General features: G+C 73.6%; 63 protein-coding genes and 2 pseudogenes (2 of these 65 cut by a window edge). 54 read left to right on the top strand and 11 right to left on the bottom strand.

Features of this window, described 5'->3' with window-relative positions; all coding sequences use genetic code 11:
- From rpsC to PSED_RS27145, 20 genes and pseudogenes are all read left to right on the top strand, one after another.
- A pseudogene (rpsC, locus tag PSED_RS27240) lies at positions 1-773 on the top strand (30S ribosomal protein S3) (it extends 138 nt beyond the left edge of the window).
- Positions 682-1,101 (top strand): 50S ribosomal protein L16, encoded by a 420-nt coding sequence (gene rplP, locus PSED_RS27235; RefSeq protein ID WP_013677458.1) that lies wholly within the window; start codon positions 682-684, stop codon positions 1,099-1,101. Before rpsC ends, rplP begins: the two are co-directional and overlap by 92 nt.
- Positions 1,101-1,343: a 50S ribosomal protein L29 gene (gene rpmC / locus PSED_RS27230; RefSeq protein WP_013677457.1), complete on the top strand. Its 243-nt coding sequence runs from the start codon at positions 1,101-1,103 to the stop codon at positions 1,341-1,343. Before rplP ends, rpmC begins: the two co-directional genes overlap by 1 nt.
- Positions 1,340-1,603: a 30S ribosomal protein S17 gene (rpsQ, locus tag PSED_RS27225; protein WP_013677456.1), complete on the top strand. Its 264-nt coding sequence runs from the start codon at positions 1,340-1,342 to the stop codon at positions 1,601-1,603. The genes rpmC and rpsQ overlap by 4 nt, the downstream gene beginning before the upstream one ends.
- The gene (rplN, locus tag PSED_RS27220) at positions 1,600-1,968 is read left to right on the top strand and encodes a 50S ribosomal protein L14 (protein ID WP_013677455.1); all 369 of its coding nucleotides are present in this window, start codon (positions 1,600-1,602) and stop codon (positions 1,966-1,968) included. The genes rpsQ and rplN overlap by 4 nt, the downstream gene beginning before the upstream one ends.
- Positions 1,969-1,970: 2 nt before the next feature.
- A complete protein-coding gene (gene rplX, locus PSED_RS27215; RefSeq protein ID WP_013677454.1) occupies positions 1,971-2,297 on the top strand; it encodes a 50S ribosomal protein L24 in 327 nt (108 codons plus the stop codon).
- 1 nt (position 2,298) lies between these two features.
- Positions 2,299-2,862 carry a 50S ribosomal protein L5 gene (rplE, locus tag PSED_RS27210; RefSeq protein WP_013677453.1) on the top strand — a complete coding sequence of 188 codons (564 nt, stop codon included), beginning with the start codon at positions 2,299-2,301 and terminating at the stop codon, positions 2,860-2,862.
- A gap of 6 nt (positions 2,863-2,868) precedes the next feature.
- Entirely contained in the window at positions 2,869-3,054 is a 186-nt protein-coding gene (locus tag PSED_RS27205) for a type Z 30S ribosomal protein S14 (protein ID WP_013677452.1), read from the top strand.
- Between the two features lie 92 nt (positions 3,055-3,146).
- Complete coding sequence (rpsH, locus tag PSED_RS27200) at positions 3,147-3,545, top strand: 30S ribosomal protein S8 (protein WP_013677451.1); 399 nt, start codon at positions 3,147-3,149, stop codon at positions 3,543-3,545.
- Between the two features lie 16 nt (positions 3,546-3,561).
- Positions 3,562-4,101, top strand: coding sequence for a 50S ribosomal protein L6 (gene rplF / locus PSED_RS27195; RefSeq protein ID WP_013677450.1), 540 nt, complete (start codon positions 3,562-3,564; stop codon positions 4,099-4,101).
- Complete coding sequence (rplR, locus tag PSED_RS27190) at positions 4,101-4,523, top strand: 50S ribosomal protein L18 (RefSeq protein ID WP_013677449.1); 423 nt, start codon at positions 4,101-4,103, stop codon at positions 4,521-4,523. Before rplF ends, rplR begins: the two co-directional genes overlap by 1 nt.
- Before the next feature lie 40 nt (positions 4,524-4,563).
- Positions 4,564-5,199 carry a 30S ribosomal protein S5 gene (gene rpsE / locus PSED_RS27185; protein WP_013677448.1) on the top strand — a complete coding sequence of 212 codons (636 nt, stop codon included), beginning with the start codon at positions 4,564-4,566 and terminating at the stop codon, positions 5,197-5,199.
- Positions 5,200-5,204: 5 nt separating this feature from the next.
- Positions 5,205-5,411: a 50S ribosomal protein L30 gene (rpmD, locus tag PSED_RS27180; RefSeq protein WP_013677447.1), complete on the top strand. Its 207-nt coding sequence runs from the start codon at positions 5,205-5,207 to the stop codon at positions 5,409-5,411.
- A complete protein-coding gene (rplO, locus tag PSED_RS27175; protein ID WP_013677446.1) occupies positions 5,411-5,860 on the top strand; it encodes a 50S ribosomal protein L15 in 450 nt (149 codons plus the stop codon). The genes rpmD and rplO overlap by 1 nt, the downstream gene beginning before the upstream one ends.
- A 246-nt stretch (positions 5,861-6,106) precedes the next feature.
- Complete coding sequence (gene secY, locus PSED_RS27170; RefSeq protein ID WP_013677445.1) at positions 6,107-7,423, top strand: preprotein translocase subunit SecY; 1,317 nt, start codon at positions 6,107-6,109, stop codon at positions 7,421-7,423.
- Positions 7,424-7,552: 129 nt separating this feature from the next.
- Positions 7,553-8,101: an adenylate kinase gene (locus tag PSED_RS27165; RefSeq protein WP_013677444.1), complete on the top strand. Its 549-nt coding sequence runs from the start codon at positions 7,553-7,555 to the stop codon at positions 8,099-8,101.
- Between the two features lie 72 nt (positions 8,102-8,173).
- Positions 8,174-8,998 (top strand): type I methionyl aminopeptidase, encoded by an 825-nt coding sequence (gene map, locus PSED_RS27160; RefSeq protein WP_013677443.1) that lies wholly within the window; start codon positions 8,174-8,176, stop codon positions 8,996-8,998.
- Between the two features lie 186 nt (positions 8,999-9,184).
- Entirely contained in the window at positions 9,185-10,291 is a 1,107-nt protein-coding gene (locus PSED_RS27155) for a Re/Si-specific NAD(P)(+) transhydrogenase subunit alpha (protein ID WP_041760037.1), read from the top strand.
- Positions 10,291-10,641: an NAD(P) transhydrogenase subunit alpha part 2 gene (locus tag PSED_RS27150; RefSeq protein WP_013677441.1), complete on the top strand. Its 351-nt coding sequence runs from the start codon at positions 10,291-10,293 to the stop codon at positions 10,639-10,641. The genes PSED_RS27155 and PSED_RS27150 overlap by 1 nt, the downstream gene beginning before the upstream one ends.
- Positions 10,638-12,017 (top strand): NAD(P)(+) transhydrogenase (Re/Si-specific) subunit beta, encoded by a 1,380-nt coding sequence (locus PSED_RS27145; RefSeq protein WP_013677440.1) that lies wholly within the window; start codon positions 10,638-10,640, stop codon positions 12,015-12,017. Before PSED_RS27150 ends, PSED_RS27145 begins: the two co-directional genes overlap by 4 nt.
- On the opposite strand, the pseudogene PSED_RS35765 reads toward PSED_RS27145, so the two are convergent.
- Positions 12,004-13,076: pseudogene (locus tag PSED_RS35765) on the bottom strand (MFS transporter). The gene PSED_RS27145 and the pseudogene PSED_RS35765 overlap by 14 nt on opposite strands.
- Before the next feature lie 313 nt (positions 13,077-13,389).
- Between PSED_RS35765 and infA the strand changes: the two are divergent.
- From infA to truA, 8 genes are all read left to right on the top strand, one after another.
- Positions 13,390-13,611: a translation initiation factor IF-1 gene (gene infA, locus PSED_RS27130; protein WP_004558881.1), complete on the top strand. Its 222-nt coding sequence runs from the start codon at positions 13,390-13,392 to the stop codon at positions 13,609-13,611.
- 34 nt (positions 13,612-13,645) lie between these two features.
- Complete coding sequence (gene rpmJ, locus PSED_RS27125; RefSeq protein WP_010148647.1) at positions 13,646-13,759, top strand: 50S ribosomal protein L36; 114 nt, start codon at positions 13,646-13,648, stop codon at positions 13,757-13,759.
- 174 nt (positions 13,760-13,933) lie between these two features.
- Positions 13,934-14,314 (top strand): 30S ribosomal protein S13, encoded by a 381-nt coding sequence (rpsM, locus tag PSED_RS27120; RefSeq protein ID WP_013677439.1) that lies wholly within the window; start codon positions 13,934-13,936, stop codon positions 14,312-14,314.
- The gene (gene rpsK, locus PSED_RS27115) at positions 14,314-14,721 is read left to right on the top strand and encodes a 30S ribosomal protein S11 (RefSeq protein ID WP_013677438.1); all 408 of its coding nucleotides are present in this window, start codon (positions 14,314-14,316) and stop codon (positions 14,719-14,721) included. Before rpsM ends, rpsK begins: the two co-directional genes overlap by 1 nt.
- A 20-nt stretch (positions 14,722-14,741) precedes the next feature.
- Positions 14,742-15,347 (top strand): 30S ribosomal protein S4, encoded by a 606-nt coding sequence (gene rpsD, locus PSED_RS27110; RefSeq protein ID WP_013677437.1) that lies wholly within the window; start codon positions 14,742-14,744, stop codon positions 15,345-15,347.
- Between the two features lie 102 nt (positions 15,348-15,449).
- Positions 15,450-16,493 (top strand): DNA-directed RNA polymerase subunit alpha, encoded by a 1,044-nt coding sequence (locus PSED_RS27105; RefSeq protein ID WP_013677436.1) that lies wholly within the window; start codon positions 15,450-15,452, stop codon positions 16,491-16,493.
- 2 nt (positions 16,494-16,495) lie between these two features.
- The gene (rplQ, locus tag PSED_RS27100) at positions 16,496-17,233 is read left to right on the top strand and encodes a 50S ribosomal protein L17, sunset domain variant (RefSeq protein ID WP_013677435.1); all 738 of its coding nucleotides are present in this window, start codon (positions 16,496-16,498) and stop codon (positions 17,231-17,233) included.
- A gap of 68 nt (positions 17,234-17,301) precedes the next feature.
- Positions 17,302-18,093 carry a tRNA pseudouridine(38-40) synthase TruA gene (gene truA, locus PSED_RS27095; RefSeq protein ID WP_013677434.1) on the top strand — a complete coding sequence of 264 codons (792 nt, stop codon included), beginning with the start codon at positions 17,302-17,304 and terminating at the stop codon, positions 18,091-18,093.
- Positions 18,094-18,181: 88 nt separating this feature from the next.
- Here truA and PSED_RS27090 read toward each other — a convergent pair whose 3' ends face one another.
- Positions 18,182-18,598 (bottom strand): DUF1707 SHOCT-like domain-containing protein, encoded by a 417-nt coding sequence (locus PSED_RS27090; protein ID WP_013677433.1) that lies wholly within the window; start codon positions 18,596-18,598, stop codon positions 18,182-18,184.
- A gap of 226 nt (positions 18,599-18,824) precedes the next feature.
- Here PSED_RS27090 and PSED_RS27085 point away from each other — a divergent pair, with 226 nt between their 5' ends.
- From PSED_RS27085 to eccB, 3 genes are read left to right on the top strand one after another with little or no spacing between them, the layout of a single operon-like run.
- The gene (locus PSED_RS27085) at positions 18,825-20,021 is read left to right on the top strand and encodes a sensor histidine kinase (protein ID WP_143770641.1); all 1,197 of its coding nucleotides are present in this window, start codon (positions 18,825-18,827) and stop codon (positions 20,019-20,021) included.
- Complete coding sequence (locus PSED_RS27080; protein ID WP_013677431.1) at positions 20,018-20,692, top strand: response regulator transcription factor; 675 nt, start codon at positions 20,018-20,020, stop codon at positions 20,690-20,692. Before PSED_RS27085 ends, PSED_RS27080 begins: the two co-directional genes overlap by 4 nt.
- A 60-nt stretch (positions 20,693-20,752) precedes the next feature.
- A complete protein-coding gene (gene eccB, locus PSED_RS27075) occupies positions 20,753-22,117 on the top strand; it encodes a type VII secretion protein EccB (RefSeq protein WP_013677430.1) in 1,365 nt (454 codons plus the stop codon).
- 216 nt (positions 22,118-22,333) lie between these two features.
- Here the strand turns inward: eccB and mycP are convergent, their stop codons facing one another.
- Both mycP and eccD read right to left on the bottom strand, forming a co-directional pair.
- The gene (mycP, locus tag PSED_RS27070) at positions 22,334-23,509 is read right to left on the bottom strand and encodes a type VII secretion-associated serine protease mycosin (protein ID WP_013677429.1); all 1,176 of its coding nucleotides are present in this window, start codon (positions 23,507-23,509) and stop codon (positions 22,334-22,336) included.
- Positions 23,506-24,972: a type VII secretion integral membrane protein EccD gene (gene eccD / locus PSED_RS27065; protein WP_013677428.1), complete on the bottom strand. Its 1,467-nt coding sequence runs from the start codon at positions 24,970-24,972 to the stop codon at positions 23,506-23,508. The genes mycP and eccD overlap by 4 nt, the downstream gene beginning before the upstream one ends.
- 162 nt (positions 24,973-25,134) lie before the next feature.
- Between eccD and PSED_RS27060 the strand changes: the two genes are divergently transcribed.
- Complete coding sequence (locus PSED_RS27060) at positions 25,135-29,040, top strand: type VII secretion protein EccC (protein WP_013677427.1); 3,906 nt, start codon at positions 25,135-25,137, stop codon at positions 29,038-29,040.
- Positions 29,041-29,042: 2 nt separating this feature from the next.
- Positions 29,043-30,251 (top strand): type VII secretion-associated protein, encoded by a 1,209-nt coding sequence (locus PSED_RS27055; protein WP_013677426.1) that lies wholly within the window; start codon positions 29,043-29,045, stop codon positions 30,249-30,251.
- A 15-nt stretch (positions 30,252-30,266) separates the two neighbouring features.
- On the opposite strand, the gene PSED_RS27050 is transcribed toward PSED_RS27055, so the two are convergent.
- The 3 genes from PSED_RS27050 to PSED_RS27040 all read right to left on the bottom strand — a co-directional run bounded on the left by PSED_RS27050 (position 30,267) and on the right by PSED_RS27040 (position 33,315).
- Positions 30,267-30,833: a helix-turn-helix domain-containing protein gene (locus PSED_RS27050; protein ID WP_049803516.1), complete on the bottom strand. Its 567-nt coding sequence runs from the start codon at positions 30,831-30,833 to the stop codon at positions 30,267-30,269.
- 108 nt (positions 30,834-30,941) lie between these two features.
- A complete protein-coding gene (locus PSED_RS27045) occupies positions 30,942-31,946 on the bottom strand; it encodes an isopenicillin N synthase family dioxygenase (RefSeq protein WP_013677423.1) in 1,005 nt (334 codons plus the stop codon).
- 109 nt (positions 31,947-32,055) lie between these two features.
- On the bottom strand, positions 32,056-33,315 hold the full coding sequence (locus PSED_RS27040) for an amidohydrolase family protein (protein WP_233899487.1): 1,260 nt from the start codon (positions 33,313-33,315) through the stop codon (positions 32,056-32,058).
- A gap of 753 nt (positions 33,316-34,068) precedes the next feature.
- Between PSED_RS27040 and PSED_RS27035 the strand changes: the two genes are divergently transcribed.
- The 10 genes from PSED_RS27035 to PSED_RS26990 all read left to right on the top strand — a co-directional run bounded on the left by PSED_RS27035 (position 34,069) and on the right by PSED_RS26990 (position 41,417).
- Complete coding sequence (locus tag PSED_RS27035) at positions 34,069-35,193, top strand: acetamidase/formamidase family protein (RefSeq protein ID WP_103381059.1); 1,125 nt, start codon at positions 34,069-34,071, stop codon at positions 35,191-35,193.
- Positions 35,190-36,833, top strand: coding sequence for an AtzH-like domain-containing protein (locus PSED_RS27030; protein WP_013677420.1), 1,644 nt, complete (start codon positions 35,190-35,192; stop codon positions 36,831-36,833). The genes PSED_RS27035 and PSED_RS27030 overlap by 4 nt, the downstream gene beginning before the upstream one ends.
- A gap of 77 nt (positions 36,834-36,910) precedes the next feature.
- Complete coding sequence (locus PSED_RS27025; protein ID WP_013677419.1) at positions 36,911-37,420, top strand: GNAT family N-acetyltransferase; 510 nt, start codon at positions 36,911-36,913, stop codon at positions 37,418-37,420.
- 80 nt (positions 37,421-37,500) lie between these two features.
- Positions 37,501-37,812: a WXG100 family type VII secretion target gene (locus tag PSED_RS27020; RefSeq protein WP_013677418.1), complete on the top strand. Its 312-nt coding sequence runs from the start codon at positions 37,501-37,503 to the stop codon at positions 37,810-37,812.
- Positions 37,813-37,822: 10 nt separating this feature from the next.
- Positions 37,823-38,110: a WXG100 family type VII secretion target gene (locus PSED_RS27015; RefSeq protein WP_013677417.1), complete on the top strand. Its 288-nt coding sequence runs from the start codon at positions 37,823-37,825 to the stop codon at positions 38,108-38,110.
- A gap of 212 nt (positions 38,111-38,322) precedes the next feature.
- Positions 38,323-38,766, top strand: coding sequence for a 50S ribosomal protein L13 (gene rplM / locus PSED_RS27010; RefSeq protein WP_013677416.1), 444 nt, complete (start codon positions 38,323-38,325; stop codon positions 38,764-38,766).
- Positions 38,767-38,798: 32 nt separating this feature from the next.
- Positions 38,799-39,368: a 30S ribosomal protein S9 gene (rpsI, locus tag PSED_RS27005; protein WP_086002821.1), complete on the top strand. Its 570-nt coding sequence runs from the start codon at positions 38,799-38,801 to the stop codon at positions 39,366-39,368.
- An 11-nt stretch (positions 39,369-39,379) separates the two neighbouring features.
- On the top strand, positions 39,380-40,717 hold the full coding sequence (gene glmM, locus PSED_RS27000) for a phosphoglucosamine mutase (RefSeq protein ID WP_013677414.1): 1,338 nt from the start codon (positions 39,380-39,382) through the stop codon (positions 40,715-40,717).
- Positions 40,718-40,791: 74 nt separating this feature from the next.
- Positions 40,792-41,064: a hypothetical protein gene (locus PSED_RS26995; protein WP_013677413.1), complete on the top strand. Its 273-nt coding sequence runs from the start codon at positions 40,792-40,794 to the stop codon at positions 41,062-41,064.
- Positions 41,061-41,417 (top strand): WXG100-like domain-containing protein, encoded by a 357-nt coding sequence (locus PSED_RS26990; RefSeq protein WP_013677412.1) that lies wholly within the window; start codon positions 41,061-41,063, stop codon positions 41,415-41,417. Before PSED_RS26995 ends, PSED_RS26990 begins: the two co-directional genes overlap by 4 nt.
- 9 nt (positions 41,418-41,426) lie before the next feature.
- Here PSED_RS26990 and PSED_RS26985 read toward each other — a convergent pair whose 3' ends face one another.
- Positions 41,427-42,257, bottom strand: a complete 831-nt coding sequence (locus tag PSED_RS26985) for a dienelactone hydrolase family protein (protein ID WP_013677411.1) — start codon at positions 42,255-42,257, stop codon at positions 41,427-41,429.
- Positions 42,258-42,592: 335 nt separating this feature from the next.
- Here PSED_RS26985 and PSED_RS26980 point away from each other — a divergent pair, with 335 nt between their 5' ends.
- The 9 genes from PSED_RS26980 (at position 42,593) to tsaD (ending at position 50,957) form a co-directional block, all read left to right on the top strand.
- The gene (locus PSED_RS26980) at positions 42,593-43,336 is read left to right on the top strand and encodes a DUF4333 domain-containing protein (protein WP_013677410.1); all 744 of its coding nucleotides are present in this window, start codon (positions 42,593-42,595) and stop codon (positions 43,334-43,336) included.
- 61 nt (positions 43,337-43,397) lie between these two features.
- The gene (locus PSED_RS26975) at positions 43,398-44,849 is read left to right on the top strand and encodes an NAD(P)H-hydrate epimerase (RefSeq protein ID WP_041760030.1); all 1,452 of its coding nucleotides are present in this window, start codon (positions 43,398-43,400) and stop codon (positions 44,847-44,849) included.
- A 399-nt stretch (positions 44,850-45,248) separates the two neighbouring features.
- Positions 45,249-46,439: an alanine racemase gene (alr, locus tag PSED_RS26970; protein ID WP_049803515.1), complete on the top strand. Its 1,191-nt coding sequence runs from the start codon at positions 45,249-45,251 to the stop codon at positions 46,437-46,439.
- A complete protein-coding gene (locus tag PSED_RS26965; protein WP_013677407.1) occupies positions 46,433-47,557 on the top strand; it encodes an alpha/beta fold hydrolase in 1,125 nt (374 codons plus the stop codon). The genes alr and PSED_RS26965 overlap by 7 nt, the downstream gene beginning before the upstream one ends.
- Positions 47,554-48,036, top strand: coding sequence for a tRNA (adenosine(37)-N6)-threonylcarbamoyltransferase complex ATPase subunit type 1 TsaE (gene tsaE / locus PSED_RS26960; protein ID WP_013677406.1), 483 nt, complete (start codon positions 47,554-47,556; stop codon positions 48,034-48,036). The genes PSED_RS26965 and tsaE overlap by 4 nt, the downstream gene beginning before the upstream one ends.
- On the top strand, positions 48,033-48,743 hold the full coding sequence (locus tag PSED_RS26955) for an HAD family hydrolase (protein ID WP_013677405.1): 711 nt from the start codon (positions 48,033-48,035) through the stop codon (positions 48,741-48,743). Before tsaE ends, PSED_RS26955 begins: the two co-directional genes overlap by 4 nt.
- A 23-nt stretch (positions 48,744-48,766) precedes the next feature.
- Complete coding sequence (gene tsaB, locus PSED_RS26950) at positions 48,767-49,441, top strand: tRNA (adenosine(37)-N6)-threonylcarbamoyltransferase complex dimerization subunit type 1 TsaB (protein ID WP_013677404.1); 675 nt, start codon at positions 48,767-48,769, stop codon at positions 49,439-49,441.
- Positions 49,438-49,911 carry a ribosomal protein S18-alanine N-acetyltransferase gene (gene rimI, locus PSED_RS26945; RefSeq protein WP_013677403.1) on the top strand — a complete coding sequence of 158 codons (474 nt, stop codon included), beginning with the start codon at positions 49,438-49,440 and terminating at the stop codon, positions 49,909-49,911. Before tsaB ends, rimI begins: the two co-directional genes overlap by 4 nt.
- Entirely contained in the window at positions 49,908-50,957 is a 1,050-nt protein-coding gene (gene tsaD / locus PSED_RS26940; protein ID WP_013677402.1) for a tRNA (adenosine(37)-N6)-threonylcarbamoyltransferase complex transferase subunit TsaD, read from the top strand. Before rimI ends, tsaD begins: the two co-directional genes overlap by 4 nt.
- An 89-nt stretch (positions 50,958-51,046) precedes the next feature.
- Here the strand turns inward: tsaD and PSED_RS26935 are convergent, their stop codons facing one another.
- Positions 51,047-51,979 (bottom strand): aldo/keto reductase, encoded by a 933-nt coding sequence (locus PSED_RS26935; RefSeq protein ID WP_013677401.1) that lies wholly within the window; start codon positions 51,977-51,979, stop codon positions 51,047-51,049.
- Between the two features lie 21 nt (positions 51,980-52,000).
- The gene (locus tag PSED_RS26930) at positions 52,001-52,633 is read right to left on the bottom strand and encodes a hypothetical protein (protein ID WP_013677400.1); all 633 of its coding nucleotides are present in this window, start codon (positions 52,631-52,633) and stop codon (positions 52,001-52,003) included.
- Between the two features lie 169 nt (positions 52,634-52,802).
- Between PSED_RS26930 and groES the strand changes: the two genes are divergently transcribed.
- Complete coding sequence (gene groES, locus PSED_RS26925; RefSeq protein WP_013677399.1) at positions 52,803-53,093, top strand: co-chaperone GroES; 291 nt, start codon at positions 52,803-52,805, stop codon at positions 53,091-53,093.
- A gap of 119 nt (positions 53,094-53,212) precedes the next feature.
- Entirely contained in the window at positions 53,213-54,835 is a 1,623-nt protein-coding gene (gene groL, locus PSED_RS26920; RefSeq protein ID WP_013677398.1) for a chaperonin GroEL, read from the top strand.
- A gap of 121 nt (positions 54,836-54,956) precedes the next feature.
- On the opposite strand, the gene PSED_RS26915 is transcribed toward groL, so the two are convergent.
- A protein-coding gene (locus PSED_RS26915) for a WhiB family transcriptional regulator (protein ID WP_013677397.1) crosses the window boundary here: on the bottom strand, positions 54,957-55,010 show its 3' end. Its footprint extends 261 nt past the window's final position; only the last 54 of its 315 coding nucleotides appear in the window; its start codon lies off the right edge, out of view; the stop codon is at positions 54,957-54,959.

The raw sequence follows: 55,010 nt of genomic DNA, 5'->3' as shown, positions 1-55,010 counted from the left end.
GAGCGGGCCGGCATCTCCAAGGTCGAGATCGAGCGCACCCGCGACCGCGTCCGCGTGGACATCCACACCGCGCGTCCCGGCATCGTCATCGGCCGCCGCGGCGCCGAGGCCGACCGCATCCGCGGCGCACTCGAGAAGCTGACCAAGAAGCAGGTCCAGCTCAACATCCTCGAGGTCAAGAACGCGGAGTCCGACGCGCAGCTCGTCGCGCAGGGCGTCGCCGAGCAGCTGTCCAACCGGGTCGCGTTCCGGCGGGCGATGCGCAAGGCCATCCAGTCGGCCATGCGCAGCCCGCAGGTCAAGGGCATCCGCGTGCAGTGCTCGGGCCGCCTCGGCGGTGCGGAGATGTCGCGCTCGGAGTTCTACCGCGAGGGTCGCGTCCCGCTGCACACGCTGCGCGCGGACATCGACTACGGCCTGTTCGAGGCCCGTACGACCTTCGGCCGCATCGGCGTGAAGGTCTGGATCTACAAGGGTGACGTCGTCGGTGGCCGCCGTGAGGGCGTTCCCGCCGCCGCCGAGCCGGGCCGCGGCCCGCGCCGCGAGCGTCCCGCCCGCCGCCGTTCCGGTGCCTCGGGCACCACGGCGACGAGCACCGACGCCGGGCGCGCCGCCGCCGAGCAGGCCGGTGGCTCCGTGGCCACCACCGACGCCCCCAGCACCGGTGGGGAGTCCTGAGTCATGCTGATCCCGCGCAAGGTGAAGCACCGCAAGCAGCACCGGCCGCACCGGACCGGAGCCTCGACGGGCGGCACCCGGGTCACCTTCGGTGACTACGGCATCCAGGCCCTCGAGCCGGCCTACGTGACGAACCGGCAGATCGAGTCCGCGCGTATCGCCATCAACCGGCACATCCGTCGTGGCGGCAAGGTGTGGATCAACGTCTTCCCGGACCGGCCGCTGACCAAGAAGCCCGCCGAGACCCGCATGGGTTCCGGCAAGGGCTCGCCCGAGAAGTGGGTGACCAACGTGAAGCCCGGCCGGGTGCTCTTCGAGATGAGCTTCCCGAACGAGCAGACCGCTCGGGAGGCGCTGCGTCGCGCCATCCACAAGCTGCCGATGAAGTGCCGGATCGTGACCCGCGAGGGTGGTGACATCTGATGGCCTCCGCGGGTACCACCGCTGCCGAGCTGCGCGAGCTGACCGACGAGGAGCTCGTCCTGCGCGTCAAGGAGTCCAAGGAGGAGCTGTTCAACCTCCGCTTCCAGATGGCGACCGGGCAGCTGGACAACAACCGGCGGCTGCGGACCGTCCGCCACGACATCGCGCGCATCTACACGGTGATGCGCGAGCGTGAGCTGGGCCTGTCCGCCGCCCCGACCGACAACGAGGGCGCGGCATGAGCGACAACACGCGCGGGGAGCGGAAGGTCCGCGAGGGACTCGTCGTGTCCGACAAGATGGACAAGACGATCGTCGTCTCGCTCGAGGACCGCGTGAAGCACCCGCTGTACGGCAAGGTCATCCGGCGGACCAGCAAGGTCAAGGCGCACGACGAGGCCAACACGGCCGGCGTCGGCGACCGCGTCCGCCTGATGGAGACCCGACCGCTGTCGGCGACGAAGCGCTGGCGCCTGGTCGAGATCCTGGAGAAGGCGAAGTGATCCAGCAGGAGTCGCGGCTGCGCGTCGCCGACAACACCGGTGCCAAGGAGATCCTGTGCATCCGGGTGCTGGGCGGCTCGGCGCGTCGCTACGCGGGGATCGGCGACATCATCGTCGCGACCGTGAAGGAAGCGATCCCGGGCGCCGGCGTGAAGCGCGGTGACGTCGTCAAGGCCGTCGTCGTGCGCACGGTCAAGGAGAAGCGTCGGCCGGACGGCAGCTACATCCGGTTCGACGAGAACGCCGCCGTCCTGATCAAGGCCGACGGTGAGCCGCGGGGGACCCGCATCTTCGGCCCGGTCGGTCGCGAGCTTCGCGACAAGCGGTTCATGAAGATCATCTCCCTCGCGCCGGAGGTGTTGTAGGGATGAAGGTCAAGAAGGGCGACACGGTTCTCGTCATCGCCGGCAAGGACAAGGGCGCCAAGGGCAAGGTCATCCAGGCCTACCCCGACCGCGACCGCGTCCTCGTCGAGGGCGTGAACCGGATCAAGAAGCACACCCGCATCAGCCAGAACCAGCGGGGCGCGCAGTCCGGCGGCATCGTCACGCAGGAGGCCGCCATCCACGTCTCGAACGTGATGGTCGTCGACTCGGACGGCAAGCCGACGCGCGTCGGCAAGAAGGTCGTCGAGACCGAGGACGGCAAGACCAAGCGCGTCCGGATCTCCCGTCGTTCCGGGAAGGAGATCTGACATGACCACCGCCGAGAAGGTGGCGCCGCGCCTCAAGCAGCGCTACGTCGACGAGATCAAGGGTGAGCTGCGCGAGCAGTTCTCCTACGGCAACGTCATGCAGATCCCGGGCGTGGTGAAGGTCGTCGTCAACATGGGTGTCGGCGACGCCGCCCGCGACGCGAAGCTGATCGACGGCGCCGTCCGCGACCTGGCCACCATCACCGGCCAGCGCCCGCAGGTCCGCCGAGCCACCAAGTCCATCGCGCAGTTCAAGCTGCGTGAGGGCATGCCGATCGGCGCCAAGGTCACCCTGCGGGGCGACCGGATGTGGGAGTTCCTGGACCGGCTGCTGACGATCGCCCTGCCGCGTATCCGCGACTTCCGCGGCCTGTCGGCCACGCAGTTCGACGGCCGGGGCAACTACACGTTCGGTCTCACGGAGCAGACGATGTTCCACGAGATCGACCCCGACACGATCGACCGGCAGCGCGGCATGGACATCACGGTCGTGACGACGGCGACCACCGACGAGGAAGGCCGGGCGCTGCTGCGCAAGCTCGGCTTCCCCTTCAAGGAGAGCTGACCCGCCATGGCCAAGAAGGCATTGGTGATCAAGGCCGCCAGGACCCCGAAGTTCAAGGTCCGCGGCTACACGCGCTGCCAGAAGTGCGGCCGCCCGCGTGCGGTCCTGCGCAAGTTCGGGCTGTGCCGCGTCTGCGTGCGCCAGATGGCGCACGCGGGCGAGCTGCCCGGTGTGAGCAAGTCCAGCTGGTAAGAGCCAGCTGCTTTTCCTGATCGCCACAGGCCCCCGACGGAGTCCAGTTCTCCGGCCAGGGGGAACCAGGGCGGGAAAGTAGTGACGTCACCATGACGATGACCGATCCGATCGCAGACATGCTGACCCGTCTGCGCAACGCGAACTCGGCCTACCACGACCGCGTCGTGATGCCCCACTCCAAGCTGAAGGTCGCCATCGCGGAGATCCTTCAGAAGGAGGGCTACATCGCCTCGCACCACACCGAGGACGCCGAGGTCGGCAAGTCCCTCGTGATCGAGCTCAAGTACGGCCGCAACCGGGAGCGCAGCATCGCCGGTGTGCGCCGGGTCTCCAAGCCCGGCCTGCGGGTCTACGCGAAGTCCAGCAACCTGCCGCGGGTCCTGGGTGGCCTCGGCGTCGCGATCATCTCGACGTCGAAGGGCCTCCTCACGGACCGCCAGGCCAACCGGGACGGCGTGGGCGGGGAAGTCCTCGCCTACGTCTGGTGAGAAGGGAGAAGTAACGATGTCGCGCATCGGGAAACTGCCGATCACCGTTCCGGCGGGCGTCGACGTGGCCATCGAGGGCCGCACCGTCACGGTCAAGGGTCCCAAGGGCACCCTGTCGCACACCGTCATCGAGCCGATCACCGTCGAGCGCGGTGACGACGGCACGGTGCTGGTGAAGCGCCCTGACGACGAGCGCCGCAGCAAGGCCTACCACGGCCTGTCGCGCACGCTGGTCAACAACCTCGTCGTCGGCGTCACCGCCGGCTACGAGAAGAAGCTCGAGATCGTCGGCGTCGGTTACCGCGTCGCGCTCAAGGGTTCGAACCTGGAGTTCGCGCTGGGCTTCAGCCACCCGGTCGTCGTCACGCCGCCCGAGGGCATCACGTTCGCCGTCGAGTCGCCGACCAAGTTCTCTGTCTCGGGCATCGACAAGCAGCTCGTGGGCGAGACCGCCGCCAACATCCGCAAGATCCGCAAGCCCGAGCCCTACAAGGGCAAGGGCGTGCGGTACGCGGGCGAGGTCGTCCGCCGCAAGGTCGGAAAGACGGGTAAGTGATGGCCCAGACAGCATCGACTCAGACCTCGACGTCGGCCAACGCCAAGAAGCGTGCCGCCTCGAACATCTCGAGCACCCGCCGGGTGGCGCGGACGCGCCGGCACGCGCGGCTGCGCAAGAAGATCGCCGGCACGCCGGCCCGTCCGCGGCTGGCCGTCAAGCGCAGCTCGCGGCACGTGTTCGTGCAGCTGATCGACGACCTGGCCGGCCACACGCTGGCGGCCGCGTCGACCCTCGAGGCCGACGTCGCGTCGGTCGAGGGCGACAAGAAGGCCAAGGCCGCCAAGGTCGGCGAGCTGATCGCGGCCCGCGCCAAGTCGGCGGGCATCGACGCGGTCGTCTTCGACCACGGCGGCAACGGCTACCACGGCCGGATCGCGGCACTGGCCGACGCCGCCCGCGAGGGCGGGCTGGAGTTCTGATGACCGCGAAGTTCATCCACAGTAGTGAAGGGAACGTCTGATGCCGGGACGTACGCGGCGTGACGGCGGAGGCCCCGGTGGCGGCAGCGGCGACAACCGCGACCGCCGGGACCGCCGCGACGGAGGCCGTGGCGGGGCGGCCCAGGACAAGACCCCGTACATCGAGCGACTGGTCACGATCAACCGCGTGGCCAAGGTCGTCAAGGGTGGTCGGCGCTTCAGCTTCACCGCGCTGATGATCGTCGGCGACGGCGACGGCCTCGTGGGCGTCGGCTACGGCAAGGCCAAGGAGGTCCCGGCCGCGATCGCCAAGGGTGTCGAGGAGGCGAAGAAGAACTTCTTCCGCGTCCCGCGCATCGGCGGCACGATCGTGCACCGGGTCCAGGGCGAGGCGGCGGCGGGCGTGGTCATGCTGCGCCCGGCCAGCCCCGGTACCGGTGTCATCGCCGGTGGCCCCGTCCGCGCGGTCCTGGAGTGCGCCGGTATCCACGACATCCTGTCGAAGTCGCTCGGCAGCGACAACGCGATCAACGTCGTCCACGCGACCATCGCGGCGCTCAAGCAGATCCAGCGTCCGGAGGAGGTCGCGGCCCGCCGCGGCCTGCCGCTGGAGGACGTCGCACCGGCGTCCATGCTGCGTGCTCGCGCCGAGGCCGCCGCGGCTGCGAGGGCGTGAGCGACATGGCATCGACGGAACAGCAGGGCAAGAAGCTGAAGGTCACGCAGGTCCGCAGTGCCATCGGGCGCAAGCAGAACCAGCGCGAGACCCTGAAGTCCCTCGGGCTTCGCAAGATCCGTCAGACCGCGGAGTGGGACGACAACCCCCAGGTTCGCGGCATGATCAACACCGTGCGGCACCTCGTGACGGTGGAGGAGGTGAGCTCCTGATGAGCGACACCATCAAGGTCCACCACCTGCGCCCGGCGCCGGGGGCCAAGACCGCCAAGACGCGGGTCGGTCGCGGTGAGGGCAGCAAGGGCAAGACGGCCGGCCGCGGTACCAAGGGCACCAAGGCACGCAAGACCGTCTCGCCGGCCTTCGAGGGTGGGCAGATGCCCCTGCACATGCGGCTGCCCAAGCTGAAGGGCTTCAAGAACCGGTTCCGGGTCGAGTACCAGGTCGTCAACGTCGGCGACCTCGCGGTGCTCTTCCCCGAGGGCGGCGAGGTCGGCCCGGCCGAGCTCGTGGCCGCCGGTGCGGTCCGCCGCAACGAGCTCGTCAAGGTGCTCGGCGACGGCGAGCTCGACGGCGTCGCGCTCACCGTGTCGGCGCACAAGTTCTCCGGCAGCGCCAAGGAGAAGATCGCCGCAGCCGGCGGGTCCACCACCGAGCTGTAGTCCGACCGACGCCGCTCGTTCCCGCTGGTCCCCTCGTCGTACGGGGGCCGGGAACGGGCGGCGTCGTCGCTGTTAGAGTCGCTCGGGTCCGTCGCCGCGGCTCGCGGGCGACGGCAGCGGGCCGGAGAGGCGCCGACACCGTCCGCGGCGGGACACCGTCGCCGCGGGGGCGGCGCCGCCGGACCATCACCAGCCGGTCGAACCGGCCACCGGCGGAGTGCCGCCGACGTAGTAGGAGGGGCCCGAGTGCTCAGCGCGTTCCGGTCAGCACTGACGACGCCAGACCTACGGAAGAAGATCCTCTTCACGCTGGGCATCGTCGCCGTGTACCGCCTGGGGGCGAACATCCCGTCCCCCGGGGTGTCCTTCCCGAACGTCCAGCAGTGCATCCAGCAGGTCGAGGGTGGCGAGAACTCGGGCGTCTACTCGCTGATCAACCTGTTCTCCGGCGGTGCGCTGCTCCAGCTGTCGATCCTCGCGCTGGGCATCATGCCGTACATCACGGCGAGCATCATCGTCCAGCTGCTCACGGTCGTCATCCCGCGGTTCGAGCAGCTGAAGAAGGAAGGGCAGTCGGGTCAGAACAAGCTGACCCAGTACACCCGCTACCTCACCATCGCGCTCGCGGTCCTGCAGGCCACGGGCATCGTGGCGCTCGCGGTCCGGGGCGTGCTGTTCCAGGGCTGCTCGCTGCCCGTCATTCCCGACACCAGCGTCTTCGCCCTCGCGGTCATGGTCATCGTGATGACGGCGGGCACCGCGGTCGTCATGTGGCTGGGCGAGCAGGTCACCGAGCGCGGCATCGGCAACGGCATGTCGCTGCTGATCTTCGCCTCGATCGCGCACCGCATCCCGGCCGAGGGCAAGAACATCCTCGACAACTCCGGCGGCCTGGTCTTCGCCGGTGTCTGCGTGTTCGGCCTGGCCATCATCGCGAGCGTCGTCTTCGTCGAGCAGGGCCAGCGGCGGATCCCGGTCCAGTACGCCAAGCGCATGGTCGGCCGCCGGATGTACGGCGGCACGTCGACCTACCTGCCGTTGAAGGTCAACCAGGCCGGCGTCATCCCGGTCATCTTCGGCAGCTCGCTGCTCTACCTCCCGAGCCTGATCGCCCAGCTCGCGGGCGGCAGCGACGGCTCCGGCTGGTTCCAGCAGTTCGTGCAGACCTACCTCGTCGACCAGTCGAACTGGCTGCACATCGTGCTGTACGTGGCACTGATCATCTTCTTCACGTACTTCTACGTCGGCATCACGTTCAACCCCGACGAGCGGGCCGACGAGATGAAGAAGTTCGGCGGCTTCATCCCGGGCATCCGGCCCGGCAGACCGACGGCCGAGTACCTGAACTTCGTCCTGTCGCGCATCACGCTGCCCGGCTCGTTGTACCTGGGCATCATCGCGGTCCTGCCGAACTTCTTCCTCGGGATCACCGGCAGCGGGCAGAACCAGAACTTCCCCTTCGGCGGCACGGCCGTGCTGATCATGGTCGGTGTCGGCCTCGACACTGTGAAGCAGATCGAGAGCCAGCTCATGCAGCGGAACTACGAGGGTTTCCTGCGTTAAGGTGCGATGGACGGCAGTCAGCGCGGCGCGTCACCCGCAGCCGTGCGCTGCCCCGTCCCGCCGCCCGCCGCACCCCGCCGGCGACGTTCGGCACCACCGCGATCGTGTTCACAGGGAGGTTGGTTTCGCGTGCGACTCGTTCTGGTCGGTCCGCCGGGAGCGGGCAAGGGCACCCAGGCGGTGCGGATCGCCGAGCAGCTCGGCATTCCCCACATCTCGACGGGTGACCTGTTCCGGGCCAACCTCGCGGGCGAGACGCCGCTGGGTCTCGAGGCCAAGGGGTACATGGACGCCGGCAACCTGGTCCCGGACTCGGTGACCGTCGGGATGGTCAAGGCCCGGCTCGCCGACCCCGACGCCGCCAAGGGCTTCCTGCTCGACGGTTTCCCGCGCACCACCGCGCAGGCCGACGCGCTGGCCGAGATCCTCGCCGAGACCGGCGACGAGCTCGACGCGGTCGTCGAGCTGCAGGTGCCGGAGGACGTCGTCGTCGAGCGGCTGCTCGCGCGTGGACGTTCGGACGACACCGAGGACGTCATCCGCAACCGGCAGCAGGTCTACCGCGACGAGACCGCGCCGTTGCTGGACTACTACCGCGACCGGCTCGTCACCGTGGACGCCGTCGGCGAGGTCGCCGAGATCACCGACCGGGTGTTCGCGGCACTGCCCGAACGCTGACACGACCCGAGACGCCGACACCGTCCGGCCTCCGGCGGGGCCGGGCGGACGCGGCACGAGCGAGGAGCGTCGATGAACGGCGAGGGACGGGGCGGCGTACGGGGGGCTCTGGCCCGGTTCCGAGGCCGTGACGTCGAGGTGAAGACGCGCGGCGAGCTCGAGGCGATGCGTGTGGCGGGCCTGCTCGTCGCCCGGACCCTCGAGGCGGTGACGACGTTGGCGAAGCCGGGCGTGAGCACGGCCGATCTCGACGCGCTCGCCGAGCAGACCATCCGCGACGGCAACGGCGTCCCGTCGTTCCTGGGCTACCACGGGTACCCGGCGTCGATCTGCGCCTCGGTGAACGATCAGATCGTGCACGGCATCCCGTCGGCGGCCCAGGTCCTCGCCGAGGGCGACCTGGTGTCGGTGGACTGCGGCGCGATCGTCGAGGGCTGGCACGGGGACGCGGCGGTGACGCTGGAGATCGGTGAGGTCTCGGCTGCCGACCGCGCGCTGTCGGCCGCGTGCGCGGAGTCGCTGCAGGCGGGAATCGCGGCGGCGCTGCCCGGGGGGCGGCTCACCGACATCTCGCACGCCGTGCAGACGGCCGTCGAGAAGGCCGCGTACCGCGACGGCGCCGACTACGGGATCGTCGCGGAGTACGGCGGCCACGGCATCGGGACGTCGATGCACATGGACCCGTTCCTGCCGAACTTCGGCGACGCCGGCCACGGGCTGCGGCTGCGGCCGGGGATGGCGCTGGCCATCGAGCCCATGATCACCGCGGGCGAGCCCCAGACCCGCGAGCTCGACGACGGCTGGACCGTCGTCACCGCCGACGGCAAGCGGGCCGTGCACTGGGAGCACACCGTCGCGATCACCGACGACGGACCGTGGGTGCTCACCGCGGCGTAGCCGGCGGGGTGACGCTCGCCGCATCCGCCTTGCAGTACGCCCGTCCTGTGGGCGACGATTGCAGGGTCGCGGGCGGAACCTCGCGAAAGTGATCCTCGTCTAATGAGGATCGCCTGACCTGCGGTCGTTGCGTTCGTGTGACGCGAGCCCGCTGGTCTTTCGTCGTGCGTGGTCTAAGTTCTGCCCATGAGTGCAGATGCCGGAGCGCCGCACACCTCGGTGGGTGTGCCCCGCGAGGCGGGTGAAGGAGAGCGCCGAGTCGCGCTCGTGCCCAAGGTGATCGAGAAGCTCCGCGGCCGCGGGGTCGAGGTCGTGGTCGAGTCGGGCGCCGGGCTGGGCGCCCTGATCCCTGACGAGCTGTACACCGCGGCGGGCGCGCGCATCGGCGACCCGTGGTCGGCGAACGTGGTCGTCAAGGTGGCGCCGCCGACGTCGGAGGAGATCGGGCGGCTGTCGTCGGGGTCGACGTTGATCGGCTTCCTCGCGCCGCTGACGGCCAAGGAGACGACGGCGGCGCTCAAGGCCGCCGGCGTCACGGCCTTCGCGATGGAGTCGGTGCCGCGGATCTCGCGCGCCCAGTCGATGGACGCGCTGTCGTCACAGGCGAACGTCGCCGGGTACAAGGCGGTGCTGCTGGCCGCGTCGGAGTCGACACGCTTCTTCCCGATGCTCACGACGGCGGCCGGCACGGTGAAGCCGGCGACCGCGCTCGTGCTGGGCGTCGGTGTCGCGGGCCTGCAGGCGCTGGCCACCGCGAAGCGGCTCGGCGCCCGCACCACCGGGTACGACGTCCGCCCCGAGGTCGCCGACCAGGTGCGCTCGCTGGGCGCGCAGTGGTTGGATCTCGGGATCGAGGCCGTCGGCGAGGGCGGGTACGCCCGCGAGCTCACCGAGGCCGAACGCGCCGAGCAGCAGAAGCGGCTCGAGGAGGCGATCACCGGGTTCGACATCGTCATCACCACGGCGAACGTCCCCGGCCGCACCGCCCCGACGCTGGTCACCGCCAAGGCGGTCGAGGGCATGAAGCCGGGCAGCGTCGTCGTCGACCTCGCGGGGGAGAGCGGCGGCAACTGCGAGCTCACCGAGCCGGGCCGGACCGTCGTCAAGCACGACGTCACGATCGCCTCGCCGCTGAACCTGCCGGCGACCATGCCCGAGCACGCGTCGGAGCTGTACTCGCGCAACGTCTCGGCGCTGCTGGAACTGATGCTCGACGACACCGGCGCGGTCGCGCCGAACTGGGACGACGAGGTGCTCGCGAAGTCGTGCGTCACCCGGGAGGTGGCGAACTGATGGAATCCGGGCTGCTCGCGAACATCGCGATCCTGGTGCTGGCCGGCTTCGTCGGCTTCGCCGTCATCTCCAAGGTCCCCAACACGCTGCACACGCCGCTGATGTCGGGGACGAACGCCATCCACGGCATCGTCCTGCTCGGTGGTCTCTACGTACTGGGCACGACCGAGAACCCGGGTGTGGTCGACTCGATCCTGCTGGTCGTCGCCATCGCGTTCGGGATGATCAACGTCATCGGCGGCTTCCTGGTCACCGACCGCATGCTCGGCATGTTCAAGTCCCGCCCCGAGCCGAGCCCTGCATCGGCGGGGAAGCCGGAGAGCAACGGAAAGGCCGGGGCTGACCTGTGAGCACGCTCATCCCGATCCTCTACATCGTCGCGTTCTCGCTCTTCATCTACGGCCTGATGGGCCTGACCGGACCGAAGACGGCAGTGCGCGGCAACCTGATCGCCGCGGTCGGCATGACGATCGCCGTCGTCGCCACGCTGCTGCAGGTCAAGCACAACTGGCTGCTGATCGTCGTCGGCCTCGTCGTCGGTGCCGCGCTGGGCATCCCGTCGGCGCGTCAGGTCAAGATGACCGCAATGCCGCAGATGGTGGCGCTGTTCAACGGTGTCGGCGGCGGTGCGGTCGCGTTGATCGCCTGGTCGGAGTTCCGCACCGAGGACCACTTCACCGGCACCGCGACCTACGTGGTCGTCGCGTCGCTGTTCGCCGCGATCATCGGCTCGATCTCGTTCTGGGGCTCGCTGGTCGCCTTCGGCAAGCTGCAGGAGATCCTCCCGGGCCGGCCCATGGGGCTGGGCAGGGCGCAGCAGGTCGTCAACCTCCTGCTGCTGCTGGGCGCCATCGCGTGCGCCGTCGTCGCGGGCCTCGGCGGGGCGTCCGAGCTGTGGATCATCGGGCTGCTGGTCCTCGCCGCGGTGCTGGGCCTGATGGTCGTGTTCCCGATCGGCGGGGCGGACATGCCCGTCGTCATCTCGCTGCTCAACGCGCTCACCGGCCTGTCGGCCGCGGCCGCGGGCCTCGCGCTGAACAACACGGCGATGATCGTCGCGGGCATGATCGTCGGCGCGTCCGGCTCGATCCTCACCAACCTGATGGCCAAGGCGATGAACCGCTCGATCCCGGCCATCGTCGCGGGCGGCTTCGGCGGTGGCGGCGTGGCACCGAGCGCCGACGGCGTCGAGCGCACCGTCAAGTCGACCTCGGCGGCCGACGCGGCGATCCAGATGGCCTACGCCAACCAGGTCGTCGTCGTCCCGGGCTACGGGATGGCCGTCGCGCAGGCCCAGCACGCCGTCAAGGACATGGCGAAGCTGCTGGAGGCCAAGGGCGTCGAGGTCAAGTACGCGATCCACCCGGTCGCGGGGCGCATGCCCGGGCACATGAACGTCCTGCTCGCGGAGGCCGATGTGCCCTACGACAGCCTCAAGGAGATGGACGACATCAACGACGAGTTCGCCCGCACCGACGTGACGCTGGTGATCGGGGCGAACGACGTCACCAACCCGGCGGCCCGGACGGACTCGTCGAGCCCGATCTACGGCATGCCGGTGCTCAACGTCGACGACTCGAGGTCGGTCATCGTCCTCAAGCGGTCCATGAACTCGGGCTTCGCGGGCATCGACAACCCGCTGTTCTACGCCGACCACACGGCGATGCTGTTCGGCGACGCGAAGAAGTCGGTCATGGAGGTCGCCGAGGAGCTCAAGGCCCTCTGACCTCCGGCTCCGCCGCGGCGGGCCGTTCCCGGACGACCGGGGGCGGCCCGCCGACGTCGTCCACAGGCGGGTCGAGGGGGTGCGCGACCTCGTCGCGGGGCAGCCGCCAGCCGACGATCGCGGCCACCGCGAGCAGCAGGGGGACGGTTCCGGCCAGCACGAACGTCAGCGGGATGCCCAACGCCTCGCCGACCGGTCCGGCCAACGCCATCGACACCGGCATCAGTGCGAGCGAGACGAAGAAGTCCAGGCTCGACACCCGGCCGAGCAGGTGCGGCGGGACGCGGCGCTGCAGCAAGGTCCCCCAGATCACCGTCGCGCCCGCGCCGGTCACACCGACCACGAAGGCGACGACGACCATCACCCAGAGCCGGTCGGTCAGGCCGATGACCGCGAGCGGGGCGACACCGACGCCCCACAGCAGGATCATCGTCGTGAGGTAGCGGCGCGGCATCCGCAGCGACGAGGTGATGATCGAGCCGACCGCGCCACCCACTCCGTACGCGCCCAGCACCGTCGCGTAGCCGCTCGGGCCGGCGCCGGTCCGGTCGCGGACCGCGAACGGCAGCAGCACCTCGATCGGGCCCAAGCACGACGAGCACGTACAGGACCGCGAAGGCCAGCGTCGCGAACAGCCAGCCGGTGCGCAGCAGATAGCGGAACCCCTCACCGAGGTCGGCGACGACGGAGGCCCGCGGGGCGGACGCCACCGCGGTCGCCGGGCCGGCCGCGGTCGTCGGGGTCCCGGTGGCGGTCGCGCCCGGTGCCGCCGCAGCGGCGGCGGGCACGTCGGGGGGCCAGCGGGACCGCCTCGACCGCGCAGAGGACGAGCCGCCGCCGCAGCCGGTCGGCCGCGACGCCGCCGACGAGCACCGACAACAGCAGCCCGCCGCTGTTGGCGGCCGCGACGACCGAGAGCTGCGCGGGGCCGCCGCCCAGCGCGATGACCTGCCAGACGATCGCGACCAGCCAGATCCCCGTCGCGAACAGGGACGCGGCCATCGACGACACCAGCAGCCGGTACTCGCGACGGCGGAAGGGGCGCAGGGCCCGCGGCACACGGGAGGGGCCCGCCTCGACGCTCGACACGTCAGGATGCGACCATCGGGACCCGGGTCGTCTCAACCGGTTTGTCCGGAGCGTCTCGTCCCGGCCGGGCCTCTCCCCGCGCGCGTGTACCCGAATGTGAAGGCTGCACGCAAGACCCGTACACTGGTGGTTCGGCGCGTCGGGTTGCGCCGGTTCCGTCGTGCCTCCCGCATGTCGTTCCCGGTGTCCCGCGTGTCTTCCGGAGTTCGTCGACCCTGGTCGTCGCGCCCGGAGCACGACCGACAGAGCACTCTTGAGCACGACATCACGGAACGCGGAGGACATGGCCAAGAAAGACGGGGCGATCGAGGTCGAGGGCCGGGTCGTCGAACCCCTGCCGAACGCGATGTTCCGCGTGGAGCTGGAGAACGGGCACAAGGTCCTGGCTCACATCAGCGGGAAGATGCGGCAGCACTACATCCGGATCCTCCCCGAGGACCGGGTGGTCGTGGAGCTCTCACCCTACGACCTGTCCCGCGGCCGCATCGTCTACCGCTACAAGTGATCGCCCGCTCCACCGGAACGAGAAGGCAGCAGACGTGAAGGTTCAGCCGAGCGTCAAGAAGATCTGCGACAAGTGCAAGGTGATCCGCCGTCACGGCCGGGTCATGGTGATCTGCGAGAACCTGCGTCACAAGCAGCGTCAGGGCTGATCGCCGCCCCCTGCACGTCGCGGTCGTCCTGACCGCATCAGAGGACCCGATGCACCTGTCGCGCCACACGGGCGCGGCCCACCCCCGGCCCCCAGGCCGGGGCCCGGACCACGAGTCGGACCGGGGCGGACATCGGGCAGACCTGGGGATTCGACAAGAGGAGAACACCGCCGCATGGCACGACTCGCCGGCGTCGACCTCCCCCGCGACAAGCGGATGGAGATCGCGCTCACCTACATCTTCGGCATCGGGCGTACCCGCTCGCTGGAGATCCTCAACGCCACGGGTATCAGCAAGGACCTCCGGTCCAAGGACCTCTCCGACGAGGACCTGACCGCCCTGCGTGACTACATCGAGGCCAACTTCCGCGTCGAGGGCGACCTGCGCCGCGAGGTGCAGGCCGACATCCGTCGCAAGATCGAGATCGGCTGCTACCAGGGGATCCGGCACCGCCGGGGCCTGCCGGTGCGCGGCCAGCGCACCAAGACCAACGCCCGCGGCCGCAAGGGACCGAAGAAGACGGTCGCCGGCAAGAAGAAGGCAGGTAAGAAGTAATGCCGCCCCGTACTCGTGGCGCGGCGGGCCCCAAGAAGGTCCGCCGCAAGGAGAAGAAGAACGTCGCGCACGGCCACGCGCACATCAAGAGCACCTTCAACAACACCATCGTGTCCATCACGGACCCGACCGGTGCCGTGATCGCGTGGGCCTCCGCCGGCCACGTCGGTTTCAAGGGCTCGCGCAAGTCGACGCCGTTCGCCGCGCAGATGGCCGCCGAGAACGCGGCGCGCAAGGCCGCCGAGCACGGCATGAAGAAGGTCGACGTCTTCGTCAAGGGCCCGGGCTCCGGTCGCGAGACCGCGATCCGGTCCCTGCAGGCCGCGGGCCTCGAGGTCGGCACCATCAGCGACGTGACCCCCCAGCCGCACAACGGATGCCGCCCGCCCAAGCGGCGCCGCGTCTAAGGGGAAGGGAGTAACCAGACATGGCTCGTTACACCGGCCCCATGACCCGCAAGTCCCGCCGGCTGAAGGTCGACCTCGTCGGCGGCGACCAGGCGTTCGAGCGCCGTCCCTACCCGCCCGGCCAGCACGGCCGGATCCGGATCAAGGAGACGGAGTACCTCCTGCAGATGCAGGAGAAGCAGAAGGCGCGCTTCGCGTACGGCGTGCTGGAGAAGCAGTTCCGCCGGTACTACGAGGAGGCCAACCGGCGTCCCGGCAAGACCGGTGACAACCTGCTGCAGATCCTCGAGTCGCGGCTCGACAACGTCGTCTACCGGGCGGGCCTCGCGCGCACCCGGCGGATGGCCCGTCAGCTCGTGAACCACGGGCACTTCCTGGTCAACGGCCAGAAGGTCAACATCCCGAGCTACCGCGTCGGTCAGTACGACATCATCGACGTGAAGCCGAAGTCGCTGGGCACGGACCCGTTCATCATCGCCAAGGAGCTCCTCGGCGACCGTCCGATCCCTGCCTGGCTCCAGGTCGTCCCGTCGAACCTGCGCATCCTCGTGCACCAGCTGCCCGAGCGGGCGCAGATCGACACGCAGGTCACCGAGCAGCTGATCGTCGAGCTCTACTCCAAGTAGTAGGTCTCAGCGGTCTCTGTTCGTCCCCCCGCCCTGCAGTGGGGCGGGGGGCTCACTGCGGCATCAAATAGTGGTTGCCGCGGCACACGAAGGAGACACATCGTGCTGATCTCTCAGCGCCCCACCCTGACCGAGGACTCGGTCACCGAGACCCGGTCGCGGTTCGTCATCGAGCCCCTCGAGCCCGGCTTCGGCTACACGCTGGGCAACTCGCTCCGGCGCACCCTCCTGTCCTCCATCCCGGGGGCGGCGGTGACCAGCATCCGCATCGACGGCGTGCTGCACGAGTTCACCACCGTGCCGGGCGTCAAGGAGGACGTCACCGACATCATCCTCAACCTCAAGGAGCTCGTCGTGAGCTCCGAGGAGGACGAGCCGGTGACGATGTACCTGCGCAAGCAGGGCCCCGGCCCCGTCACCGCGGGCGACATCGTGCCCCCGGCCGGCGTCACCGTGCACAACCCGGACCTGCACATCGCCACCCTGAACGACAAGGGCCGCCTCGAGGTGGAGCTCGTCGTCGAGCGGGGTCGTGGCTACGTCCCGGCCATGCAGAACAAGGCCACCGGCGCCGAGATCGGCCGCATCCCGGTCGACTCGATCTACTCGCCGGTCCTCAAGGTGACCTACAAGGTCGAGGCCACCCGTGTCGAGCAGCGCACCGACTTCGACAAGCTGGTGCTCGACGTCGAGACCAAGCCGTCGATCACCCCGCGGGACGCGCTGGCCTCGGCCGGCAAGACCCTCGTCGAGCTGTTCGGGCTCGCCCGCGAGCTCAACGTCGACGCCGAGGGCATCGAGATCGGCCCGTCGCCGCAGGAGGCCGACACCATCGCGGCCTTCGCGATGCCGATCGAGGAGCTCGACCTCACGGTCCGCTCCTACAACTGCCTCAAGCGCGAGGGCATCCACACCGTGGGTGAGCTGGTGGGCCGGTCCGAGGCCGACCTGCTCGACATCCGCAACTTCGGCGCCAAGTCGATCGACGAGGTCAAGATGAAGCTCGTCGGCCTCGGCCTCGCGCTGAAGGACAGCCCGCCCGGATTCGACCCGTCGGCCGCGGCCGTCGACTACGGCTCCGACGGGTTCGACCCCGACACCTTCGGCGACGACGGTCAGGACTACGCAGAAACGGAGCAGTTGTAGCCATGCCTCAGCCCACCAAGGGCCCCCGCCTCGGCGGTTCGCCCGCGCACCAGCGGCTGATCCTGGCCAACCTGGCGACGCAGCTGTTCGAGCACGGACGCATCACCACCACCGAGGCCAAGGCCCGGCGGCTGCGTCCGTACGCGGAGCGCCTGATCACCAAGGCCAAGAAGGGCGACCTGCACAACATCCGCCAGATCGCCAAGGTGATCCGGGACAAGGACGTCGTGCACCGGCTGGTCACCGACATCGGCCCGTTCTTCGCCGACCGCAACGGCGGCTACACCCGCATCACCAAGACGCTGCCGCGCAAGGGCGACAACGCCCCGATGGCCGTGATCGAGCTGGTGTCGCAGAAGACGGTCACCGACGAGGCCGAGCGGGCCCGCCGGGTCGCCGCGTCGCAGCGGGCGGCCGAGGACAAGACCCAGGCCGCGGCCGCCGCTCCGGCGGCGGAGGAGCCTGCGGCCGAGGAGTCGACCGCGCCGTACGGCGAGGGCAGCCACGCCCCGCTGGACGACCCGCAGCAGGCCCCCGAGGGCTTCGAGATCAAGGGCAACGCGGACTCGATGCTCTACCACGTCCCCGGTTCGGCGTTCTACGACCGCACCGTGGCCGAGGTCTGGTTCGCCTCCGCCGAGGCGGCCGAGGCCGCGGGCTTCCAGCTGCCCGAGTCGCAGCGTGAGGCCGCCGCGGACGAGGCGTCCGACGACGCCGAGGCCGAGGGCGACGAGGCCTGATCCCCACCCCGCACCACGACGAGCCCGCCGTCCACGAGGACGGCGGGCTCGTCGCTGTCGGGCCGACGGTGCGCTACCGGCTCGACATCGCCTACGACGGCACCGACTTCTCGGGCTGGGCCCCGCAGCCCGGCAGGCGCACCGTCCACGGTGTGCTCACCGATGCGCTGCAACGACTGGTGCGCGCTCCCGTCGCGCTGACCGTCGCCGGGCGGACCGACGCAGGTGTGCACGCGAGCGGGCAGGTGGCCCACGTCGACCTGAGCGGAGAGCTCGAGCCCGACCGGCTGGTGCGCCGGCTCGCCCGGCTGCTGCCCCCGGACGTGCGGGTGCGGGCCGTGACCGCGGTGCCCCCCGAGTTCGACGCCCGCTTCTCCGCGCTGCGCCGGCACTACGTCTACCGCGTGACGACGGCCCCCTGGGGTGCCGACCCGTTGCGCGCGAGGGACACCCTGGCCTGGCCGCACCCGATCGACCTCGACGCCGTCGCACGGGCCTCCACCGCGCTGCTCGGCGAGCACGACTTCGCGGCCTTCTGCCGGCGCCGCGAGGGGGCGACGACGATCCGCGAGCTGTTGCGGTTCGCGTGGTCGGTCGACGCCGACGGGGTCGTCCGCGCCGAGCTGAGCGCCGACGCCTTCTGCCACAGCATGGTCCGCAGTCTGGTCGGGGCGATGCTCGACGTCGGGCGCGGGCGCCGGGCCGTCGAATGGCCCGCGGGGCTGCTCGACCGCGCCGAGCGGGCCTCCGACGTCGCGGTCGCGCCCGCGCACGGGCTCACCCTCGTCGGCGTCGACTACCCTGCCGACGACGCGCTGGCCGCCCGCGCCGCGGTGACGCGCAACATCCGTACCCGCTGAGGACCCCTGCCGAAGGGGCGCGGCGAGGTGCGGCCGACGCGTGGTGTTCGCCCGGCGCGCGCGGTGCTCGTCGCCCGGCACGGACCGGTCAGCGGGCGGGTTGCAGGCGGGCCTCCCGGCGGCGCGCGATGCGTGCGTGCACGAACAGGCTCAACGCCAGCCAGAACATCGGCCACGCCGGCCAGAAGAACGGCGCGGCCGAGGTGGCCCAGCCGATGATCAGCAGTGTCGCGAGCGCGGCGACGACCGCGCCGTGGACGGCGAGCCGGGTACGCGCCTGCGTCGACAACGGCGGTGCGGGCGGCGGGGGCGGTGCCGGCAGGTCGTCGGTGAGTTCGGCGAGGTCCGCCTCGACGCGGGCGGCATAGGCCGCCGCCTGCCGCTCGTCGGCCTCCTCCAGGGTCAGCCTGCCCTCGGCGAGTGCGCCGCGGATGCGTTCGGCGACGCGCTCGCGATCGGCGTCGCCGATGCGGACGGGCTTCGCCGGGTTCTGCGGGATGGTCATCATGCGCTCCTCGGTCTCGTCCTCGGGTCTCGTCCTCGGGTGTCGTCCCCCCGGGTTCGTCGTCGTCGAGCCTGGCGCGTTCGAGGGCGGCGCGCGTCGGGCCGGGGAGGGCATCCGATGTCGGCCCCGGGGTGTGCTCGTGGCGGGGCGCGTACTCCTCTGGGAGTACGTGGACCGTCGCCGCGGCGCCGATGACGACCCGCCCCGACCGGCCTACCGTGATCCCGTGATCTCCGACCGGACGAGCGCCCCGGCAGCGCCGGATGCCGTCGGGCGCGCGCCCGACGACGGGCCCGATCGCCACGGCGGCGGGTGGCCCTGGACCGTGCTACCGGTCGTCGTGACGCTCGTCGTGCAGGTCGGGGTGTGCAGCGCCGCCGCCCGCTGGCAGCCCGACGCCCGGCCTCTCGACGTCTGGGCCTACCTGCTTCTCGTGGCCGGCCCGCTGGCCCTGCTCGCCGTGCGGCGCGCCCCCGTCGCGGTGCTCGTCGGGACGACCGCGGCGTCCCTGCTCTACTTCGGCCTCGGCTACCCCGGCGGCCCCGCCGTGCTGGCGACGATCGTCGCGCTCGTGGCGACCGTCGTCGCCGGGAGACGGCTCGTCGCCTGGCTGGTGGGCTTCGTGGGGGTCGGCGGTTACCTGCTCACGCACGCGCTCGGCGGCTCGCCCGTGCCCGGCCCGGCGATCGGAGCGCTCGTCGGCTGGACGCTCGTCGTGCTGGTCGGGTCGGAGGGCGTGCGGGTCCGCCGCGAGCGGGTCGCCGAGGAGCGACGTCGTGCCGCGGAGTACGGGCTGCGATGTGCGACCGAGGAACGCCTGCGGATCGCCCGGGAGCTGCACGACGTCCTCGGTCACCACATCTCGCTGATCAACGTGCAGGCCGGGGTGGCGCTGCACCTGATGGACTCCGGCGGCGACCCCGCGCAGACCCGCGACGCGCTGACCGCGATCAAGCGGTCGAGCAAGGAGGTGCTGCGCGAGATGCGCACGACGCTCGGGGTGCTGCGCGGCGCCGACGAAGCCGCGCCGCGCGGTCCGGTGCCGGGCCTCGGCGCGGTGCCCGATCTCGTCGGGCGCGTGTGCGAAGCGGGCCTCGACGTGCGGCTGGTCGACGACGGGCCGCTCGGTGAGGTCGACGAGCAGGCCGGGCTCGCGGCCTACCGGATCGTGCAGGAGGCCCTCACCAACGTCCGTCGGCACGCGCCGGGAGCGGCGGCCGTCGTCGCGATCCGTCGCGACGGGCCCGACCTGCGCGTCGTCGTCACCGACGACGGGCCCGGCGCCGCCCCGTCGGACGGGTCGGGACGTGGCATCGCGGGCATGACCGAGCGGGCGACCGCGCTCGGCGGTGCGCTGACGGCCGGTCCTGCCGGCGGGGGCGGGTTCCGGGTGGAGGCACGACTGCCGGTGGGTGCGTCGTGAGCGTGCGGGTGCTGCTCGCCGACGACCAGGCGCTCGTCCGGGCCGGGTTCCGGGCACTGCTCGACGCCCAGCCCGGCGTCGGTGTCGTCGCCGAGGCCGCCGACGGCCGCGAGGCGGTGCGGCTCGCCGTGGAGCAGACACCCGACGTCGTGCTGATGGACATCCGGATGCCCGTGCTCGACGGGCTCGCCGCGACCCGCGAGATCGCCTCGGACCCGCGGCTGTCGGGGGTGCGCGTCGTCGTACTGACGACCTTCGCCGAGGACGAGTACGTCTTCGAGGCCATCCGGTCGGGGGCGAGCGGCTTCCTCGTGAAGGACACCGAGCCCGCCGAGCTCGTGCACGCGGTCCGGGTCGTCGCCGACGGGGACGCGTTGCTGTCACCGGGCGTCACGCGACGGCTGATCGAGGAGTTCGCGGTGCGATCGGGACCGGCGGGGGCCGTCGCCGCGTCTGCGCTGACGGTGCTGACCGACCGGGAGCGCGAGGTCGTCGCTCTCGTCGCGGGCGGGTTGACCAACGACGACATCGCCGAGCGGCTCGTCGTCAGCCCGGCGACGGCGAAGACGCACGTCAGCAGGGCCATGGGCAAGCTCGGGTGTCGCGACCGCGCGCAGCTCGTCGTGCTCGCGTACGAGAGCGGCCTCGTGCGGCCGGGCTGGGCGAGCTGATCGCGGCCGGTTCCGCCGAACCGCCACGAAGAAGCGCTTCTCCCGGATAACGTCCGCGGAATGGTCCGACCGGCCACGATCCGCAACCCCGCCACCCGCGACCAGGCCGACGCCTACCGGTTCGGGCTGCGGCGGATGGAGGCCGCGCTCGTCCGGGGCGACACCGTGCTGCAGCACGAGCAGCTGCGCTCGCAACGCCGGGCGGCGTTCGCCGGGGTCGTGCTGGCGCTGCTCGCGCTCGGCGGCGTCGCCCTGCACGCCGCGATCGCCCCGGCCCCCGACTGGACCCGCCAGCACCTCGTCGTGACCCGGGAGGGCGGCACCCTCTACGCCGTCGCGCACGGTCCCGACCGGCTGATTCCGGTCACCGGCACGGCTGCCGGCCGCCTCGTGCTCGCGGCACTGGGGGACACCGCCGCCGCGACCGCCGTCCCCGTCACCGTCGACGACGACGACCTCGCCGGCGCCCCGCGCACCCCGATCGCCGAGGCGCCCGCGGCGGTCGGGGTGCGCCCGGAGGGGCCGGGCCCCGTCGGCGCGTGGGCGGTGTGCGACCGCGTCACGCCCGACGGGTCGGAGCTGACCGGCACGACGGTCGTCGCGGGTGGGGCGGCCGCACCGGGCGACCCCGCCGCCGTGCTCGTCCGCGGCGGCGGCGCGACCTACGCGATCGTCGACGGGGTGCGGTACGGCATCGACCTCGACGACGCACCCCTGCTCGCCGGCCTCGGTGCCGACGCCCGGACCGTCCGGCCGATCAGCCCGGGCCTGCTCTCCGTCGTTCCCGACGGCGGCCGGCTCGCGACGCCGTCACTGCCCCGCGGGAGGGCGCCCACCGGCGTCGACGCGCTGGTCGGCGACGTCGTGTCCACTGTGGAGGAGAGGTCGTACGTCGTGCTGCCCACCGGGCTGCGCGAGGTCCCACCGCTGCTCGCGAAGGTGCTCGCGGCGCGCTCGGGCCGCCCCGTCGGGACGGTCGCCCCCACGACGGTCGCGGCGCTGCGGGTGTCGACGCCACCGCTCGGTGAGTGGCCCGCCCCACCGGCCCGGTGGGCCGAGCGATCCCCGGTCGTGTGCCGGACCTGGACGCCGAACGGCGCGCACGTCGGGCTGGGGGACGCCCTCCCGGTGCCGAGTGGGGCCGTCACCGTCGACCTGGCGCAGCGCGACGGACCGGGCCCCCGGACCGACGCGGTCGTCCTGGGCGAGGGGGCCGGTGGGCCGGTGCGGACCGGGACGGGACCGGCGCTGGTGTCGACGACGGGCGTCGTGCACCACGTCGCCGACGACGCGACCGCCGCGGCGCTCGGGTTGGGTGCCGCGGAGCCCGCGCCCGACGCGGTCCTGGCGCTGCTCCCGACGGGTGCGACGCTCGACCTGGGCGCCACCGACCGCGTCGTCGACGTCCCCGCGGCCGGGAACTGACGACGCCGCCCGTGCCGGCCACGCGGCGGGCGCTGCCGCCGCGGGGCGCAACCTGCGCGTCGTGCTCGCGCGGCCAGGGAGCAGTGAGGTTGCGGCCGGGAGCGGGCGGCCGATTCCCGGGCGCTGCCGCCGCCGGGCGCAACCTGCGCGTCGTGATCGCGCGTCCGGACAGCAGTGGGGTTGCGGCCGGGAGACAGGGACGGGCGGCTGCCGGTGTCAGCGCTGCCGAGGCCGGCGCAGGGCGCGGACCAGGAGCAGGACGGCGAGGGCCGCGACCCCCACCGCACCGGCGCCGACCTCGGGCGGGAGGCCGGGTGGCGGGGCCATCCGCACACCCAGTCCCGGCAGCGGAGCCGTCGGCGCCCGGGCGGCGAGATCGGCGGTGCCGCCCAGCGCCGCCACGGGGTCGACGATCCCGGCACCGACGGCGTCGCTCGGACCGGCGGGCCGCGCCGTCGACACGATCCTGTCCATGATCGCGCGGGCGCTCATCCGAGGGTTGCGCTCGCGCAGCAGCGCCGCGGTCCCGCTGACGAAGGGTGCCGCGAAGCTGGTGCCGCGCACCGTCGGACCGGTGAAACCGGAGGGGATCGCGAGCGAGGCGAGGCCGTCGCCGGGCGCGGCGACGTCGATCCACGGCCCGCGCACGCTGAAGCCCGCAGGCGTCCCGGAGCGGTCGACCGCCCCCACGGCGAGGACGTCCGCGCCCAGCGATCCGGGCAGCGCGACGAGCTCGCCCGTGCAGCCGCCGCTCCCGATGTTGCCCGCCGCCGCCACGACGACGACGTTCTTCTCGACGGCCTCCCGCAGTGCCCGGCGCAGCGGCGGGGCGGCAGCGGCGGCCTCGGCCCTGCTGGTGCAGGCGGCCTCGGACACGTTCACGACGTCGGCGCCCGCCCGCACGGCGGCGTCGATCGCGTCGGCCAGGGTCCTGGTGTCGCCGACCGGTGTGGTCCGCCCGGCGTCGTCGAGGAACACGAGGCTCGACTGCCGGATCGCCAGTACCGACGCGCCGGGGGCGACCCCCGTGAACGCGTCCGCGTCGTCGGGCGCGGCCGCGATGAGCCCGGCGACGGCGGTGCCGTGGCCGTCGCAGTCCTGCATCCCGGTCCCGCCGCCGACGGAGTCGCCGCCCCCGGTGAGCCGGCCCGTCAGCCGCGGGTGCGCGGCCACCCCGGTGTCGATGACGGCGACGCGCACGCCGCGGCCGGTCGCGAGCCGGTGCGCGGCGTCGAGCCGCAGAGCGGCCACGGCGGGGTCGACCGTCGTCGGCGGCGGGCCGTCGCGGGTGTCGTGACAGTGCGCGGGCGCGTGCAGCGCCGGGACGGTCGCGTGCAGCGGTGCGACGGCGAGCAGCGCGGCGGCGGCCACCGCGGCGAGGGCGCTGATCACAGGCCGTGGACCACGGTGTACAGGCCGGACACCGCGACGGCCAGGGGCGCCGTCGTCGCGACGAGGCCGATCTCGATCATGTCGGTCGCCCGTCGGAGGACCGGCGAGGCGACGACCCTGCCGCGCGTGCCCAGCCCGGCCGCGGCCGCGACGAGGACCAGCCCGACGACGATCGGCCCGACGGGGCCCGCGGCGGCCACCGGCAGCAGCGCGGCCAGCCCCGCGACAGCCGCGGTGGTCAGCAGGACGAGCACGGTCGTCGCGTCCGGCGTGCCGCGTGACCGCAGCGCCAGCACGAGGGCGACGAGCGCCGCGAACAGCGCGGCGAGCCACGACGGGACGGCCGTGGACGTCGTCGCCACCACGGCTCCGCCGGCCGCGACGCAGGCAAGGCCCGCCACCCCACCGGTGAGGTAGCCGCGGGCGAGGTCGGCTCGGTCGGCCAGCTCGTCGGGCGACATGTCGGCCCCGGCGCCGGTGACGAGGTCGTCGTCGATGGGCGGGACCGCGGGGGAGGGGAGCCCGGCGAGCCGGAGCGCGCAGCGGGGCACCAGCGCGTTCGCGGCGAGCGCGACCGCCGCCGTCGTCGCCGCCACCGGCGCGGCCCCGGCCCCGGTCAGCAGGGCCCCGGTCGCGGCCACCACGAGTGCGCCGGCGATCGTGGCGACGGCGAGCAGCGCGGGCGTGACGACCCGGACCACGATCTGGCCTCCCGCCGCCGCCACCCCGCCCGCGGCAGCGGTCAGCAGCAGCCCACCGGGACCCGACGGCAGCGCCGCCCACCCCGCCGCCGCGGCGAAACCCGTGGCCGCCAACGCCGCCACCCGCGCCTCGCGCAGCCCGGCGAGGTCGGGCGGCCGCCGCCCCGCCGCGACGACGCCCCCCACCGCGAGCAGCGCAGCGACGACGGCGACCGGCACCCGCCCTGCCGACCCGGTCGCCGCGGCAACGGCGAGCAACCCGGCCGCGATGCCCGCGACCAGCAGGGCGAGCACGGACCCGGCGCCCTCGATGCCACCCCCGGGTGTCGGTGTCGCGGCCCGGGCCAGCGCGTCGACGGGATCGTCGAGCACCGGCGGGGGCGGCGGGGCGACGTCCGGGGCGAAGTACAGGACCTCGCCGTCGAGCACGCCCAGCAGGTCGAGCGAGGAGGCGGCGGGCAGCAGGGCGCCCGCGGCCGTCGCGAGCCGCCACGGCACCGGCCCGCCGGACATGCCGGATGGCCTGCCCAGCAGGTCGAGCAGCATCGGGACGAGCTCGGCGACGGGCACACCCGTCGGGAGCGCGACGTCGGCGGTGCGGTGCGGGGCGCACACCGTCACCCGGCACCAGGGCGAGCCCGGCACCGGCGGCGTGCCGGCCTGGCGCCGCGCGCTCGCGTAGGGATCGCTGCCGAGCGGGACGGTCGCCGAGAAGTCCGGGACGGGCGGCGTCGCCAGGGCCGGATCGGGACGGGGAGCCACGGCGGTCACCTCGTGTTCCGTTCTGTGAATCGGCCACGGCGGGTGGCCCGGGCTGCCTACTATCGCCGCGCTCTCGGCCCCATACGGGCCGAACCGACGAACCAGCGGCCGGTCGTTCGCACCTGACAGCGTCGACCCGGGCCGGTGCCGAAAGGAGTGCCAGTGGGCACGATCGCGATCGTGCGGCCGCGCCGGTCCACGCCGCGGATGCCCGCGGGCGAGCTGGTGCTCGAACCGCCGCCGGAGCCGGAGCGCGTCGTGCCGGGCGGTCTGGCGGGCCGGCTGCTGCCCGTCGTGATGGTGGTCGGGTCGATCGGGATGGTCGCCGCACTCGGCGTCCGCAACCCGTCGTCGTGGACGTTCGGCGGGATGATCGTGTTGTCCGGCATCGCGATGGCCGTGTCGGGATCGGCCGGGCAGGGGCCCGCCGCCCGGGCCGCCGGGCTCGACGAGGACCGGCGCGACTACCTGCGCTATCTCGCGACGCAGCGCGCCCGCGTCCGGCAGGTCGCCGACGAGCAGCGGGCCGCGCTCTGCTCGGTGCACCCCGGGCCGGCCGCGTGGGTCGACGTCGTCGCCGCCGGCAGGCTCTGGGAACGGCGTCCGACCGATCCCGACTTCGCGCAGGTCCGCGTCGCGCTCGGGCCCCAGCGGCTCGCGACCCGGTTGACCGCCCCGCAGACCGGCCCGGTCGAGGGCGTCGAGCCGGTCACCGCGGCGGCGTTGCGGCGCTTCCTCGGGTGCCACTCCGTCGTCGCCGACCTGCCGGTCGCGCTGGCACTGCGGTCCACCGCGACGGTGTGGCTCGAACGCACCGGCACCGATCCGGAGCCGGCGCGCGCGCTGGCCCGCGCGATCGTCGCCCAGTACGTCATGTGGCACAGCCCCGCCGACGCGCTGGTCGCCGTGCTGGCCGCGGACCGGGCGGCCTGGGAGTGGGTGAAATGGTTGCCGCACAACGGCCACCCGCAACGCAGCGACGCCGTGGGCCCGGTCCGGATGGTGACCTCGGACGCCGACGAGCTGCGCGGCCTGCTCGCCGCGGAGCTGGCCGGACGGCCGGCCGCGGCGGGGCCGGCCGAGCCGCACGTGCTCGTCGTGGTCGAGGGCACCGACGCGCCCGGGGCGTGGGCCGCGGTCGCCGGTGTGACGGTCCTGCGCGTCGGCGCCCCGCCGGGCAGGCGGTCGGTCCCGTCGGTCGTGCGGCTCGTGGTGTCGACCGGTGCGCTCGCGCGGGTGCGTGGCGACGACGCCGGTACCCCGGTCGGCGTGCCCGACGCGCTCGGCGCCGTCGAGGCGGCGGCTCTCGCCCGCAGGCTCGCACGCTACCGACCAGCCGCGGCCCCGACCGCCGACGATGGCGAATCCGTTGCGCCGCAGGATCTCCCGTCGTTGCTCGGGCTCCCGCCCCGGCCGGGACCCGCCGACGTGACCGCCCTGCGGAGGCGCCGCGCCCGGACCGCGGCCGACCGGCTGCGCGTACCGCTGGGCGTCGACGAGCACGGCAACCCGCTGCTGCTGGACCTCAAGGAGTCCGCCCAGGGCGGCTCCGGTCCGCACGGGCTGTGCATCGGCGCGACGGGCTCGGGCAAGTCGGAGCTGCTGCGCAGCCTGGTGCTGGGGCTGGCGACCGCGCACGACCCCGCGGAGCTGAACCTCGTGCTCGTCGACTTCAAGGGGGGCGCGACGTTCCTCGGCCTCTCGGGCCTGCCGCACGTCTCCGCGGTGATCACGAATCTCGCCGACGAGCTGACGCTGGTCGACCGGATGGCCGCCGCGATCTCGGGCGAGATCACCCGCCGCCAGGAGCTGCTGCGGGCCGCCGGCAACCTCTCGGGTGTCGCCGACTACACCGCCGCCCGACGGCAGCGGCCCGAGCTGCCGCCGCTGCCCGCGCTGCTGATCGTCGTCGACGAGTTCTCCGAGCTGCTCGCGCAGCGACCCGAGCTGATCGACCTGATGGTGACGGTGGGGCGACTCGGCCGCTCCCTGGGGCTGCACCTGCTGCTCGCGTCGCAGCGGTTGGAGGAGGGTCGACTGCGCGGGTTGGAGTCGCACCTGTCGTACCGGATCGCGTTGCGCACCTTCTCCGCCGCGGAGTCGCGTGCCGTGCTCGGGGTCCCCGACGCGCATCAGCTGCCGCCCGTGCCGGGTTCGGCGTTCCTCGCCGACGGGACCGGCGAGCTGGTGCGCTTCCGGGCGACGTACGTCTCGGGCCCGGCCGCGCGCGGGTCGCGGTCCACCGGCGACGCGGGCGTGCGGCGGGCGTTGCCGTTCGGGGTCGACGTCGTCGCGCAGTGGCACGGTTCGCAGCCTCTGCCCGACGACGGGTCCGGGCCGGGCGCGTCCGTCCTCGACGAGCTCATCACCGCCGCCGACGGGCTCGGTCCCCCCGCGCACCGGGTCTGGCTGCCGCCGCTGGACGACCCGCCCCCGCTCGACACCGCCGCGCTCGGTGCCGCGTTCGACGACGCCCCGCTCGACGATCGGCAGCTCGGCGCCACCGCGGAGGGCCTGCGGGCCGTCGTCGGCGTCGTCGACCGGCCCTACCAGCAACGACGCGAACCACTCGAGATCGATCTGGCCGGTGCGGCCGGCCACGTCGCCGTCGTCGGTGGCCCCCGGGCCGGCAAGTCCACGGCGCTGGTGACGCTCGTCGCCGCGCTCGCGGCGAGCCGCTCCCCGGCAGCGGTCGGCGTCCACGCGATCGACCTCGGTGGGGGCGCGCTGGCCCGGCTCGGCGGCCTGCCGCACGTCGGCACCGTCGCCGACCGGGGGGACCCCGACCTGGTGCGCCGCACGGTCGCCGAGGTCGCGGCGCTGCTCACCCGACGCGAACGGCTCTTCCGCGACGCCGGGATGGCCTCGGTCGAGGAGTTCCGCATCCGCCGCGCCGCCGGCGACTTCCCCGACGAGCCCGCCACCGACGTCGTGCTCGTCGTCGACGGGTGCCTCGCGCTGCGCACCGAGTTCGAGGACGTCGAGACGCGGTTGCTTCCCCTCGCGGCGCAGGGCCTCGGCTACGGCGTGCACCTCGCCGTCGCGGCGGGGCGCTGGAGCGAGCTGCGACCCGCGCTCAAGGAGCTGCTCGGCACCCGGATCGAGCTGCGGCTCGGCGAGCCCGGCGAGTCGGAGATCGACCGCAGGCGGGCGGCGACCGTCCCGGCGCGCCCCGGGCACTGCCTCGCCCGGGACGGCGCGGCGGCCGTCGTCGCCGCGCCCTGGACGAGCGCCTACCCCGACACCGACGCGCTCGTCGCCGCCGTCGCGGCCGCGTGGCCGGAGGAGGGGATGCCGCCGGTGCGGACGCTGCCCGCACGGGTCGACCTCCGGTCACTGCCCGCCGCGGCGCCCGGGCGGCTGCGACTGGGGCTGGACGAGGACGGGCTGGCCCTCGTCGAGCTGGATCCCGCGGCCGAGCCGCACCTGATGTGCTTCGCCGACGCCGAGAGCGGCAAGAGCGCGCTGCTGCGGCTGCTGGCCGCCGAGGTCTGCGCACGGTTCACCCCGGAGCAGGCGCGGCTCGTCGTCGTCGACCCTCGGCGCGCGCTGCTGGACGCGGTCCCGGACGGCCACCTGCTCGCCGCGCCGAGCACCGCCGAGACCATCGCCGCCGCCGCCCGCGATGTCGCGGAGTCGTTGCGGCGCAGGCTCCCCGGCCCCGAGGTCACCCCGCGGCAACTGCGCGCCCGCGACTGGTGGACCGCGCCCGAGGTGTGGCTGCTCGTCGACGACTACGACCTCGTCGCACCGACCGCGACGGGCGGGACGCATCCGCTGCTGCCGCTCGCGGAGTTCCTGCCGCAGGCCAAGGACGTCGGGCTGCACGTGGTGGTCGCGCGCCGGTGCGGCGGCGCCGGCCGCGCGCTCTACGACCCGGTGCTCGGCCGGCTGCGCGAGCTCGGCGCTCCGGGTCTGGTGATGAACGGCAGCCCCGACGAGGGCGCGCTCGTCGAGAACGTCAAGGCCGGACCGATGCCGCCCGGGCGGGCCGTGCTCGTCGACCGGCGTCGGGGGCCGCGCCGGATCCAGATCGGCTGGCTCGCGTCCGACGAGACGGGCGGCTGAGCATGGTGCGCGTCGCCGTCGCGCCGGGTGCCGACCGCACGCGGGTCGCCGTCGCCGACCCGGCGCCTCGCGTCGTGGCCGAGCTGGCCGGGCGGGTCGATCCGGGCGAGGCGGTCCGGCTGCTGTTCGGACGGCCCGTCGACCCTCTCGTCGTCGGGGTCGACGCGGCCGCGGCCGTCGGTGGCGAGGCGGCGCGGCTCGTCGTCGACGCGGGTGCGTCCGGGACACGGGTGTCCGTCGTGGACGGTTCCCGGGTGACGGCCACGATCCGCGTTCCGGTGGGCGGCACCGCGTGCGACGCCGCGCTGGCGGCCGCGCTGCACGTCGACCCGGCCGTCGCGCGCGCCGCCCGCGAGCGGTTCGCCCGGCGGTCCACGGCGGCCCGCGAGCTGCTCGCGACGGTGCTGGCCGAGGTCGTGGTGGTCGTCGCCGACGCTGCACGGGCGCACCGGGTCCGAGAGGTCGTGCTCGTCGGCGGGCTCGCCCGCGATCCGCTGCTCGCCGAGCTGCTCGACGCCGCGGGCGTCACCGGGGTCCGGGTGGCCGCGGATCCGGCCGCGGCGCTCGTCCTTGCCGCCGTGAGCGACGCGCCGCGGGCACCGGACGCGCCCGGCACCGGTCCGGTGCCCCGGCTGTTGCCCGCACCGCGCAGGCGGCCGTGGCGGCCGGTCGCCGCGACGGTCGCGCTGCTGCTGGTCGTCGGTGCCGGGGCCGGCCTTCTGCTGTACGGGGGCGGGAACGCCGGGCGCGTCGCCCCGGCAACGGCGCCGGCGGCCGCGACCCTCGCGCAGTACGGCTACCGGTTCACGCTGCCCGAGGGGTGGGTCCACACCGGTGGCCGACCGGAGCGACGGCGCACCGTCGTGACGCCGCGGGACGTGCCGAACGGTGTCGAGCTCGTCGCGGTGGAGCGGACCGATCTCGGGTACGACGCGGCACTCGAACCGCGGCGGGCCGCCGCCGAGCTGCGGGCCGTCTTCGACGCCGCCGTTGCCGCCGGCGAGCCGCTGTCCGGGTGGGCGGTCGGGGTGCGGGCCGGGCGGCCCGTCACCACCTACGTCCAGCTCCTCGCGGACGGCGCGCTCGTCGACTGGACCGTGCTGCTCGACGGGCCGGCCCAGCTCAGCGTGGGTTGCCGGCACGGGTCCGTGACGTCGGGGGCGCTGACGCGGGCGTGCGCGGAGGTCGTCGGGTCGGTGGTCCGCGCCTGAGGGGTGCCGGACGGATCAGTCGTCGGCCTGCTGAACGAGGAGCATGCAGAACGGTCCGTCGGTCAGCGCGCGCCAGCGGTGTCGGACCCCGCCGCTGTAGAAGAGGGTGTCGCCCGGGCCGAGCTTCTGGATGCCGTGCTCGTCGAGGTCCATCTCGAAGTCGCCGGAGACGACGTACATGAACTCCTCACCGCGGTGCACGTAGTACTCCTCGAACTCGCGCGGCCCCGAGCGGTACTCGACGGGCAGCATGGTGCGCCGTTCGCGGAAGAGCCCGCGTGCCTGTCCGTCGCTGTGCCCGATGCCCAGGCTGTTGGGGGCGTCGCGGCGCACGAGCGTGACGGGTGCCTCGTCGGGCAGGGCCATCAGGGCGTGGGCGGTGGTGTTGAGGGCGTTGGCCAGCGCGGTGAGCGAGCGCATGCTGGGCCGGGCGAGCCCCCGTTCGAGCTGACTGACGAAGGGCCGGCTCAGTCCGCTGAGCGCGGCGAGCTCGGTGATGTTGATCCCGATCGAGCGGCGGCGGCTGCGGATCGCTGCGCCCATCGCCGCGAGGAGCTCGTCGGTGTCGTCGCGGCCGTTCACCCGCGTGACCGTACCCGAGCGCGCCGTGAGGATCGTCGTGTCCGTCGTCGCTGATGATCCGCGCCGGGACGCGGCCGCGCCCGGGCACGGCGCGGCCGCGTCACTCGGCTACTCCGCGGCCGCGAGGGTGTTCTGTTGGGTGAACTTCATGTACAGGTACTCGCCGTTGCGCATGGGCTCGTACTTGGCGGGGTTCTCGTCGTCGAAACAGGTGGGGATGCACTCGATGACGGCGTCGTAGTTCGGCTGCACGAAGTAGGGGATGGAGATTCGCGACTGGGTCCGCGCGATCTCGTGCGGCGGGTTGACCACGCGGTGCATCGTCGAGACCCACCTGTCGTTGGTCCAGCGCTCGAGCGAGTCACCGAGGTTGACGACGAAGGTGCCGGGGACGACCGGGACGTCGACCCACTCACCCGCCTTGTTCTCGACCTGCAGGCCGCCGCCCTCGACGTCCTCCTGCCAGAGGATGGTCATCGCGGTGTAGTCGCTGTGCGCGCCACCGCGGATCTGGTTGGGCTTGGGCTCGGTGAGCTGCGGCGGGTAGTAGTTGGTGCGCAGGATGCTGATGTGCTTGTCGACCTTGTCGACGAAGTAGTCGTGCGGCAGGTCCAGGGCGCTCGCGAAGATCTCGAGCATCTCCAGCGTGAGGCCTTCCATGGCCTGGTAGTACGCCCGGTACGCGGGCTCGAAGTCCTCGACGCCGGTCGGCCACACGTTGGGCGCGAAGTGCGCGCCGGCCGCCTCGGCCTGGTGGTAGTCGTCGGCCGGGGCGTCGAGCGGGCCGATGTCGTAGGACTCCTTGAGATCGGGCGGGGCGGGCTGGTCCTCGAGCAGGCCGAGGCCCTCCTGCTCGACGCCGCTGTAGCCGCGGATCTGTCCGGCCTCGGGCCGGGCGACGGCGAGCTTGTTCTCGAGCGGACCTTCGAAGAACGACTTCGTGGCCCGGTACATCCGGGAGATCAGGTCGTCGGCGATGCCGTGGCCGGAGATGACGAGGAAGCCGATGTCGGTGCAGGCCTGGGCGACCTGCGCGGCCACCTCCGCCTTCTGCGCGGGGGTGCCCGAGCGGAAGGGCGAGATGTCGATGACCGGGACGGACATGAGGGTCATGGCTGGTCCTCCAGGGTGAGGGACGTTCTCGGTTGCGTACGGGTTCTCGCGAGACGACAGGGGTCGAGCGGGGAGGTCAGGACCCGGCGAGCACTGCCGGGGTCGTGGATCACGCGTGCGCCACCGGCCGGGTGAGGACGGGCAACTCGCGCCGGAACGTCGGATGGCCGTCCTTGACGGCCCATGCCGCGGGGGCGAGCCGCGCGACCGCGTCGGCGTCACTGGTCGCGTCCAGACAGACCAGGTCGGCGGGTGCGCCGGGGCGGATGCCGTAGTCGTCGGCCCGCAGCAGCCGGGCCGCGCGGGTGGTGACCATGTCCAGGCACATGGCGAGCCCGTCGCGGGTACCGACGTGCGCGACGTTGGCATACAGGTTGGCCATCCGCACGAGCGAGCCGTCGCCGAACGGGGTGAACGCGTTGAGGATGTTGTTGCTGGCGAGCGAGCACACGCCGCCCCGCTCCAGCATCCCGGTCAGCGAGGTCAGCCCCCGCGGCTTGGAGTGCTCGACGGCCCGTCCCATCAGGAACAGGTCGGTCGCGGGCAGCACGGTCATCGCCACGCCGGCGGATACCGCGAGCTCGCAGAGCGCGGCGTAGCGCCCCGGGTCGACGAGGGAGAGCTGCGTGACGTGCCCGACGGTGACCCGACCCGCCCAGCCCTGTGCGACGGTCCGGGCGCACACGTCCTCGAGCTGCATGCCCTCCGGTGTGTCGCCGAAGTCGAGGTGCAGGTCGATGTCGACGTCGTAGCGACGGGCCAGCTCGAAGATCCGGTCGAGCTGGCCCGGCGGGTCGACGTCGGCATAGGGCGCCCCGCCGATCACCGGCACGCCACGCTCGAGCGCGGTGACGACGAGCCGGTCGGTCTCGTCGCTGTCGGTCATCCCCTCCTGGGCGAACACACACAGCTGGACGTCGACGGCCCAGGCGTAGTCGGCCGCGAGGCGGGTGATCGCGTCGACGCCGCGCAGTCCGACGGCGGGGTCCACCTCGACGTGGGTGCGCACCCGCGTGGTGCCCTGCAGCACGCAGCCCTCCAGCGTCTGGCGGCCGCGCTCGTAGATGTCCTCCTCGGTGAACGCCGCCTTGGCCACGGCCGTCTCCCGGATCGCCTCGGCCAGCGTTCCCTCCCGTTGGGCGCACCGGTCGGCGACCCGCGACTTGTCCAGGTGCAGGTGGGTGTCGACGAGGCCGGGGAGCACGAGACGGCCGCCCGCATCGAGCTCGCGGGCACCGGGCGGCAGCCCGGCGTCGACCCGGACGATCCTGCCGTCGGACACTCCGATGTCGACCAGGTCCGCATCCGTCCCGGCGATCGCTCCCGGCACCTCCTGCGCGACCGAGGACAACCGAGCGTGACGTACCACGAGGTCCAACTTCGCCCTCCTCATCGATGTCCCACGGGTCGGCGACCCGGGATCGACCGTGCCGTCGGGGCGACGAGCGACCCACGAGTCCCGCGGGGTCGGCCGGTGCCGATCCGAACTCGGCGGCGTGCCCGACCGAACGTTGATGTCATCAACGCTACGGATGTGTGTGACGGCCGGCGGCAGTCGTTGTTTCTTCTTCGTTAACTGCCGACGTGGGGCGCACTCGCTCGCGATGATCCACGTACGTGCGCGTCCAGCACGGGTAGGCGTCGCGACCGGTGGGGTCGACGCCCACGTCCGAGACGTTGATGTGATCAACGTGTACGGGTCCCTACCGGGCAGTTCGCGACCGTCGGAGGACGGGCAGCACTCGGGTCGTACCGCCATGTGGCCCCTTCAGTCCGCGGCGTCGCGGGTGCTACTGCCGTCCTCGTTGACAGCAGTAACGGTATGCACGTCGCCCGATGAGCCCGCGTCGGTTTCGGGTTCGTTAACAGCCACCGGGACATCTTGCGTCCCGGTTGGACGGTCGACGATCGTCGCAGGTCGAACGTCAAACGGTGGCGCCACGAGCGGGACGTCGACCGCGGTGTGGCCGGTGAGCGGGGACCAGGTCCCGCACGACAAGAGCGTTGATGGTGTCAACGTCACGAACGCCAGAGGCGCGATCCCCGGACGGTTCCGGGGTGCTTCGGAGGAGGAAGACATGGCGGCATGCAGTACCCCGGCCGGATCGGGAGCGGACCGGCGATGACCACGGCTCCCATCACGGCCGCGATCCTGCGCCAGCCACTGCCCGCGGCGGACCGACCGCCGAACTACCTGCCGGCCACCCCGTCCTCGGTCCTGTGGGGACGGCTCCCGTGTGCCGCCGACGCCCCGGTCCTGGAGATCGCGCCAGGGGCCACGGTCGTCGTCGACACGATCAGTCACGAGGGAATCCTGGAGGACCAGGGTCGCGACCCCGTCGCGTTCTTCGGCTCGCAGGGGGTTCCCGCCGACCAGGTCCTCGCCGACGCCGTCACGGTTTCGGCGAGCGTGGACCACGACCCGAACGACGGCCCCCACGTCATCACCGGCCCGATCGGCGTCTCGGGGGCCGTGCCCGGCGACGTGATCGTCGTCCACCTGCAGGAACTGACCCCCCGCGTTCCCTACGGCGTCATCTCGAGCCGGCACGGCCTGGGCCTGCTCCCCGAACGTTTCCCGCAGGAAGGCGACCTGACCAGCGTGTTCTGCCAGGTGGAAGGCCTGGAGCTGGGCCTGGACCAGGCCCGCGGCACCCTCCCGCTCACCCCGGGCGACATCGACCGCCCGATCCGGTTCGCGCTGGCCCCCTTCCTCGGGATCATCGGCGTGTCCACACCCGGTGTCGAGCGCCTCAACTCGACCCCGCCCGGCTTGCACGGCGGCAACCTCGACATCAGGCGGCTCGTCGCCGGGACCAGCCTGTACCTGCCGGTCCAGGTCGAGGGTGGCGGCCTCTACGTCGGGGACCCGCACTTCGCCCAGGGCAACGGTGAGGTCGCTCTGACGGCGCTGGAGGCCTCGCTGCGGGCGACGCTGCGGGTGGACCTCGTCCCCGCCGCCGAGGCACGCGCCCGGTTCGGCCCGGTGCGCGGCCCCTTCGCCCGCACCCCGGAGTTCCTCATCCCCACCGGGCTCGACGAGGACCTCGACGAAGCGGTCCGCGAGTGCGGCCGCAACGCGGTCACCATGCTGACCTCGATCTTCGGGCTGGCTCCCGAGGTGGCCTACGCCTACCTCAGCGCGGCGACGGACTTCGAGATCTCGCAGGTCGTGGACGTCGTCAAGGGCGCCCACGCGCTGATCCGGCTCGCCGACCTCGCCGCGACCGGGAGGGTGTTGCCGTGAGCCGTGCGACAGGGGCGGCGACGGCGCGGTCCGCGCCGGCGTCGCCCGGCGTCGCCACCGTCGAGATCCGCAGCTCCGGGCCGGTCCCGGAGGGCCTGGTCGAGGCGTTCGAGGAGTACGAGCGGGCGCTGCGCGCCGACGACGTCGACACGCTCGACGCGCTCTTCGCCGCGGGCCCGCACACGCTGCGCGGCGACGGCACGACGCTGCTCGTCGGCCACGACCAGATCGCCGCGTTCCGCCGCGGCCGCGACGGCGCCCCGAGCCGGCGGGCCGTCGTGCTCGAGGTCCGGCCGCTCGCCGACGACGCGGTCCTGGTCGCGGCCGTGACGACGGACGCCGGGACGCGCGCCCACGGGCTCCAGACGCAACTCTGGCAGCGGCGGGAGGACCGCTGGGTGGTCACGGCCGCGCACGTCACCCAGCCCGCGCGACCGCCTGCCGTCGACGGCTCGATCTGGCGGAAGGTCGGGACCCCTCTCGTCGAGCCGGCGGGCAGCGGGGTCCTCGACGGCCTCACCGTCGCGGTCAAGGACGTGCTCGCCGTGGCGGGCGAGCGGATGGGCCTCGGCAACCCGACCTGGCTGGCCGATCAGGAGCCCGAGGCGCGCTCGGCGCCCGCCGTCCAGCAGCTGCTCGCTGCGGGCGCCGCCATCACCGGGATCGCGCGCACCGACGAGTTCGCCTACAGCCTCGCCGGGCAGAACCGCCACTACGGCACGCCGCCGAACCCGGCGGCGCCCGGCTGCCTGAGCGGTGGCTCGACCAGCGGCCCGGCGGCGGCCGTCGCGCTGGGCCAGGTCGACATCGGTCTGGGCACCGACACCGCGGGCTCGCTGCGGGTCCCGGCCTCCTACCAGGGGCTGGTCGGTGTCCGGACCAGCCACGGCGCGATCTCCGTCGAGGGCGTGCATCCCCTGGCGCCGTCGTTCGACACCGTCGGGTGGCTGACGCGCGACGTCGACGTCGCCGCGCGGGTCGCCGACGTCCTGCTCGCCCACCGACCGAATGTGGCGCCGGGGTCGAGGACGGCCGTCATACCCGCGCTGCGCGGATGGATCAACGCGGAGCTGGACACGCGTGTCACCGCCGCACTCGCCGAGCTGACCGGCGCCGGGGTCCTCGCGCCGGTCGAGGACGCGGACCTCGCCCACGACGAGATCACCGCGTGGGCGCGGGCCTTCCGCGTCCTCCAGGCCTTCGAGGTGTGGCAGGGGCAGGGCGGCTGGGCCCGGGACCACCCGGGAGCCTTCGGACCCGACGTCGGCGGCCGCTTCGCGTTCGCGGCCACGGTCACCGCCGACCAGGCCGATACGGCCCGCGAGACGGTCCGGGACGCCCGCGAGCGACTGCGCCGGCTCCTCGCCGACACCGTGCTCGTGCTCCCCGCGTCGTCCGGACCCGCGCCGTCGCTGCACGCGGGCAAGGACATCGTCGAGGACGAGCGCACCGCGACGGTGCGCCTCACCCAGCTCGCCTCCCTGGCCGGGGCCCCGGCGGTCGCGCTGCCCGTCCTGTGGATGTCCGACGGGCGGCCGGTCGGGCTCTGCCTGGTCGGCGCGCCGGACACCGACCGCGCCCTGCTCGCGCTCGGCAGGACCGTCACCGAGGCGCTCGCGGCGGCGGCCGCATCTCGCTGAGTCCTGCGGCTGCCACCCCGGGCAGCGGTACCGACGGTCGGCCGCGCCGGTCACCGGCCGACGCGCAGGATGGGACCGTGGAACCCGGGCGCAGAACCGAGCGGCTCGACGTGCGGCTGCACGACTACGCCGATCCCGTCGTCGCCGAGCTGGTCGAGGAGGTGCAGCAGGAGTACGTCGTCCGCTACGGGGGCCGGGACGACACGCCGGTGGTCCCCGCCCAGTTCCGGCCCCCCGACGGGCTGGTGCTGGTCGCGTGGGTCGACGACGAGCCGGCGGGCTGCGTGGCGATCCGTCGCGCCGAGGTCGCGGACCCGGTCGGCGGCCCGGTCGCCGAGATGAAGCGGCTGTACGTGCGCGCCGCGCACCGCCGGAACGGCCTGGCCCGGGCGCTGGTGCGCGCCGCGGAGGACGCGGCCGCGACCGCGGGCTACGCGCGGCTGGTGCTGGAGACGGGATCGCGACAGCCGGAGTCGATCGCGCTGTACGCGGCGGAGGGCTACGAGCCGGTCGCGGCGTTCGGCGTCTACGCCGGCGCGCCCGGGGCCCGCCATCTCGGCAAGGTCCTGCGCCGTTCACCGCGGTGAACGACCGCCCCGAACCGCCATCGCGGACCCGCTCGCCCTGACACGGTGGGCGCTCCGAGACGGGCGACGACGGAGGCGAGATGGCCGGAGGGTTCGGGACCAGCACCGCGGAGATGCAGCGGGCGGGCCGGCACGTACTGGGGGTGAACGAGGAGGTGCAGGCCGACCTCACCGCGCTGCGGTCGGCGCTCACCCCGCTGGCGAGCGCGTGGCGTGGGGAGGCGGCGACGGCGTTCTCCGGGCTGATGGCCCGCTGGGACGCGGACGCCCGCAGGCTGAACGAGGCCCTGCAGGCGATCGGCACCGCCGTGCAGGGATCGGCGGCGGCGTACCAGCGCCAGGAGGAGGAGCAGGCCGCGGGCCTCTCGTCCATCCGGTCGGTGCTGGGCTGAGGGGCGCGCGATGTCCGAGATCAAGGTGACCTTCGGTGAGATCGCCGCCGCGCAGCAGAACGTGGCGGCGACCGCGCAGCGCATCTCCGGCCGGCTCGACGAGCTGAGGCGCTACCTCGCCCCGCTCGCCGCGACGTGGGAGGGACAGGCCGCGACCGACTACCGGGCGCGGCAGCGACAGTGGGACTCCGCGGCGGCCGACCTGGCGTCGGTGCTGGCCCGCATCGGCGCCGCGCTCGGCGCGGCGAACGACAACTATCAGCAGGTCGAGCAGGCCAACGCGCGCCGCTGGCAGTGACCTCCGGCGGGGCCGCAGGACCCGCCGCGCGACGGGGAGGGGGGCGTTTTGACCCGCCTCGAAGGCGGCGGGTACCCTCGACCATCGATGTGCGGCGGGCGAGCCGCCGCCGTTCCACCAGGAGCGGTGTGCTTGCCTTCCCGGGGTAGCCCTCAGGTCAGCCGCACCCAGCGACGACAGGCATCCCGAGCCGAGAACGACGAGGTAGATCCGTGCCCACGTACAGCCCCAAGCCCGGCGAGATCACCCGCGCCTGGCACGTGATCGACGCCACCGACGTGGTGCTCGGCCGGCTCGCCACGCACGCCGCGACTCTGCTCCGGGGCAAGCACAAGCCGACGTACGCCCCGCACATGGACACCGGCGACTTCGTCGTCATCGTCAACGCGGAGAAGATCGCCGTCTCCGGCAACAAGCGCGACGACAAGTTCGTCTACCGCCACTCCGGCTACCCGGGCGGTCTGCGCCAGCGCTCGGTCGGCGAGATGATCGAGAAGCACCCGGACCGGCTCGTCGAGAAGGCCATCAAGGGCATGCTTCCCAAGAACCGCCTCGGTCGCGCCATGGCCAAGAAGCTCAAGGTCTACGCCGGCCCGACGCACCCGCACAGCGCGCAGAAGCCGCAGGCCTTCGAGATCACCCAGGTCGCGCAGTGACCGACCCGAGCCACAACGAAGAGGGACAGGACGTGACCAGCCCCGAGTCCGAGGGCGTCGACGAGACCGTCGCCGCCGACGAGACCGCTGTCGTGGAGAACACCGAGGAGGCCGTGGCCGACGAGGCCGCCGTCGCCGAGGATGTCGAGGACTTCGCGGCCGACGACTTCGTCGCCGACGAGTCCTTCGCCGTCGAGACCCCCGCGGTCCTGATCGACCGGCCCATCCAGACCGTCGGCCGCCGCAAGGAGGCCGTCGTCCGGGTCCGCCTGGTCGCCGGGTCGGGCAAGTTCACGCTCAACGGCAAGCCGCTCGAGACCTACTTCCCGAACAAGCTGCACCAGCAGCTGATCCGGGAGCCGCTGGTCACGGTCGAGAAGACCGAGCGCTTCGACATCTTCGCCAACCTGCACGGCGGCGGGATCTCCGGTCAGGCGGGCGCCCTGCGCCTGGCCATCGCCCGCGCCCTGGTCGAGGCCGACTCGGAGGACCGCCCGCCGCTCAAGCGCGCCGGCTTCCTCACCCGTGACGCGCGCGTCACCGAGCGCAAGAAGTACGGCCTCAAGAAGGCCCGCAAGGCGCCTCAGTACAGCAAGCGCTGATCTTCACCCGGATGCGTCGACTCTTCGGAACCGACGGCGTCCGGGGCCTGGCCAACGGCGAGCTCCTCACTCCGGAGCTCGCCGTGGCTGTCTCGGCCTCGGCCGCCCGTGTCCTCGCCGCCCACGACCGGTCGCACCGGCCGGTCGCGGTCGTCGGCCGTGACCCTCGGGCCAGCGGTGAGATGCTCGAGGCCGCCGTGGTGGCCGGTCTCGCCTCGGCGGGCGCCGACGCCGTGCGCGTCGGTGTCGTGCCCACGCCCGCGGTGGCGCACCTCGTCGCCGAGCTGGGCGCCGATCTCGGCGTCATGATCTCCGCATCGCACAACCCGATGCCCGACAACGGCATCAAGCTCTTCGCCGCGGGCGGGAACAAGCTCCCCGACGACGTCGAGCTCGAGATCGAGTCCGGCCTCACACCGCCTGCGGCGCGCCCCACGGGCGCGGCCGTCGGCCGGGTGCGCGACCTGCCCGACGCGATCGACCGCTACGGCGCACACCTGCTCGCCGCCACCCCCGGGTCGCTGGCGGGGCTGCGGGTCGTCGTCGACTGTGCGCACGGGGCCGCATCGGTCGCCGCGCCGGAGACCTACGCCAAGGCGGGGGCCGACGTCGTCGCCCTGCACGCCTCGCCCGACGGTCTCAACATCAACGACGGTGTCGGCTCGACGCACCTCGGTCCGCTGCGCGAGGCCGTCGTCGCCCACGGCGCCGACCTGGGCATCGCCCACGACGGCGACGCCGATCGCTGCCTGGCGGTCGACGCCACCGGCGCGGACGTCGACGGCGACCACATCATGGCGATCCTCGCGGTCGCGATGCGCGAGGCGGGCGAGCTGGTCGACGACACGCTCGTCGCGACCGTCATGAGCAACCTCGGGCTGCACCTCGCCATGCGTGAGCAGGGCGTCGTGCTGCGGACGACCGCGGTCGGCGACCGCTACGTCCTGGAGGACCTGCGCGCGGGCGGGTACAGCCTCGGCGGCGAGCAGTCGGGGCACGTCGTGCTGCCCGGCCACGCCACCACGGGCGACGGCCTGCTCACCGCCCTGCGGCTCATGGCGCGGATGACCTCGACCGGGCGGTCGCTGGCCGACCTGGCCTCGGTCATGACGTCGTTGCCGCAGGTGCTGGTCAACGTGCCCGTCGGCGACAAGGACACGGTCGCCGCGTCGGGAGCCGTGCGCGAGGCCGTCACCGCGGCGGAGGCCGAGCTCGGCGAGACCGGCCGGGTGCTGCTGCGGCCGTCGGGCACCGAGCAGCTCGTGCGCGTCATGGTGGAGGCACCGACGTCGGAGATCGCCGATGCCGTCGCCGCCCGGCTCGCGGAGGTCGTCGCCGCCGCGTCCTGACGGCGGTCGTCGCGGCTGCGAACGGCGCGACGGATCGGCATCCGTCGGCCCGGGCCGGCGGCGATGATCGTGTCGTGGCCGCCGATGTGCATCTCGATCCCGACCGGCTGAGTGCCCACGCACGCCGGGCCGACGCGCTCGCGGACCGGCTGGGCGCACCCTCACCCGTCGAGCACACTCCGGGCCTGCGCCACGACGTCGACACGATCATGGCGACGGTGCGCCGCGTCGCCGGTGGGCTGCGCGAGCTGGCCGTCGACCTGCGCGCCGCGGCCCGGGTCGCGGAGGAGATCGACGCGGCGGCGCGGGTGCGGCTGCTGCGCGCCGTCGACGGGGCCGGGCGGTGACGGACCCCGTCGATGTCGCGGCCGAGGCGTTCGACGGGCTCGCCGACCGGCTGCGCGACGCGGTCGCGGAGATGCGCGGGCTCGTCGCCGAGGTGGCCGAGGACTGGCCCGATGCGCGTGGCCGGGCCTGGGCCGACCGGGCGGAGCTGATGCACCGCGACCTCGACCGGCAGGCCGAGGAGGCCGGGCGGCTCGCGCGGCTGGTCGAGCGGCTGGTCCAGGAGATCACCGACGCAGCCAAGCACCGGGAACCGGGACCGGCGGGCGGGCCCGTGCTGCCCGGGGTGGACGCCGTGCGCGTCGTCGAGGTCCGCGGCATGCGGCTCGCGACGCTGCCCGAGGCGCCGCCGTGACAGCCTCGCTCAGGGGGTGCGGGTGACCAGCTCGGTGCCGGACACCTTGCCGTCGACCAGCACGTCGACCCGGTCCTCCTCGCACAGGTGGTGCAGCAGGAACGCGGTGACCAGCGCCGTCGCGATCCGGCGCGACCTGCCGTCGCGGCTCGTCGCCAGCAGCAGGTCGCTCCAGTGGATGCCCTCGAGGAAGGCGGTGTGGCCGGCCTTGGGCAGCGTCCGCACCGTCACCGGACCGCCCGCGGCGAGGGTGATCGGCTCCGCGTGCCCGGCAGGCGGCGCGACGGTGTCCTGGCCCGCGACGACGTGCAGCGTCGGCACCGTGATCGCCCGCGCGGCCTCGACGGCCGACGGACGAGTCTGCGCCGGCGCGATGGTGACGACGGCTGCGACCCGCGGGTGCGTCGCCGCCGCCAGCAGCGCCGCACCGCCGCCGATCCCGTGCCCCGCGAACGCCATCCGGCGCGAGTCGACGCTGATGTGCCCGTCGCCGAGCCGCACCCCCGCGCAGGTGTCGAGGGCGGTACGCAGGTCCGCCGAGAAGCGCGCATGGCTCGCGAAGGCGCCCTTGTGCGACGACGGCGCGGCCACCACGAAGCCCCACGACGCGAGATGGCGCAGCAGCTCGGTGTAGCGCGTCGCGGGCTGCAGCCAGTCGTGCCCGAACGCGACGGCCGGCAGGCCCATGCCCTCCTCCGGCGCGAACACGACCCCCGGCACGCCGACGAGACCGAGGTCGCCACGCAGCACCCGGTTCGGCCCCGGCCGCGACAGCTGCGCGACCGCGTCCTTGGCGTTGCGCGTCGGCTCGGGACGGGTGAACGTGCTGGTCCGCGTCACGGCAGCACGGTACCGCCGACGATCACGGTCCGCCCACCCCGGGCGTGCCCCGACGGGGTGTCGTCCGCGCCCGCCCCCTTCGGTGCCGCCTTCCCTCGCGCACCGCCGCGACCGCCGCCCGCGCGCACCGCCGCGACCGCGGGCCGCGACAGCGGCGGGTGTGGCGGCCGCGGGTGTGGTGGCCTCGCCCGCGAATCGGCATGCCCGCACGCCCCGGAGGTGGTGGCAGTACCCCTCTCATCGGAGCTGCTCATCCCTACCGTTCTCCCGGAGCGGGGCCGGCGAGGCCCGCACCGACACCGGGCCGGCGGGCCCGGACCGACGAGGAGAGAACGATGACGTCCAGGCTGGTCCGCATTCTCGCGGCGACGGGTACGGCCGCGGCCGTGGTGCTCGGGTTGAGCGCCTGCGGCGTGTCGGTCGCCAAGGAGGACCTCGCCCAGTCGGTGACGGCAAAGCTCGCCGAGCAGAAGGTCGAGGCCGCGGGGATGACCTGCCCCGAGAACCTCAAGGGGGAGACCGGCGCCTCGGTCACCTGCCAGTACACGACCGCGGCGGGCCAGCCGGTCGACGTGGTCGTCAGCGTCACCTCGGTCGACGGCTCGACGGTCAACTACACCGCCCAGCCGAAGGCGCGGCCACTGCTGCCGGCTGTCGTCGCGAAGTCGGTGACCGCCGACCTCGCGAAGCAGAACGTGGAGGCGAAGGACCTGCAGTGCCCGTCCGAGCTGCCGGCGCAGCAGGGGGCGTCGATCGAGTGCGCCTTCACGGCGGACGGGCAGCCCGTGGGGGCGAAGGTCACCGTGACCGCGGTCGAGGACGCGAACGTCTCCTACGACGTCGAGCTCGTCGCCAAGCCGGTCTCGAAGGACCTGCTCCAGCAGACCCTGACCGAGCAGATCGGCCGGCAGGCCGGCGTCACGATCAGCTCGACGGCCTGCGCCGGTGACCTCCAGCCGCAGGTGGGCGCGCAGACCTCCTGCACGGTGACCGCCCCCGGCGAGCAGGTCGAGTTCGACGTCGCCGTGACCGCCGTCAACAGCGGGCTCGTCAACTTCGCCTGGACCCCCAAGATCTGATCGACGACGCGCGACCCCGCGGCCCGGCGCCTCGCGCCGGGCCGCACTAGCGTCGGCAGGCGTGCGCGCCGTGTTCACCGCCCAGCAGATCCGCGACGCCGAGCGGGTCCTGATCGACCGGCTCCCCGCGGGCACGCTCATGCGGCGCGCGGCGTTCGGGCTGGCCGTCCACCTGGCCCGCATCCTCGGCGAGCGGGCGGGCGGGGTCGCGGGCTCGCGCGTCGTGCTGCTGGTCGGGGCCGGGGACAACGGTGGCGACGCGCTCTGGGCGGGCGCCGAACTCCGCCGCCGCGGCGCGTCGGTCACCGCGGTGCTGCTGGCCCCGGACCGCGCGCACCCGGCCGGGCTGGCGGCGCTGCGGTCCGCGGGCGGGCGGGCGATCCCCGCCGCCCGTGGCGCCGACGCGGTCGCGCGGTCGGACCTCGTCGTCGACGGCATCGTCGGCATCTCGGGGCGCGGGGCCCTGCGTGACCCTGCTCCCGCGCTGGCCGACGCCGCGGCCGAGGCCGGGGTGCCGGTCGTCGCCGTCGATCTGCCCAGCGGCGTCGACACCGACACCGGGGTGGTCGCCGGGTCGGCCGTGACCGCGACGGAGACCGTGACCTTCGGTGCGCTCAAGCCCGTGCACGTTCTCGCGGCGGCCCGCTGCGGGCCGGTGCACCTCGTGGACATCGGGCTGGGGCCGCTGCTCCCGGAACCGCACGCGACGGTCCTCGACGACGCCGACGTCGCCGCGGGCTGGCCGCTGCCGGGGCCGACGGACGACAAGTACACCCAGGGCGTCACCGGCGTCGCCGCCGGGTCGGCCACGTACCCCGGCGCGGCCGTGCTCGCGACCGGGGCGGCGGTCCTCGCGACGAGCGGCATGGTCCGGTTCGCCGGCACCGCCGCCGACGGGGTGCGCGCCGCCTGGCCCGAGGTCGTGGCGACCGACGACGTCGCCGACGCGGGGCAGGTCCAGGCCTGGACCGTCGGGCCCGGGCTGGGCACCGACGCCGGCGGGCACCGGGTCGTGGAGTTCGTCGCGGGCCGGGGCGTCCCGCTGTGCGTGGACGCGGACGCCATCACCCTGCTCGCGCAGCACCGCGACCTCCGGGACGCGGTGCGTGGGCGGCCCGTCGTGATCACGCCCCACGACCGGGAGTTCGCCCGGGTCGCCGGCGAGGTGGGCGACGACCGGATCGGCGCGGCCCGGCGAGCCGCGGCCGACCTCGGGGTCACGGTGCTGCTCAAGGGGAACGCGACCGTCGTCGCCGATCCCGGAGGCCGGGTGCTCGTGCATTCCTCGGTGGGGTCGTGGGCGGCGACGGCCGGGTCCGGCGACGTCCTGTCCGGCATCCTCGGCGCCCTGCTCGCCGCGGGCCGCGAACCCGCCTGGGCGGCGGCCGCGGCCACCCACGTCCACGGTCGGGCGGCCGGTCTCGCCGCCGCCGGGGCGCCGGCCCCCGCGTCGGCGATCCAGGCCCACATCCCCGCCGCGATCCGCGCCGTACTGGCGGCGCGCCCCGCCTGAGCTGCCGGCCCGCGTCGCGCCCCGTCGGCCACAACCCCCGTCGGGCGCGACTCGGACGTCGTCCCGCGGCGCGGGGAGGGCGGTGAGGTTGCGCGGGGGCCGTGGGGCGCAACCTCATGGTCGTCCTGGCGCCGCGGGGGAGCGGTGAGGTTGCGCGCCGGTGGGCCGCCCGCCGCACCGGGGTCGCCTTCCGTGGTGGGCGGTCCTCGGTCCGCACCTGCTCCCGCGCCGCGACGATGCGCCCGGGACGGCCGTCCGGGACGGGTGAAGGCGGGTGAGGGTCGTCACCCGGCCGGGTGTTGCAGCCCTCCGGCGCAGGTGGTGGCACAGATGGGCGGGGGCGCGCGGCCGGACGGGGTCGTCGGCGGGTGCGATGATGCGGGCGTGGCGCAGCCGAGTATGTCCGATCGCGGCCCGCGCGCGGAGCTGGTCGTCGATCTGGCCGCGGTGCGGCACAACGTCGGGTTGCTCTCGCGGGGCGCCGCGGCGTCGGGCGCGGCGACGATGGCCGTCGTCAAGTCCGACGGGTACGGCCACGGCGCCGCCGACGTCGCGCGGGCGGCGCTGCAGGCGGGGGCGTCGTGGCTCGGGGTGTGCACCCTGGACGAGGCGCTGGCGTTGCGCGCCGACGGGATCGAGGCGCCGGTCCTGTCCTGGCTGCACCTGCCCCACGAGGACTTCGCCCCCGCGGTCGCGGCGGGTGTGGACCTGTCGGTGTCGTCGCACGGCCATCTCGACGCGGTGCTCGCCGGTGCCCGCGCGGTCGACCGGCCCGCCCGGCTGCACCTCAAGATCGACACCGGGTTGAGCCGCAACGGCTGCCCCGAGGACGACTGGCCCGACCTGGTCGATGCGGCGGCGAAGGCCGCGGCCGCAGGCCGGTGCGAGGTCGTCGCGGTCTGGTCGCACCTCGCGGTCGCCGACGTCGCGCGTCATCCCGTGACCGAGGCGCAGGCGGCCCGGTTCGACGCCGCGTGGCGGGTCGCGCGCGACCGCGGCCTCACCCCGATCCGACACCTGGCCAACTCCGCGGCGACGATGACCCGCCCCGACCTGCACTACGACCTCGTGCGGCCCGGCATCGCCGTCTACGGCCTCGACCCGCTCGGCCGGCCCGTCGCCGAGAGCCCGTTGCGGCCGGCGATGACGGTGCGCGGCCGGGTCGTCCTGGTGAAGCAGGTCCGCGCGGGCGAGGGTGTCTCGTACGGCCACGAGTTCACGACGCCGCGCGACACCGTGCTGGCGCTGGTGCCGATCGGGTACGGCGACGGCGTCCCGCGGCGGATGAACTTCGGCGGCCGGATGCGGGTGTGGCTGGCCGGTCGGTCGCGGCCCGTGGTGGGCCGGGTGTGCATGGACCAGGTCGTGGTGGACTGCGGGCCGGACGGGGGGGCCGAGGTGCGGGAGGGCGACGTGGCGGTGCTGTTCGGCCCGGGCGACGACGGCGCGCCCACGGCCCAGGAGTGGGCCGACGAGCTGGGGACGATCCACTACGAGGTCGTCACGGGCGTGCAGGGCCGCCGGATGACCCGCACGGTCGTCGGCCGCGAGGCCGGGCCGGGGACCGAGCAGGAGGGCGCGGCGTGGTGAAGCCCGGCGTGTGGCAGACGGTCGGCATCGCGAGCGGCGTCGCCGGCGCGGCGGGCGCGGCGGTGGGCGTGGGCGTCGCGGCCCGGCGCCGCAACCGGATCGCCGCCGAGCGGCGCCGGCTGGCCGCCCAGCTGACGTCGGCCCCGCCCGCGGAGTCGACGCCGCGGAGCGAGGAGTCGTCGGTGACCGCCGACGACGGTGTGCGGCTCTCGTGCGAGGAGATCGAGGCGCCGGCGGGCGTCCGGCCGGCGCTGACGGTCGTGCTCGTGCACGGGTTCGCGCTGGACCGTCGGACCTGGTCGCTGCAGCTGCCGGTGCTCGCCGCGCTGCGCGGCCCCGCGGTCCGCATCGTGCTGTACGACCAGCGCAGCCACGGCCGCTCCGAACGCGCCCCGCGCGCCACCTGCACGATCGACCAGCTGGGCCACGACCTCGACGCCGTCATCCGCGCCCTGGCGCCGGACGGCCCGTTGGTGCTGGTCGGGCACTCGATGGGTGGTATGACCCTGATGGCGCTGGCCGAGCAGCGGCCCGACCTGTTCGCGGAGCGGGTCGCGGGCGTCGCGCTGGTGTCGACGTCCGCGGGCGACATGGGCAGCCAGGGGCTGACAGCCGCGTTGCTGTCGCGCAACAACCCGCTGCTGCGCGGGGTGGGGCTGCTCGCGCGGGTACAGCCGAAGCTGGTCGAGGGCGTGCGGCGGGCGGCCGGCGACCTCATCTGGTCGATCACCCGCAGCTACGCCTACGGTGACCGGTCGGTCGACCCGGGGCTGGTCGACCTCGTCGACACCATGATCGGAGCGAACGCGGTGGACGCCCTCACCGACTTCGTCGACACCCTGGGCAGCCACGACCGGATCGCCGCGCTGCCCGCGCTCGCGGGCTGCGAGGTGCTGGTCGCGGCCGGGGACGCCGACAAGATGATCCCGTTCTCGCACAGCGAGCGGATCGCCGCCGAACTGCCCGACGCCCGGCTGCTGCGGCTGCCCGGCGTGGGGCACATGCCGATGCTGGAGAAGACCACCGAGTTCGACGCGGCGCTCGTCGAGCTCATCGACGCCTCGGCGCGCCGGGCGGCCGAGGGCCGCTCGGTCCGGCGGATGCGCAGGCGGGCATGAGCGCGCCCACGTCGGACGTCGTCTTCGCCGGCGAGCACGTCCTGCCCGAGCCGGCCGACACCGAGGCGCTGGGTGAGGCACTGGCCGCGCACCTGCGCGCGGGCGACCTCGTGCTGCTGTCGGGCCCGCTCGGCGCGGGCAAGACGGCGATGACCCGCGGCATCGCCCGCGGCCTCGGCGTCGTCGGACCGGTGACCTCGCCGACGTTCGTCATCGCCCGCGAGCACCGGCCGGGTCCCGACGGCGCGGGGGTGCCGCTGGTGCACGTCGACGCCTACCGGCTCGGCTCGTCCGGGGTCGACGTCGCCGACGAGCTCGACGACCTCGACCTCGACACCGACCTCGCGTCGGCGGTCGTCGTGGTCGAGTGGGGCGAGGGCGTGGCCGAACGGCTGTCGGCGTCGCACGTGCTGGTGCGCCTGGACCGCAGGGCCGACGACGTCCGCGTCGCCACCGTCCGCCGGGTGGCGACGACGTGATCAGGGCCGTCATCTTCGACTGGGGTGGCACGCTCACCCCGTGGCGCACGATGGACTTCCGCGCGGGCTGGCGGGCCTACGCGGAGCTGCGGCACGCGGGTGACGCGCGGCGCGCCGCCGAGCTCGCCGACGCGTTGGCCGCCGCCGACATCGCGCGCTGGACCGGCATCCGGGAGGACGCGCGGGCCTTCACCGTCGCCGACGTGCTGGCCGACGCCGCCGCCGAGCACCACGACGACGAGCACGCCCACGCGCTCGCCGCCTACCGCGACTACTGGGTGGCGGCCACGCACACCGATCCCGAGGCGGCGCCGATGCTGCGCGCGCTGCGGGAGCAGGGCCTGCGGCTCGGGATCCTGTCGTCGACGATGTGGCCCGGCGAGTGGCACGACGACTGGCTGCGCCGCGACGGTGTGCTCGACCTGTTCGACGGCCGCACCTGGTCGAGCGACCTGCCCTACACCAAGCCGCACCCGACGGCGTTCCGCGCGGCGATGGAGTCGGTCGGCGTCGAGGACCCCGCCGCGTGCGTGTTCGTCGGCGACCGGCCCTACGACGACATCAGCGGCGCCAAGTCCGTCGGGATGCGCGCGGTCCTGGTGCCGCACAGCGAGATCCCGGTCGACCAGCAGGTGCCCGTCGACGTCACGCCCGACGCCGTCATCCAGCGCCTCGCCGAGCTCCCGGACGTCGTGCGCGGGTGGTGAACGGCGGCTCGTAGGCTGGCCGGGTGCTGGTTCTGGCCCTGGACACCTCGACGTCGACCGTGACGGCGGGCGTCGTCGACCTGCCCGAGTCCGGGGCACCGGTCGTGCGTGCGCAGCGGGTCTCCGCCGGTGCCCGCAAACACGGCGAGCTGCTCATGCCCCATGTGCTGGAGGCGTGCGCCGAGGCCGGCGTCGCGCTGCGCGACGTCGACGCGATCGTCACCGGCACCGGGCCCGGTCCCTTCACCGGGCTGCGGGTCGGGATGGTCACGGCCGCCGCGCTGGGCGACGCGCTGGGCACGCCGGTGCACGGCGTCTGCTCGCACGACGCGATCGCCCGCGAGGCGTGCGCGACCCGGTTGAGCGGCAACATGGTCGTCGTGACCGACGCGCGGCGCCGCGAGGTCTACTGGGCGGGGTACGACGCCGAGGGCTACCGGATCACCGGCCCGCACGTCGAGGCGCCCGCGGTGCTCGTGGAGCGGTTGGCGGGGTTCCCCTCGGTCGCGGCCGCGGGTGAGCAGGCCGCGGTCACCGGGCTGCCGGTCATCGGTCCGGCGACGCCGGGGCCGGCAGGGCTCGTCGCCGTGGCGGCCGACGTGCTGCGGGCGGGCACCGACCCCGGCCCGCTGCGCCCGCTCTACCTGCGCCGGCCCGACGCCGTGGAGCCGGGGGCCCGTAAACGGGTGAGCGCGTGACGGCTGCCGAGGAGCGGGTCGTCGTCGGGCCGCTGCTGCGTGCCGACGCGCCGCGCTGCGCCGAGCTCGAGGAGCTGCTCTTCCCCGGTGACGACCCGTGGAGCGCGCAGGCGTTCCGCGACGAGATCGGTGCCGGGCACGTCTACGTCGGGGTGCGCAGTGGCGACCGGCTCGTCGGCTACGCGGGCCTGGCGTTCACCGCGGGGCCGCCGCAGCCGGAGGCGGAGGTGCACACGATCGGCGTCGACCCCGCCCACCAGGGGCGGGGGCTCGGCCGGGTGCTGCTGCACCAGCTGCTCGCACCGGCCGACGAGGTCGGTGCCACGGTCTTCCTCGAGGTGCGCACCGACAACGCGCCGGCCATCGGGCTGTACGAGTCCGAGGGGTTCGAGATCGTCGGGGTGCGCAAGCGCTACTACCGGCCCAGCGGGGCCGACGCCTACACGATGCGAAGGGAGGCGCGAGCGTGACGAGCGGGCTGGTGCTGGGGATCGAGACGTCGTGCGACGAGACCGGCGTCGGGATCGTGCGCGTCGACGCCGACGGGACGACGACGTTGCTCGCCAACGAGATCTCCTCCAGCGTCGAGGAGCACGCGCGGTTCGGCGGCGTCGTCCCGGAGGTGGCCTCGCGGGCGCACCTGCAGGCGATGGTGCCGGCCGTGCACCGGGCGATGACGACCGCCGGCATCACGGCGCGCGACGTCGACGCCGTCGCGGTGACGGCGGGCCCCGGCCTCTCGGGCGCGCTGCTCGTCGGCGTCGCGGCGGCCAAGGCCTACGCGGCGGCCTGGGACGTCCCCCTGTACGGGGTGAACCACCTGGCCGCGCACGTCGCCGTCGACACGCTGCAGAACGGGCCGCTGCCGCCCGCCCTGGCGCTGCTGGTCTCGGGCGGGCACTCCAGCCTGCTGTCGGTGCCCGACCTGGCCGGACCGGTGACCCCGCTCGGCGCGACGATCGACGACGCGGCCGGCGAGGCGTTCGACAAGGTCGCGCGGCTGCTGGGGCTGCCGTTCCCGGGTGGCCCGCACATCGACCGCGTCGCCCGCGACGGCGACCCTTCCGCGGTGGCCTTTCCGCGCGGCCTCACCGGGCCCCGTGACGCTCCGTTCGACTTCTCGTTCTCCGGGCTGAAGACGGCCGTCGCCCGGCACGTCGAGGCCCTGGAGCGGGCGGGCACCCCGGTCCCGGTCGCCGACGTCGCGGCGAGCTTCCAGGAGGCCGTCGTCGACGTGCTGACGGCCAAGGCCGTCCGGGCCGCGCGCGAGCACGGGATGGACGTGCTGTGCCTCGGCGGCGGGGTGGCGGCCAACTCCCGGCTGCGCGCGCTGGCCCAGGACCGTTGCGATGCAGCGGGTCTGGTGCTGCGGGTGCCGCGGCCGGTGCTCTGCACGGACAACGGTGCGATGGTCGCGGCGCTCGGTGCGCACCTGCTCGCCCGCGACGCCGCGCCGTCCCCGCTGGCGCTGCCCGCCGACTCGTCGCTGCCGGTCACGGAGGTCCTCGTCGGCTGAGCCGGCCCGCGCGCCGTGGCCGCGGGGTCGGTGCAGGTCGGCCGTCGTGAGCGGCAACGGTCGCCATGGCGACCGTTGCCGCTCACGGGTCAGGCGCTCACGTGCGAGAGCAGGCGGATCTCGTCGTCGGTCAGCTTGAGGTCGAGCATCGGCAGCAGCTCGGCCAGCTGCGCGGTGGTGCGGGCGCTGGCGATCGGTGCGGCGACGGTCGGCTGCGCGGCGAGCCAGCCCAACGCCACCGACGCCACCGGGACGCCGTGTCCGGCCGCGATCTCGTCGAGCACGGTCAGGACGCGGCGGCCGCGGTCGTCGAGATAGGCCATGGCGCCCTCGGCGCGGACGCTGTCGACGTCGGCGCCGTCGCGGTACTTCCCGGTGAGGAAGCCCTTGGCCAGCGCGTAGTACGGCAGGCAGGAGATGTTCTCGGCCTGCAGCAGGGGAGCCAGCGACGCCTCGAAGTCGGCACGCTCCATCAGGTTGTAGTGCGGCTGCAGCACCTCGTAGCGGGCCAGCCCGTCGCGCGCCGAGATCTCCAGCGCCGACCGCAGCCGCTCCGCGGTGAAGTTCGACGCCCCGAGCACCCGCACCTTGCCCGCCTTCACGAGGGTGTCGAAGGCGTCGAGCGTCTCCTCCTGCGCGACGGACTCGTCGTCGCTGTGCGCGTAGAGCAGGTCGATGTGGTCGGTGCGCAGCCGGCGCAGGCAGTCCTCCGCGGCCGCGGCGATGTTGGCCGCCGACAGGCCGGGCCTGCTCGGCAGGTTGCCGACCTTCGTCGCGACGACCATGCGGTCGCGGTTGCCGCGGGCGGCCATCCAGTTGCCGATGATCGTCTCGGACTCCCCGCCGGAGTTCCCCGGCTTGCGCCAGAAGTAGGAGTCGGCGGTGTCGACGAAGTCGCCGCCCGCCTCGGCGAATGCGTCGAGAACCGCGAACGACTCCGCCTCGTCGGCCGTCCAGCCGAACACGTTGCCGCCGAGGCAGAGCGGGGAGACATCCAGGTCACTGGATCCGAGCGTCGTCATGTTCCCAACCGTACGGGCCCGTCAGCGCAGCACGGTGTTGCCCTGCGGCCCCTCGGTGTGTGAGAGCCGCTTCGCGAAACAGTCGTCGGGAGCGAGTCCTTGCTGGTCGCACCAGGCGTTGGCGGCCTGGGGCGTCGGGAAGGAGGTGCCGACGACCGTCACCCAGAACCCGCCGCGCCGGAAGCTGGTGTAGTCGTCGGACCGCAGCAGCAGCGCCTGCGGGAAACGGTCGCGCGAGGCGATGACGTCGGCGAGGACGGCCGCGTCGTCGAACGTCCGTCCGTCGACGACCAACCCCGGGGCCTTCGCCGAGATCTGAGGGATCCACTGCCCGACGAACGTCTCCACCCGGGACCTGTCCTGCGCGGCCTGCCGGGTCAGCGCGGCCACTGGGTCGGTGCCCGCGATCGGGCCGCGGGAGGGGGTCGGTGTCCCGGTACCGGCGGTCGCGATCCCCGTCGCGCCGCTCGCGACCGCGTACGGCCTGCCCTCGACCGACCGGGTCGTCAGCGTGTCGCGCAGCAGGAAGACCACCAGCGCCGAGGCCAGGACCAGCAACGACGCGACGACCGCCGCGACGGCCGGCGCGGTCGCCCGCGGCGGGGGGCGGTCGTGCCGGGACAGGTCCGACGGCGCGGACGGGGCTGACGACACCGAGGGCCCTCCCGACGTTGAGCGGTTGGCAGTCTCATGGGTAGAGTGCCAGAGCACAGTGCGATCGGGGACGCCCCGGCACCCGCGACGGCGGGGCGCCCCGAACGGCTGTCAGTTGCCAATGTGAACGGGTCAGCAGTTCGTACCCCACGGAAGGGGAGGTCATCCAGTGGCGAACATCAAGCCGCTCGAGGACAAGATCGTCGTCCAGGCCAGCGAGGCGGAGACCACCACCGCCTCGGGCATCGTCATCCCGGACACCGCCAAGGAGAAGCCCCAGGAGGGCAAGGTCCTGGCCGTCGGCCCGGGTCGCATCGACGACAACGGCAACCGCGTGCCGCTCGACGTGGCCGTGGGCGACGTCGTCATCTACTCGAAGTACGGCGGCACCGAGGTGAAGTACAACGGCGAGGAGTACCTGATCCTCTCCGCGCGCGACGTCCTCGCGGTCGTCAACTGACACCACCCGGCTGATCTCCGGCCGCACCCTCCGCCCCGGCCGACCGTCGACCGACTCGTCGCCGGGGCGGAGGTGTGTGACGGGACGCCGTACGAGAAGAACATCCGAGAGAGGCGAAGATGCCGAAGCAGATCAGCTTCGACGAAGACACGCGCCGTGCACTCGAGCGTGGGGTGAACCAGCTCGCCGACGCGGTCAAGGTCACCCTCGGCCCGCGCGGCCGGCACGTGGTGATCGACAAGAAGTTCGGCGGCCCGACGGTGACCAACGACGGCGTGACCATCGCCCGCGAGGTCGACCTCGAGGACCCGTACGAGAACCTCGGCGCCCAGCTCGCCAAGACCGTCGCCACCAAGACCAACGACGTCGCGGGTGACGGCACCACCACCGCGACGGTGCTGGCGCAGGCGCTGGTCCGTGAGGGTCTGCGCAACGTCGCCGCCGGTGCGAACCCGACGGCGCTGGGCCGGGGCATCGCCGCGGCCGCCGAGAAGGTCGCGGAGTTCCTCAAGGACAAGGCCATCCAGGTCAACGGCGACGAGCACATCGCGCAGGTGGGCACCATCGCCTCGCGCGAGGAGACCATCGGCCAGCTGATCGCCCAGGCGTTCGGCAAGGTCGGCTCCGACGGCGTCGTCACCATCGAAGAGGGCTCGACGATGGCGACGGAGCTGGAGATCACCGAGGGTCTGCAGTTCGACAAGGGCTACCTCTCGCCGTACTTCGTCACCGACCCCGAGTCGATGGAGGCCGTGCTGGAGGACGCCTACGTCCTGCTGCACCGCGAGAAGATCAGCGCCATCGCCGACCTGCTCCCGCTGCTGGAGAAGGTCCTGGCCGACGGCAAGCCGCTGCTGATCGTGGCCGAGGACGTCGAGGGCGAGGCGCTGTCCACGCTCGTCGTCAACTCGATCCGCAAGACGGTCCGCGTCGCGGCGGTCAAGTCGCCGTTCTTCGGCGACCGCCGCAAGGCGTTCATGGACGACCTCGCCATCGCCACCGGCGGCACGGTCATCAACCCGGAGATCGGGCTCAAGCTGTCCGAGGCCGGGCTCGACGTCCTGGGCAAGGTCCGCCGCGCGGTCGTCACCAAGGACGCCACGACCCTCATCGAGGGTGCGGGCACCAAGGACGCGGTCGACGGCCGGATCGCCCAGATCAAGGGCGAGATCGAGGCGTCGGACTCCGACTGGGACCGCGAGAAGCTGCAGGAGCGGCTGGCCAAGCTGTCCGGCGGCGTCGCCGTCATCAAGGTCGGCGCGGCCACCGAGACCGAGCTCAAGGAGCGCAAGCACCGCATCGAGGACGCGGTGTCGGCGACCCGGGCCGCGGTCGAGGAGGGCATCGTCCCCGGCGGTGGTTCGGCGCTCGTCCAGGCCGCCAAGACGCTGGAGGACGGCATCGGCCTGGCCGGTGACGAGGCGACCGGTGTCGCCATCGTCCGCCGTGCGCTGTCGGCGCCGCTGTTCTGGATCGCCACCAACGGCGGTCTCGAGGGTGCGGTCGTCACCTCCAAGGTCGCCGAGCAGGACTGGGGTCAGGGCTTCAACGCCGCGACCCTGACCTACTCCGACCTGCTGGCCGACGGCGTCATCGACCCGGTGAAGGTGACCCGCTCCGCGGTCGTCAACGCCGCGTCGATCGCGCGGATGGTGCTCACCACCGAGAGCGCCGTCGTCGACAAGCCGGAGCCGCCGGCGCCCGCTGCCGCGGGTGGCCACGGCCACGGTCACGGGCACTGACGCTCCCGTAACCCGCAGTACGCCATACGCAGTACCGCCGAGGGCGGGTGCGAACCTCGTGTTCGCACCCGCCCTTGCGTCGTCGTGGCGCCCGGCCCGCGCCGATCCCGGCCCGGCGCCGCTACCGGACCGCGGTCTCCCGTGGCTGCCGGACGCTCCGCTCGCGGGCCTGCAG

Origin of the sequence: Pseudonocardia benzenivorans CB1190 (genome assembly GCF_000196675.2) — a bacterium.
Classification (GTDB): domain Bacteria; phylum Actinomycetota; class Actinomycetes; order Mycobacteriales; family Pseudonocardiaceae; genus Pseudonocardia; species Pseudonocardia benzenivorans.
Note: the sequence above shows the minus strand (reverse complement) of the source record. Positions and strands in the feature narration are given on the sequence as shown.

Excerpts from the sequence above, each read along its gene's own strand:
- rplP (WP_013677458.1), top strand. The coding sequence starts at position 682 with ATGCTGATCCCGCGCAAGGTGAAGCACCGCAAGCAGCACCGGCCGCAC.
- rpmC (WP_013677457.1), top strand. The coding sequence starts at position 1,101 with ATGGCCTCCGCGGGTACCACCGCTGCCGAGCTGCGCGAGCTGACCGAC.
- rpsQ (WP_013677456.1), top strand. The coding sequence starts at position 1,340 with ATGAGCGACAACACGCGCGGGGAGCGGAAGGTCCGCGAGGGACTCGTC.
- rplX (WP_013677454.1), top strand. The coding sequence starts at position 1,971 with ATGAAGGTCAAGAAGGGCGACACGGTTCTCGTCATCGCCGGCAAGGAC.
- rplE (WP_013677453.1), top strand. The coding sequence starts at position 2,299 with ATGACCACCGCCGAGAAGGTGGCGCCGCGCCTCAAGCAGCGCTACGTC.
- PSED_RS27205 (WP_013677452.1), top strand. The coding sequence starts at position 2,869 with ATGGCCAAGAAGGCATTGGTGATCAAGGCCGCCAGGACCCCGAAGTTC.
- rpsH (WP_013677451.1), top strand. The coding sequence starts at position 3,147 with ATGACGATGACCGATCCGATCGCAGACATGCTGACCCGTCTGCGCAAC.
- rplF (WP_013677450.1), top strand. The coding sequence starts at position 3,562 with ATGTCGCGCATCGGGAAACTGCCGATCACCGTTCCGGCGGGCGTCGAC.
- rplR (WP_013677449.1), top strand. The coding sequence starts at position 4,101 with ATGGCCCAGACAGCATCGACTCAGACCTCGACGTCGGCCAACGCCAAG.
- rpsE (WP_013677448.1), top strand. The coding sequence starts at position 4,564 with ATGCCGGGACGTACGCGGCGTGACGGCGGAGGCCCCGGTGGCGGCAGC.
- rpmD (WP_013677447.1), top strand. The coding sequence starts at position 5,205 with ATGGCATCGACGGAACAGCAGGGCAAGAAGCTGAAGGTCACGCAGGTC.
- rplO (WP_013677446.1), top strand. The coding sequence starts at position 5,411 with ATGAGCGACACCATCAAGGTCCACCACCTGCGCCCGGCGCCGGGGGCC.
- map (WP_013677443.1), top strand. The coding sequence starts at position 8,174 with ATGAACGGCGAGGGACGGGGCGGCGTACGGGGGGCTCTGGCCCGGTTC.
- PSED_RS27155 (WP_041760037.1), top strand. The coding sequence starts at position 9,185 with ATGAGTGCAGATGCCGGAGCGCCGCACACCTCGGTGGGTGTGCCCCGC.
- PSED_RS27150 (WP_013677441.1), top strand. The coding sequence starts at position 10,291 with ATGGAATCCGGGCTGCTCGCGAACATCGCGATCCTGGTGCTGGCCGGC.
- infA (WP_004558881.1), top strand. The coding sequence starts at position 13,390 with ATGGCCAAGAAAGACGGGGCGATCGAGGTCGAGGGCCGGGTCGTCGAA.
- rpsM (WP_013677439.1), top strand. The coding sequence starts at position 13,934 with ATGGCACGACTCGCCGGCGTCGACCTCCCCCGCGACAAGCGGATGGAG.
- rpsK (WP_013677438.1), top strand. The coding sequence starts at position 14,314 with ATGCCGCCCCGTACTCGTGGCGCGGCGGGCCCCAAGAAGGTCCGCCGC.
- rpsD (WP_013677437.1), top strand. The coding sequence starts at position 14,742 with ATGGCTCGTTACACCGGCCCCATGACCCGCAAGTCCCGCCGGCTGAAG.
- rplQ (WP_013677435.1), top strand. The coding sequence starts at position 16,496 with ATGCCTCAGCCCACCAAGGGCCCCCGCCTCGGCGGTTCGCCCGCGCAC.
- PSED_RS27090 (WP_013677433.1), bottom strand. The coding sequence starts at position 18,598 with ATGACCATCCCGCAGAACCCGGCGAAGCCCGTCCGCATCGGCGACGCC.
- eccB (WP_013677430.1), top strand. The coding sequence starts at position 20,753 with ATGGTCCGACCGGCCACGATCCGCAACCCCGCCACCCGCGACCAGGCC.
- PSED_RS27055 (WP_013677426.1), top strand. The coding sequence starts at position 29,043 with ATGGTGCGCGTCGCCGTCGCGCCGGGTGCCGACCGCACGCGGGTCGCC.
- PSED_RS27045 (WP_013677423.1), bottom strand. The coding sequence starts at position 31,946 with ATGACCCTCATGTCCGTCCCGGTCATCGACATCTCGCCCTTCCGCTCG.
- PSED_RS27035 (WP_103381059.1), top strand. The coding sequence starts at position 34,069 with ATGACCACGGCTCCCATCACGGCCGCGATCCTGCGCCAGCCACTGCCC.
- PSED_RS27020 (WP_013677418.1), top strand. The coding sequence starts at position 37,501 with ATGGCCGGAGGGTTCGGGACCAGCACCGCGGAGATGCAGCGGGCGGGC.
- PSED_RS27015 (WP_013677417.1), top strand. The coding sequence starts at position 37,823 with ATGTCCGAGATCAAGGTGACCTTCGGTGAGATCGCCGCCGCGCAGCAG.
- glmM (WP_013677414.1), top strand. The coding sequence starts at position 39,380 with ATGCGTCGACTCTTCGGAACCGACGGCGTCCGGGGCCTGGCCAACGGC.
- PSED_RS26980 (WP_013677410.1), top strand. The coding sequence starts at position 42,593 with ATGACGTCCAGGCTGGTCCGCATTCTCGCGGCGACGGGTACGGCCGCG.
- alr (WP_049803515.1), top strand. The coding sequence starts at position 45,249 with ATGTCCGATCGCGGCCCGCGCGCGGAGCTGGTCGTCGATCTGGCCGCG.
- tsaE (WP_013677406.1), top strand. The coding sequence starts at position 47,554 with ATGAGCGCGCCCACGTCGGACGTCGTCTTCGCCGGCGAGCACGTCCTG.
- PSED_RS26935 (WP_013677401.1), bottom strand. The coding sequence starts at position 51,979 with ATGACGACGCTCGGATCCAGTGACCTGGATGTCTCCCCGCTCTGCCTC.
- groL (WP_013677398.1), top strand. The coding sequence starts at position 53,213 with ATGCCGAAGCAGATCAGCTTCGACGAAGACACGCGCCGTGCACTCGAG.